The sequence below is a fragment of the Micromonospora sp. WMMD723 genome (assembly GCF_049863385.1).
Lineage (GTDB): Bacteria > Actinomycetota > Actinomycetes > Mycobacteriales > Micromonosporaceae > Micromonospora > Micromonospora wenchangensis.
Genome location: NZ_JBMKNR010000001.1, coordinates 6135537 through 6192196, shown reverse-complemented (window position 1 = coordinate 6192196; position 56660 = coordinate 6135537). Strand labels below are relative to the sequence as shown.

At 72.9% G+C, this 56660-nt stretch carries 55 protein-coding genes and 1 pseudogene (2 of these 56 cut by a window edge); 21 read left to right on the top strand and 35 right to left on the bottom strand.

From position 1 onward, the window contains the following. Both ACN261_RS26980 and ACN261_RS26975 read right to left on the bottom strand, forming a co-directional pair. A protein-coding gene (locus ACN261_RS26980) for a FecCD family ABC transporter permease (RefSeq protein ID WP_425853659.1) crosses the window boundary here: on the bottom strand, positions 1–85 show its 5' portion. The gene continues 941 nt to the left of window position 1, outside the view; only the first 85 of its 1026 coding nucleotides appear in the window; the start codon lies at positions 83–85; its stop codon lies off the left edge, out of view. A 35-nt stretch (positions 86–120) separates the two neighbouring features. After that, positions 121–1110 (bottom strand): FecCD family ABC transporter permease, encoded by a 990-nt coding sequence (locus ACN261_RS26975; protein ID WP_421482462.1) that lies wholly within the window; start codon positions 1108–1110, stop codon positions 121–123. A gap of 157 nt (positions 1111–1267) precedes the next feature. Between ACN261_RS26975 and ACN261_RS26970 the strand changes: the two genes are divergently transcribed. After that, the gene (locus tag ACN261_RS26970) at positions 1268–2302 is read left to right on the top strand and encodes an ABC transporter substrate-binding protein (RefSeq protein WP_425852805.1); all 1035 of its coding nucleotides are present in this window, start codon (positions 1268–1270) and stop codon (positions 2300–2302) included. Positions 2303–2367: 65 nt separating this feature from the next. Here ACN261_RS26970 and ACN261_RS26965 read toward each other — a convergent pair whose 3' ends face one another. The 4 genes from ACN261_RS26965 to ACN261_RS26950 form a co-directional block, all read right to left on the bottom strand. Further along, a complete protein-coding gene (locus ACN261_RS26965; RefSeq protein ID WP_425852803.1) occupies positions 2368–3630 on the bottom strand; it encodes a glycosyltransferase in 1263 nt (420 codons plus the stop codon). A gap of 6 nt (positions 3631–3636) precedes the next feature. Then, the gene (locus ACN261_RS26960) at positions 3637–4260 is read right to left on the bottom strand and encodes a tetratricopeptide repeat protein (protein ID WP_421482459.1); all 624 of its coding nucleotides are present in this window, start codon (positions 4258–4260) and stop codon (positions 3637–3639) included. Positions 4261–4303: 43 nt separating this feature from the next. Further along, the gene (locus ACN261_RS26955) at positions 4304–4591 is read right to left on the bottom strand and encodes a hypothetical protein (RefSeq protein WP_421482458.1); all 288 of its coding nucleotides are present in this window, start codon (positions 4589–4591) and stop codon (positions 4304–4306) included. Between the two features lie 3451 nt (positions 4592–8042). Further along, positions 8043–8342 carry a hypothetical protein gene (locus tag ACN261_RS26950; protein ID WP_421482456.1) on the bottom strand — a complete coding sequence of 100 codons (300 nt, stop codon included), beginning with the start codon at positions 8340–8342 and terminating at the stop codon, positions 8043–8045. A 204-nt stretch (positions 8343–8546) separates the two neighbouring features. On the opposite strand from ACN261_RS26950, the gene ACN261_RS26945 reads away from it, so the two are divergent. After that, the gene (locus tag ACN261_RS26945; protein ID WP_421482455.1) at positions 8547–9386 is read left to right on the top strand and encodes an ATP-grasp domain-containing protein; all 840 of its coding nucleotides are present in this window, start codon (positions 8547–8549) and stop codon (positions 9384–9386) included. On the opposite strand, the gene ACN261_RS26940 is transcribed toward ACN261_RS26945, so the two are convergent. The 4 genes from ACN261_RS26940 to pgi all read right to left on the bottom strand — a co-directional run bounded on the left by ACN261_RS26940 (position 9326) and on the right by pgi (position 13481). Then, positions 9326–10066 (bottom strand): lysoplasmalogenase, encoded by a 741-nt coding sequence (locus ACN261_RS26940; RefSeq protein ID WP_425852800.1) that lies wholly within the window; start codon positions 10064–10066, stop codon positions 9326–9328. The genes ACN261_RS26945 and ACN261_RS26940 overlap by 61 nt on opposite strands. Beyond that, entirely contained in the window at positions 10063–10890 is an 828-nt protein-coding gene (locus ACN261_RS26935) for a sterol desaturase family protein (RefSeq protein ID WP_204923012.1), read from the bottom strand. Before ACN261_RS26935 ends, ACN261_RS26940 begins: the two co-directional genes overlap by 4 nt. Before the next feature lie 101 nt (positions 10891–10991). After that, on the bottom strand, positions 10992–11693 hold the full coding sequence (locus tag ACN261_RS26930) for a FadR/GntR family transcriptional regulator (RefSeq protein ID WP_421482453.1): 702 nt from the start codon (positions 11691–11693) through the stop codon (positions 10992–10994). A 150-nt stretch (positions 11694–11843) separates the two neighbouring features. Continuing rightward, positions 11844–13481: a glucose-6-phosphate isomerase gene (pgi, locus tag ACN261_RS26925; protein ID WP_425852797.1), complete on the bottom strand. Its 1638-nt coding sequence runs from the start codon at positions 13479–13481 to the stop codon at positions 11844–11846. 234 nt (positions 13482–13715) lie between these two features. On the opposite strand from pgi, the gene ACN261_RS26920 reads away from it, so the two are divergent. Together ACN261_RS26920 and ACN261_RS26915 are read left to right on the top strand one after the other, a co-directional pair. Continuing rightward, positions 13716–15659 (top strand): ABC transporter ATP-binding protein, encoded by a 1944-nt coding sequence (locus ACN261_RS26920; RefSeq protein ID WP_425852795.1) that lies wholly within the window; start codon positions 13716–13718, stop codon positions 15657–15659. Between the two features lie 223 nt (positions 15660–15882). Next, a complete protein-coding gene (locus tag ACN261_RS26915; protein ID WP_425852793.1) occupies positions 15883–17313 on the top strand; it encodes an endo-1,4-beta-xylanase in 1431 nt (476 codons plus the stop codon). Positions 17314–17379: 66 nt separating this feature from the next. Here the strand turns inward: ACN261_RS26915 and ACN261_RS26910 are convergent, their stop codons facing one another. From ACN261_RS26910 to ACN261_RS26885, 6 genes are all read right to left on the bottom strand, one after another. Beyond that, entirely contained in the window at positions 17380–18657 is a 1278-nt protein-coding gene (locus tag ACN261_RS26910; RefSeq protein WP_425852791.1) for a sulfite oxidase, read from the bottom strand. Between the two features lie 96 nt (positions 18658–18753). Further along, the gene (locus ACN261_RS26905) at positions 18754–19386 is read right to left on the bottom strand and encodes a hypothetical protein (RefSeq protein ID WP_425852790.1); all 633 of its coding nucleotides are present in this window, start codon (positions 19384–19386) and stop codon (positions 18754–18756) included. Then, positions 19383–20807, bottom strand: a complete 1425-nt coding sequence (locus ACN261_RS26900) for a selenium-binding protein SBP56-related protein (protein ID WP_425852788.1) — start codon at positions 20805–20807, stop codon at positions 19383–19385. Before ACN261_RS26900 ends, ACN261_RS26905 begins: the two co-directional genes overlap by 4 nt. A gap of 8 nt (positions 20808–20815) precedes the next feature. Continuing rightward, positions 20816–21610, bottom strand: a complete 795-nt coding sequence (locus tag ACN261_RS26895) for an ABC transporter ATP-binding protein (protein WP_421482446.1) — start codon at positions 21608–21610, stop codon at positions 20816–20818. Next, complete coding sequence (locus tag ACN261_RS26890) at positions 21583–22416, bottom strand: ABC transporter permease (protein WP_421482445.1); 834 nt, start codon at positions 22414–22416, stop codon at positions 21583–21585. Before ACN261_RS26890 ends, ACN261_RS26895 begins: the two co-directional genes overlap by 28 nt. Beyond that, complete coding sequence (locus tag ACN261_RS26885; RefSeq protein ID WP_425852786.1) at positions 22413–23375, bottom strand: aliphatic sulfonate ABC transporter substrate-binding protein; 963 nt, start codon at positions 23373–23375, stop codon at positions 22413–22415. The genes ACN261_RS26890 and ACN261_RS26885 overlap by 4 nt, the downstream gene beginning before the upstream one ends. A 129-nt stretch (positions 23376–23504) precedes the next feature. On the opposite strand from ACN261_RS26885, the gene ACN261_RS26880 reads away from it, so the two are divergent. Then, the gene (locus tag ACN261_RS26880) at positions 23505–24665 is read left to right on the top strand and encodes an LLM class flavin-dependent oxidoreductase (RefSeq protein ID WP_425852784.1); all 1161 of its coding nucleotides are present in this window, start codon (positions 23505–23507) and stop codon (positions 24663–24665) included. A 62-nt stretch (positions 24666–24727) separates the two neighbouring features. On the opposite strand, the gene ACN261_RS26875 is transcribed toward ACN261_RS26880, so the two are convergent. The 9 genes and pseudogenes from ACN261_RS26875 to ACN261_RS26835 form a co-directional block, all read right to left on the bottom strand. Next, entirely contained in the window at positions 24728–25237 is a 510-nt protein-coding gene (locus ACN261_RS26875; protein ID WP_421482442.1) for an NUDIX domain-containing protein, read from the bottom strand. 34 nt (positions 25238–25271) lie between these two features. Beyond that, positions 25272–25862 carry an NADAR family protein gene (locus ACN261_RS26870; protein WP_421482440.1) on the bottom strand — a complete coding sequence of 197 codons (591 nt, stop codon included), beginning with the start codon at positions 25860–25862 and terminating at the stop codon, positions 25272–25274. Positions 25863–25941: 79 nt separating this feature from the next. Beyond that, positions 25942–26583 (bottom strand): SRPBCC family protein, encoded by a 642-nt coding sequence (locus ACN261_RS26865; protein ID WP_425852781.1) that lies wholly within the window; start codon positions 26581–26583, stop codon positions 25942–25944. Further along, a complete protein-coding gene (locus ACN261_RS26860) occupies positions 26580–26951 on the bottom strand; it encodes an ArsR/SmtB family transcription factor (RefSeq protein WP_088644107.1) in 372 nt (123 codons plus the stop codon). The genes ACN261_RS26865 and ACN261_RS26860 overlap by 4 nt, the downstream gene beginning before the upstream one ends. 36 nt (positions 26952–26987) lie before the next feature. Further along, complete coding sequence (locus ACN261_RS26855) at positions 26988–27758, bottom strand: peptidoglycan recognition protein family protein (protein WP_425852779.1); 771 nt, start codon at positions 27756–27758, stop codon at positions 26988–26990. 110 nt (positions 27759–27868) lie between these two features. Then, positions 27869–28600, bottom strand: coding sequence for a lysozyme (locus ACN261_RS26850; RefSeq protein WP_425852777.1), 732 nt, complete (start codon positions 28598–28600; stop codon positions 27869–27871). Between the two features lie 157 nt (positions 28601–28757). After that, a complete protein-coding gene (locus tag ACN261_RS26845; RefSeq protein WP_425852775.1) occupies positions 28758–29582 on the bottom strand; it encodes a flavin monoamine oxidase family protein in 825 nt (274 codons plus the stop codon). 133 nt (positions 29583–29715) lie between these two features. Continuing rightward, positions 29716–30054 (bottom strand): annotated as a pseudogene (locus ACN261_RS26840) (FAD-dependent oxidoreductase); the annotation flags it as partial. A 176-nt stretch (positions 30055–30230) separates the two neighbouring features. Continuing rightward, positions 30231–30614: a MarR family winged helix-turn-helix transcriptional regulator gene (locus tag ACN261_RS26835; protein ID WP_421486839.1), complete on the bottom strand. Its 384-nt coding sequence runs from the start codon at positions 30612–30614 to the stop codon at positions 30231–30233. 173 nt (positions 30615–30787) lie between these two features. Here ACN261_RS26835 and ACN261_RS26830 point away from each other — a divergent pair, with 173 nt between their 5' ends. The 12 genes from ACN261_RS26830 (at position 30788) to ACN261_RS26775 (ending at position 42551) form a co-directional block, all read left to right on the top strand. Beyond that, positions 30788–32590 carry an ABC transporter ATP-binding protein gene (locus tag ACN261_RS26830; RefSeq protein WP_425852773.1) on the top strand — a complete coding sequence of 601 codons (1803 nt, stop codon included), beginning with the start codon at positions 30788–30790 and terminating at the stop codon, positions 32588–32590. 78 nt (positions 32591–32668) lie between these two features. Next, positions 32669–33355, top strand: a complete 687-nt coding sequence (locus ACN261_RS26825; protein WP_425852771.1) for a VOC family protein — start codon at positions 32669–32671, stop codon at positions 33353–33355. Positions 33356–33556: 201 nt separating this feature from the next. Next, the gene (locus ACN261_RS26820; RefSeq protein ID WP_421482433.1) at positions 33557–34411 is read left to right on the top strand and encodes a hypothetical protein; all 855 of its coding nucleotides are present in this window, start codon (positions 33557–33559) and stop codon (positions 34409–34411) included. A gap of 563 nt (positions 34412–34974) precedes the next feature. Next, the gene (locus ACN261_RS26815; protein ID WP_425852768.1) at positions 34975–35598 is read left to right on the top strand and encodes a DUF6642 family protein; all 624 of its coding nucleotides are present in this window, start codon (positions 34975–34977) and stop codon (positions 35596–35598) included. A 277-nt stretch (positions 35599–35875) separates the two neighbouring features. Next, the gene (locus tag ACN261_RS26810; RefSeq protein ID WP_425852766.1) at positions 35876–38002 is read left to right on the top strand and encodes an EAL domain-containing protein; all 2127 of its coding nucleotides are present in this window, start codon (positions 35876–35878) and stop codon (positions 38000–38002) included. Beyond that, positions 37999–38322 carry a hypothetical protein gene (locus ACN261_RS26805; protein ID WP_425852765.1) on the top strand — a complete coding sequence of 108 codons (324 nt, stop codon included), beginning with the start codon at positions 37999–38001 and terminating at the stop codon, positions 38320–38322. The genes ACN261_RS26810 and ACN261_RS26805 overlap by 4 nt, the downstream gene beginning before the upstream one ends. Before the next feature lie 57 nt (positions 38323–38379). Further along, positions 38380–39357, top strand: a complete 978-nt coding sequence (locus ACN261_RS26800; RefSeq protein ID WP_425852763.1) for a hypothetical protein — start codon at positions 38380–38382, stop codon at positions 39355–39357. Between the two features lie 31 nt (positions 39358–39388). Next, on the top strand, positions 39389–39781 hold the full coding sequence (locus ACN261_RS26795; RefSeq protein ID WP_425852761.1) for a hypothetical protein: 393 nt from the start codon (positions 39389–39391) through the stop codon (positions 39779–39781). After that, positions 39778–40416: a hypothetical protein gene (locus ACN261_RS26790; protein WP_421482427.1), complete on the top strand. Its 639-nt coding sequence runs from the start codon at positions 39778–39780 to the stop codon at positions 40414–40416. The genes ACN261_RS26795 and ACN261_RS26790 overlap by 4 nt, the downstream gene beginning before the upstream one ends. Continuing rightward, the gene (locus ACN261_RS26785) at positions 40413–41000 is read left to right on the top strand and encodes a hypothetical protein (RefSeq protein WP_421482426.1); all 588 of its coding nucleotides are present in this window, start codon (positions 40413–40415) and stop codon (positions 40998–41000) included. Before ACN261_RS26790 ends, ACN261_RS26785 begins: the two co-directional genes overlap by 4 nt. Further along, positions 40990–41610: a thymidylate synthase gene (locus tag ACN261_RS26780; RefSeq protein WP_425852759.1), complete on the top strand. Its 621-nt coding sequence runs from the start codon at positions 40990–40992 to the stop codon at positions 41608–41610. The genes ACN261_RS26785 and ACN261_RS26780 overlap by 11 nt, the downstream gene beginning before the upstream one ends. Beyond that, complete coding sequence (locus tag ACN261_RS26775) at positions 41607–42551, top strand: hypothetical protein (protein ID WP_421482424.1); 945 nt, start codon at positions 41607–41609, stop codon at positions 42549–42551. Before ACN261_RS26780 ends, ACN261_RS26775 begins: the two co-directional genes overlap by 4 nt. Here ACN261_RS26775 and ACN261_RS26770 read toward each other — a convergent pair. Further along, a complete protein-coding gene (locus ACN261_RS26770) occupies positions 42548–43006 on the bottom strand; it encodes a hypothetical protein (protein ID WP_421482422.1) in 459 nt (152 codons plus the stop codon). The genes ACN261_RS26775 and ACN261_RS26770 overlap by 4 nt on opposite strands. 334 nt (positions 43007–43340) lie before the next feature. Between ACN261_RS26770 and ACN261_RS26765 the strand changes: the two genes are divergently transcribed. From ACN261_RS26765 to ACN261_RS26755, 3 genes are all read left to right on the top strand, one after another. Then, entirely contained in the window at positions 43341–44603 is a 1263-nt protein-coding gene (locus tag ACN261_RS26765; protein WP_421482421.1) for a cellulose-binding domain-containing protein, read from the top strand. Between the two features lie 218 nt (positions 44604–44821). Further along, a complete protein-coding gene (locus ACN261_RS26760) occupies positions 44822–45289 on the top strand; it encodes a ribonuclease domain-containing protein (protein ID WP_421482420.1) in 468 nt (155 codons plus the stop codon). 61 nt (positions 45290–45350) lie between these two features. Beyond that, positions 45351–45791: a barstar family protein gene (locus tag ACN261_RS26755; RefSeq protein WP_421482419.1), complete on the top strand. Its 441-nt coding sequence runs from the start codon at positions 45351–45353 to the stop codon at positions 45789–45791. A gap of 63 nt (positions 45792–45854) precedes the next feature. On the opposite strand, the gene ACN261_RS26750 is transcribed toward ACN261_RS26755, so the two are convergent. The 3 genes from ACN261_RS26750 to ACN261_RS26740 form a co-directional block, all read right to left on the bottom strand. Beyond that, a complete protein-coding gene (locus ACN261_RS26750; RefSeq protein WP_425852755.1) occupies positions 45855–46571 on the bottom strand; it encodes an HD domain-containing protein in 717 nt (238 codons plus the stop codon). A gap of 60 nt (positions 46572–46631) precedes the next feature. Further along, entirely contained in the window at positions 46632–47246 is a 615-nt protein-coding gene (locus tag ACN261_RS26745; RefSeq protein WP_425852753.1) for an ATP-binding protein, read from the bottom strand. Between the two features lie 151 nt (positions 47247–47397). Then, complete coding sequence (locus tag ACN261_RS26740; protein ID WP_421482416.1) at positions 47398–47688, bottom strand: helix-turn-helix domain-containing protein; 291 nt, start codon at positions 47686–47688, stop codon at positions 47398–47400. 66 nt (positions 47689–47754) lie between these two features. Here ACN261_RS26740 and map point away from each other — a divergent pair, with 66 nt between their 5' ends. Further along, positions 47755–48525, top strand: a complete 771-nt coding sequence (map, locus tag ACN261_RS26735; protein ID WP_204922983.1) for a type I methionyl aminopeptidase — start codon at positions 47755–47757, stop codon at positions 48523–48525. 49 nt (positions 48526–48574) lie between these two features. On the opposite strand, the gene ACN261_RS26730 is transcribed toward map, so the two are convergent. From ACN261_RS26730 to ACN261_RS26705, 6 genes are all read right to left on the bottom strand, one after another. After that, complete coding sequence (locus ACN261_RS26730) at positions 48575–49930, bottom strand: pectate lyase family protein (RefSeq protein WP_425852750.1); 1356 nt, start codon at positions 49928–49930, stop codon at positions 48575–48577. Between the two features lie 33 nt (positions 49931–49963). Next, on the bottom strand, positions 49964–51211 hold the full coding sequence (locus tag ACN261_RS26725; protein ID WP_425852748.1) for a Gfo/Idh/MocA family protein: 1248 nt from the start codon (positions 51209–51211) through the stop codon (positions 49964–49966). Beyond that, positions 51208–52698: a mannitol dehydrogenase family protein gene (locus tag ACN261_RS26720; protein WP_425852746.1), complete on the bottom strand. Its 1491-nt coding sequence runs from the start codon at positions 52696–52698 to the stop codon at positions 51208–51210. The genes ACN261_RS26725 and ACN261_RS26720 overlap by 4 nt, the downstream gene beginning before the upstream one ends. Further along, on the bottom strand, positions 52689–53993 hold the full coding sequence (locus ACN261_RS26715) for an enolase C-terminal domain-like protein (protein ID WP_425852744.1): 1305 nt from the start codon (positions 53991–53993) through the stop codon (positions 52689–52691). The genes ACN261_RS26720 and ACN261_RS26715 overlap by 10 nt, the downstream gene beginning before the upstream one ends. Then, entirely contained in the window at positions 53990–55414 is a 1425-nt protein-coding gene (gene uxaC, locus ACN261_RS26710; protein WP_425852742.1) for a glucuronate isomerase, read from the bottom strand. Before uxaC ends, ACN261_RS26715 begins: the two co-directional genes overlap by 4 nt. Positions 55415–55482: 68 nt before the next feature. Then, positions 55483–56660, bottom strand: partial view of a Gfo/Idh/MocA family protein gene (locus tag ACN261_RS26705; protein ID WP_421482410.1) — the 3' portion only. 151 nt of this gene lie beyond the right edge of the window; only the last 1178 of its 1329 coding nucleotides appear in the window; its start codon lies off the right edge, out of view — the gene reads right to left on this strand; the stop codon is at positions 55483–55485.

Genomic DNA, 56660 nt, shown 5'->3' with positions numbered 1-56660 from the left:
CCAGGGCGGCGGCGACCAGCCCGACGGTCACGCTGCGGCCGCGCCAGCGTACCGAGCGGGTGCCGATGCGGACCGCCCGTGCCAGCGGCCGGGCCGGCGGGTCGGCGGGTCGGGTGCGGTTCACCGACGGGCCACCAGACGCAGGAACAGCGGACCGCCGAGCACGGCGGTGACCAGGCCGACCTGGAGTTCCCCGGGCCGGCCGAGGACCCGGCCGAGCACGTCGGCACCGAGCAGCAGCACCGGGGCGAGCACCGCCGCGTACGGCAGCAACCAGCGCAGGTCCGGGCCGGTCAACGCGCGCACCAGGTGGGGGACGAGTAGGCCGACGAAGACGATCGGGCCGCAGGCGGCGGTGGCCGCGCCGCAGAGCAGGGTGACCGCGGTGACCGTACCGGCCCGGATCAGGGCGGGGCTGGCGCCCAGCGCGCGGGCCGCGTCGTCGCCCAGGGCCAGGGCGTTGAGCGGGCGGGCCCCGGCCAGCCCGACCAGCAAACCGGCCAGGATGAACGGGGCCACCGTGGCGACGGTGGTGAAGTCGGCGGTGGCCAGCGAACCGACCGTCCAGAACCGCAGCCGGTCCAGCGAGGCGGCGTCGAGCAGCATCACCGCGCTGACGAACGAGTAGAGCACCGCGTTGAGGGCGGCCCCGGCCAACGCGAGCCGTTCCGGGGTGGCCTGTCGGCCGCCGCCGACGGCGTGCACCGCCACCGTGACGACCACTGCTCCGAGCAGGGCGAACCAGATCCAGCCCCGGACCGTGGCGACGCCGAGCAGGGCGGTGGCGGTGGCCACGGCGGCGGACGCGCCGGCGTTGATGCCGAGCAGGCCCGGATCGGCGAGCGGGTTGCGGGTGAGCGCCTGCATGAGTGCGCCGGCCACGCCGAGGGCCGCGCCGGCGAGCAGCCCGAGCAGGGTCCGGGGCAGCCGCATCTGCTGCACCACCGCGTGTTCGGGGGAGCCGGGGGAGACCAGGCCGTGCCACACCTCGACGAGGGTGAGTTGCTTCGCGCCGACGGCGATGCTGAGCACCGTCACGGCGACGAGCAGCAACAGGCCCGCGCCGAGCCCGGCGGCCCGGACGCCGACGCGCCGACGGGTCGACGCCACGCCCGGTGCAGCGGTGGGTGAGGATAGGGTGGCGGACAGTGTCGGCTCCAGGGGGGCGAAAGAGCGGCGCACGCCGGTTTGACAGTGACTTAGGTTAGGTTAGCCTAACCCTGCTGTCGCGGATCGTCACGGTCCGGGCCTGACCGAAAGACGTCGTATGTTGCCTTCCTCGTCCTCCCCCCGCCTCTCCCGCCGGGGACTGCTCGCCGCCGGTGGCGGCGCCGCCCTGACCGCGCTCCTCGCCGCCTGCGGCGGAGGCGACGACCCGGCCGAGCCCGCCGGGAACGACCCGGCCGGTCCGTGGAGTTTCACCGACGACCGCCAGCGCAAGGTCGAGGCGGCCAGCGCGCCGACCCGGGTGGTCGCCTTCACCGGGGTGGCCGCCGCGCTCGTCGACTTCGGACTCGACTCCGCGCTCGTCGGGGTGTTCGGCGAGACCACCCGCACCGACGGGTCCCGCGAGCCGCAGGCCGGCGACCTCGACGTCGACAAGGTCACCGTGCTGGGCAACGTCTGGGGCGAGTTCAACGTGGAGAAGTACGCCGCGCTGCGCCCCGAACTGCTGGTCACCCACATGTACGACCCGGACGCCCTCTGGTACGTCCCGGACGAGAGCCGCGACAAGATCCTCAAGCTCGCGCCGAGCGTGGCGATCACCACCGCGCGGACCCCGATGACCCGCCCGATCGAACGCTACGCCGAACTGGCCCGCTCGCTCGGCGCGGACCTGTCCGCCGCGAAGGTCACCGACGCCAAGACCCGCTTCGAGGCCGCCGCCGAGCAGGTGCGGGCGGCGGTCAAGGCCAACCCGGGCATCCGGGTGATGGCCTCCTCGGGCAGCCCCGACCTGTTCTACGTCTCCAACCCGAAGGTCAGCACCGACCTGATGTACTTCGCCGAGCTGGGCGTGGACATCGTGGTGCCGACCAAGCTGGAGGCGGGTGACTACTTCGAGGCGCTGAGCTGGGAGAACGCCAACAAGTTCCCGGCCGACCTGATCCTGCTCGACAACCGCTCCACCGCGTTGCAGCCCAAGGACCTCGCGGCCAAGCCCACCTGGGCGCAGCTCCCGGCCGTCAAGGCCAACCAGGTCACCCCGTGGGACGCGGTGCCCCGCTTCTCGTACGCGGGCGCGGCCCCGCTGCTGGAGAACCTGGCCACCGCGATCCGCTCCGCCAAGCGCCTCGGCTGACCGCCCGGCGACGGACGGTGGTGTCCCGGTGCCGGACACCACCGTCCGCCGGACCGGCGGTCGGGTCACATCTTCAGCAGCCCGCCGTTGCGGGTCCCGTCCTTCACCGCGATCAGGTTGGCCACCACGTACGGGATGTGGTGCGTCCGGTGGAACTCGCTGGGGAAGTACGTGGCCAGCCGGGACACCTGGAACCGGCACCGGATCTCCGGTACGAAGCGCGCGTACTGCCTGTCGGTGAAGTACCAGAACGAGTTCTCGTTGTAGAACGCGACGTGCGTCGGGTCCTGGTAGGCACCCCGACCGTCGGTGCTGGGCGTCAGCGAGAGCAGCATCCCGTTCGGGGCGAGCACCCGGTACAGCTCGTTGAATATCCCGATCTTGTCCGGTACGTGCTCCAGGAAGTCGACGGCCCGGATCACGCCGACGCTGTCGTCCGGCAGGTCGATCCCCTTCGTCACGTCACAGACCAGGTCCACACCGCTGGCCTCGCGGCGGTCCAGCCCGAGGAAACCCTCCGGCTTGTGGTGGGCCGCGCCCAGGTCCACCGCCAGCAACTCCTGCCGCTTGGCCCAGGCCAACGCGTTGAGCTGGACGTTGCGATCGTAGATCTCGATCGACCGCTGCTGGATGCGGGCGTTCAGCTCGGGATCCCGCTGGGTGTTGCGCGGGTGCATCCGTTGCAGGTAAAGGCACTTCGGAATGTGATGGAACCCGGCCGCCTGGTACAGCCGGCACATCAGGTCGAGGTCGTCGGCCACGTCGAGCGAACCGTCGTACCCGCCGACCTTCTCGTACACGTCCCGACGGAACGCCCGGACGTGGTTCGGCGCGTACCAGATGTAGCTGACGTTGTGCGGAGTCGGCGCCAGCGCGTGGGACGCCAACACGTCGCGCCCGTCGACCTGCTCGTCCCGGTAGCGCCAGCCGTGGGCGGCCGCGAACCGGGACTCGTCCCGGCCGCTGTCCTCACCGATCTGTGCGGTGTCACTGTAGACGAAACCCACTCCCGGGTACGCCTCGAAGGCCGCCACGACCTCCGCCAGGCAGTCGCTGGCCAGCAGGTCGTCGTGGTCGAACTCGACGAGGATCTCGCCGTACGCCTCGGCGCAGGCCTGCCGCTTCACCGCACCGACACCGACCAGGCTGTCGCGTACCAGGACGCGGACCCGCGGATCGCTCACCTCGGGACGCCAGCGGGCGCCCTGGTTGAGCACGACCACCCACTCCCAGTCCGGGTACGTCTGCGCCAGCAGGGACTGTAGGCACTCGTCCAGGAAACGGTTGTGGTTGCTGCCGGTGAAGACCGTGACGTGCGGTGCGCTCACCGACGATCACCTCGCCGGCTTCGACGGTTTCGCAGGCTTTGCCGGCTTCGGCGACCGGTACTGCACGGGCACCGCCGGGGCGAGCTTCGCATCGGCCCTGACCGCGGACGCGAACGCCACCCCGGCCCCCGCCGGATCGTTACGCCGGTCGAGCACCAGCCCGAGCCGCAGGTACGCCGTGGAGGCGCTCCGGTCGGCCTCGACGATCTTGCGGTACAGCAGGATCGCCTCGTCCGGATTCTGCTCCTCCAGCAGGATGGCCTTGTTGTACATGGCCGGCCGGTAGCTACCGTCGATCTCCAGGACCCTGTCGTAGGCGGTGACCGCCTCGGCCGTCGCACCCTGGGACTGGGCGAGGTAGCCGAGGTTGAACCAGGCGAACTTGTTGTCGGCCTGGATCGACAGCACCTTCTGGAACGTCTCCTTCGCCCTGTCGGTCTGCCCGGCCTGGCCCTGCTGGATACCCTGCTGCAGCAGGTCCGCCGGCTTCGGCGATGCGGGCGTCTGCGCGCCGTCACCGGACCCCTTGGACGCCGCCGGTGGCTCCTTGCCGTCGTCGCTGCACGCGGTCACGCCGGCCAGCAGCACCGCGCCGCAGGCGAGCGAGCCGAACACCTGTCGAATCTTCACTGTCTCTTCCTCTTCCTGCCGGTCGTCGTCATCGGTCTGGGCCTCAGGGCGTGACATCCGCGCAGACCACGTAGATCTCGCTGCCGGGCTCCGGCAGGAGCCACTGCCAACCCGTCGGTGTGGAACCGTCGGTCCCGGGGATCGGACGGCTCCCGGTGGGTGCCCCGTTGGCGTTGTAGAAACCACCGCTCAACGCGATGTCGCCCGGGTCGCAGCTGAGGTTCTGGGTACCGCCGAGCGCCGTACTCGCCTGGGTGTACACGTTGGAGAAGCCGGCACCGGCGACACCCTGCGGGCCCTGCGCCCCGGTGTCGCCCTGCGCGCCGGGCACCCCCTGGAACCCCTGTGCGCCCTGCGAGCCGGTGGTTCCCTGTGGCCCGGCGTCGCCCTGTGCACCGGTGACCCCTTGAAAACCCTGCGGGCCCTGCGCCCCGGTGTTGCCTTGGGGTCCAGCGTCACCCTGAGCGCCGGTGGTGCCTTGGAATCCCTGCGGGCCCTGTGCTCCGACATCACCCTGTGGCCCGGTGGCTCCCTGTGCGCCGGTGTCACCTTGGGTACCTTGGGCTCCGGTCACGCCTTGGAAGCCCTGTGCGCCGGTGTCGCCCTGTGCTCCGGTAGCGCCTTGGGGGCCGGGCTCGCCCTGGGTTCCCTGTGCCCCGGTCGTTCCTTGGAAGCCCTGTGGTCCTTGCGTGCCGGTGCCGCCTTGCGGGCCGGTGGCCCCCTGTGCTCCGGTGTCGCCTTGCGGGCCCTGTGCCCCGGTCGTTCCTTGGAAGCCTTGTGGTCCTTGTGCTCCGGTGTCGCCTTGCGGGCCGGTGGCCCCCTGTGCTCCGGTGTCGCCTTGCGGGCCCTGTGCCCCGGTCGTTCCTTGGAAGCCTTGTGGTCCTTGTGCTCCGGTGTCGCCTTGCGGGCCGGTGGCCCCCTGTGCTCCGGTGTCGCCTTGCGGGCCTTGTGCTCCGGTGACGCCTTGGAACCCTTGTGGTCCTTGTGCTCCGGTGTCTCCTTGTGGTCCGGCGTCGCCCTGTGGGCCCTGTGCTCCGGTGTCTCCTTGTGGTCCGGCGTCGCCCTGTGTTCCCTGTGTTCCCTGTGGGCCCTGGGCTCCGGTGTCACCTTGGGCACCTTGGGCGCCGGTCACGCCTTGGAAGCCCTGTGGTCCTTGTGCGCCGGTGTCTCCTTGTGGTCCGGTAGCGCCTTGGGGGCCGGGCTCGCCCTGGGTTCCCTGTGCCCCGGTCGTTCCTTGGAAGCCTTGTGGGCCTTGCGTGCCGGTGTCGCCTTGCGGGCCTTGTGCGCCGGTCAGCCCTTGGAAGCCCTGTGGGCCTTGTGCTCCGGTGGCACCCTGTGCGCCGGTGTCACCTTGGGCACCTTGGGCTCCGGTCACGCCTTGGGAGCCCTGCGTTCCCTGTGCGCCGGTGTCGCCCTGTGGTCCTTGGGCTCCGGCGTCGCCCTGCGCGCCGGTCGCACCCTGGAACCCCTGTGCGCCCTGGGCCCCGGCGTCGCCTTGCGCTCCAGTGGCTCCCTGAGGTCCGATGTCGCCTTGGGATCCCTGCGGGCCTTGCGCTCCGGTTTCACCCTGCGAGCCGGTGGTTCCCTGTGGCCCGGCGTCGCCCTGTGCACCGGTGACCCCTTGAAAGCCCTGCGGGCCCTGCGCCCCGGTGTCGCCTTGGGGTCCAGCGTCACCCTGAGCGCCGGTGGTGCCTTGGAATCCCTGCGGGCCCTGTGCTCCGACATCACCCTGTGGCCCGGTGGCTCCCCTGTGGCCCGGTCGCGCCCTGTGCTCCGGTGTCTCCTTGTGGTCCGGTGTTGCCCTGTGTTCCCTGTGGGCCCTGGGCTCCGGTGGCACCCTGTGCTCCGGTAGCGCCTTGGGGGCCGGGCTCGCCCTGGGTTCCCTGTGCCCCGGTCGTTCCTTGGAAGCCTTGTGGGCCTTGCGTGCCGGTGTCGCCCTGCGGGCCGGCGTCGCCCTGTGCGCCGGCGATGCCTTGGAATCCCTGCGGGCCCTGCGATCCGGGTTCGCCCTGTGTGCCGGCTGCGCCCTGGGCTCCGGTGTCTCCCTGCGGGCCTTGTGCGCCGGTGGTCCCCTGGAGACCTTGCGGCCCTTGTGGTCCGGTGTCGCCTGGTGTCCCCTGTGCCCCGGTAGCGCCCTGAGGACCCGGTTCGCCCTGGGCTCCCTGCACCCCGGCCACCCCTTGGAATCCCTGCGGGCCCTGCGCGCCGGCATCACCCTGTGGCCCGGCGTCGCCTTGTGCGCCGGTTGCCCCCTGGGACCCCTGGGCCCCCTGCGGCCCTGCTTCGCCCGGCACACCCTGTGCACCGGTTGCGCCTTGTGGGCCGGCGTCGCCCTGCGCACCCTGTAGGCCGGTGTCACCTTGGGCGCCTTGAGGACCGGTCGCTCCCTGGAAACCCTGCGGGCCCTGTGCTCCCGTGACGCCCTGCGGGCCCTGTGCGCCGGCATCTCCTTGTGCGCCGGTTGCGCCCTGCGGTCCTGTCGCACCCGGTGCACCCTGAGCGCCAGTTGCCCCCTGGAACCCCTGTGCGCCGGTGTCGCCCTGCGTACCCTGTGGGCCTTGTGTCCCGGGGTCGCCCTGCTCCCCGCTGGCACCCTGCGGGCCTTGTGCGCCGGTGTCGCCAGGTGTTCCCTGTGCGCCGCTCGTACCCTGGAACCCCTGCGCGCCCTGTGGGCCGGCGTCGCCCTGTGGGCCGGTCGCCCCCTGCGGTCCGGCGTCGCCCTGCGTACCGCTGGCACCCTGCGGTCCGGGGTCGCCCTGTGCGCCGGCACTGCCCTGGAAGCCCTGGGGGCCCTGTGCTCCGGTGGCGCCCTCCGCGCCGGTCGCACCCTGCGCGCCGGTCGCACCCTGCGCGCCGGTCGCACCCTGCGCGCCGGTGGCGCCCTGGGGCCCGGCAGCTCCCTGGGCGCCCTGGATTCCTTGACTGCCGGTCGCGCCCTGGAATCCCTGTGGGCCGATACGGCCTGGTGCACCCTGAGAGCCGGTATCCCCCTGTGGGCCGGGTCGACCGGGCCGGCCGCGTCGACCGTGTTCACCCTGTGGTCCCTGGGCACCCTGCGGGCCCTGGCTGCCCTCCTGGTCGTGGCCGTGCCAGCCCGGCGGCTGCTCCTGGCACTGCCAGCCCTGCGGTCCGTACGGGGGAGCGTCGGAGCCGTCGGTCGAGCCTTCGTCCCTGGCGAGAGCGACGGCGTCCGGCCACGGGCGGGTGTTTCCGAGCGGCCCGGGGGTCCCGGCGCGGGTGGACGCGGTGTACGTGGTGTGGACGGTCTCGGCCGCCGATGCGGGACCGGCGCCGGTCGTCATGCCGGCCATCAACAGCACGGAACTCAGGCTGGAGGCTGCCCTGACGTGCTTGAGGCTGCTGAGTGCCTTCCCCTGTTTCTCCCCCACAGCCCCTCCACCAAGGATGACCGGCGCGACGCGCGCGCTGTCCTGCTGGTCACGTGATCCTCAGTGTAAAGCTATAAAGCGGACACAACAGACAATCAACTATAAATCAGCAATAGGGCATGAAAAACCTTCGATGCCGTATGGTGTCGGGTCCGAACGGGTTGCCGGCGACCGGCGGCTCGCGGCCATCGTGCCGGCGGCACGGGAACGGGCGTCCGACGTCCACCCGAACGGGTCGTCGCGCCCGGGGCCGGCTGATCGACGGCGGTCGTCCACATCGGCCAGGAGCACGACGGGAAAGGCCGGGCCCTGCGCAGGGAGAAGACAGGCCGCGTCCCCCTCACCGGCCCGGTGCGCCAGCCGCCGGGAGCGAGGGGGACGGCGATCGACGGGTCAGGCCGCCTCGACGGTACGCGTGCGCCGTGCGGGCCGGCCGGGCTGCTCCCGTACGGTGCGTCGGTCGTCGACGACGCCCGTCGTCACGTCGCCGGCCATGGTCAGCGCCCGGTGGGCGTTGCGCGCGGCGTCGCAGGGCCACTCCTGGTGTTCGCAGAGCAGGTTGTCGCAACGCCCGGCCTGGTCGGGATGGTGCGCGTCGATCACGTCGAGGGCCATCCGCCACAGGAGCGGATCGGTGACCCCGGCGGGAACGGCGGCTCGGGTATGTCGCTGCGGGCGGTCGGTGTCGGACACGGTCTCCCCCTTTGTCGGTACCGAAGAAGAGTCTCCACCCCGCGCGCAAGCGAAACCAACCGCCCCGGGTGGGGATGACCACCGCCACGCTGCGGAACTGTCCGACAGCGTGACCGTTCGTGCCCCCATTCCGGGTAAATCCGTGCCCCGGGTTCCGGGAAAAAGACGGTGGTTGCGGGCCGGCCGACCGGGGAGGATGCGGACATGCTGTTGATCGTCCCCGCCGACCCGCTGCGTCCCCGCCGACCGGACCCGCACTTCGCGCCGGAGGCACAGGCCGCCCGGGAGGCCGGGTACCAGGTCGCCGTCGTCGACCACGACGCCCTCGCGGCGGGGCGGGACGTCACCCGGGCGGTCGCCGGGGTGCCCGCCGCCGACGACGCGGTCTACCGGGGCTGGATGCTCTCCGCCGCCCGGTACGCCGGCTTCGCCGAGGCGCTGCGCGCCCGGCAGGTCACCCTGCGCACCGATCCCGACCGGTACCGCCGCGCCCACGAACTGCCCGGGTGGTACGCCGCGGCGGCGGCGCTCACCCCGCAGTCCCGCTGGACCGTCGGCGTCGACCGGACCGACTTCGACCGCATCCGTACCGCGCTGGGCAGCGGTCCGGCGGTGCTGCGGGACTGGACCAAATCCGCCAAGCACCACTGGCACGAGGCGTGTTTCGTGCCGGAGCTGGCCGACGGCGACGCCGCCTGGCGGGTCGCGACCCGGCTGCGCGAACTGCGTGACGACGACTTCGCCCGTGGTTTCGTGCTGCGTCGCTTCGAGCCCCTGGCCGGCGTCGAGATCCGCACCTGGTGGGTGGACGGCCGCTGCGTGCTCACCGGCCCGCACCCGGACACCCCGACGGAACTGCCCGACGTGCCGCTGGACCTCGGGCCGCTGGCCGCCGTGGTGACAGCGCTCGACCTGCCCTTCGTCACCGCCGACCTGGCGTGGCGCACCGACGGCCGGTGGCGGCTGGTGGAGATCGGCGACGGTCAGGTCAGCGACCGCCCGTCCACGATGGCCCCGCAGGCCCTGGTCGCCGCCCTCGGCTGAGCCGGGTCGGCGCGGGGCGGCCCGACCCCGCGGCCCGCCCAGCCGGTGGTGATCAACAGCAGGGCGACGAGGTAGGTGGTCATCACCCACAGCCCGTGGCCGGGCAGCCGGACGCCCGTCGCCTCGACCCCGATGAGCAGGTCGGACAGGAGGAACAGCGCGCCCCCGGTGGCCACCCGCCGGGACACCCCCCAGCCGGCGGCGGCCATCAGGGCCAACGCCAGGCTGTAGCCGAGCACCGGCAGCCGCAGATCACCCAACCGGCCCCAGAGCAGCGCGTTGCCCGCCGCCCACAGCGCCAGGTAGCCGGCCACGGCCGGCGCGGGTGGCCGCCGGTGCCGCAGGAACGCGGTCAGGAACGCCAGCTGGGTGCCGAGGAAGCACCCCATCCCGAGCAGGAACGCGGTGCTGCCGGGCACCAGCAGCGCCACGTCACCGGCGGCCGCGCAGACCAGCCCGGTCGCCACCGGGTCCCACCGCCGGCGTACGGCGAGCAGCCAGCCGAGCAGCAGCGGGGCGAGCAGCGGCTTGGCCGCCCACTGCACGGCCGGCGCGTCGAGGGCGACCCCGGTCAGCTCGACGGCGGCGGCCAGCCCGAACAACCCGAGCCACCACCGGCCGGCCACACCGGACGCCGGCCGGCCCCGGTCGGGTCGCCGGGCGGCACGGGTGCCGCTCATCGGGCGGGCTGCCAGCCGGGACGGCCGAGGACGTGCCCGAGCCGGTGCCGCCACGAACCGGCCCGCCGGACGTCGGCCCAGATCGCGGCGTACTCGTGGGTGGCCACCCGTAGCGGGTTGTAGGTGCCGATGTTCGTCGTCAGCCCGTACCGGACGGCGGTGTCCTCGGGGGCGAAGCTGCCGAAGAGCCGGTCCCAGACGATCAGGATGCCGCCGTAGTTGCGGTCCAGGTACTCACGGTTCGCGCCATGGTGCACCCGGTGGTGCGACGGGGTGTTGAAGACCCACTCGACCGGTCGGGGCAGCCTGTCGATCCGCTCGGTGTGCAGGAAGAACTGGTACAGCAGGCTGACCGACTGCTGGAGGAAGATCATCCACGGTGGGATGCCGAGCAGCGCCAGCGGCAGCCAGAACGGCAGCGAGGTCATCGGCGTCCAGCTCTGCCGCAGCGCGGTGGACAGGTTGAAGTGCGTGCTGGAGTGGTGCACCACGTGGCTGGCCCAGAACAGGCGTACCTCGTGGTGGGTGCGGTGGAACCAGTAGTAGGCCAGGTCGTCGGCGACGAACAGCAGCACCCAGGTCCCGACGCTGGTGGGGGAGAGCTGCACCGGGGCGACCGTCCACAGCGCGACGTAGAGGCCGACGGTGAGCAGTTTCCACGGGAAGCCGATCAGTTGGCTGCCGGCGCCCATGGTGAGGCTGGTGGTGGTGTCCCGCAGCTCGTAGCCGCGTTCGTCGTCGTCCGGCGCGAACCGGTACGACCACGCCTCGACGGCGATGAGCAGCAGGAACGCCGGTACGGCGTAGAGCACGGCGGGGATCATGCGCGACGTTCCCTTCCGGGGGACGGGCGACGGGGGTGGACGCCCGGGACGGGTCGGCGGGTGGGGTGGTGCGGGTCGACCGGAGGGGGACGACGGGCCGGTCAGCCCGTCGGACTGGTGAGGGACGCGGTGAGCAGGGTGTGTGCCTCGGTGGCGGCGTCGTCGCCCCGGCCGTCGGCGATCGCGGCGGCCAGCCGGCGGTGCCCGGCGACGTCCAGCAGTTCGGCCGCGCGTCGGGCCGGCGGCACCTCGCCGACGGCCAGCGCCCCGGCCACCAGGCTGTTGAAGGAGAGCAGGTAGGCGGTGTTGCCGCTGCCGGTGACGATGTGCCGCCACAGCGCGATGTTCGCCTCGGCCATCGCGGACAGGTCGGGGGCGAGCGCGGCGAACCCCTCCACGGTGTCGACCACGACCCGGCGTACCGCCCCGGTGGCCCGCCCGGCGCAGCGCCGGGCCGCGTCGACCCCGACGCAGGCGCGCATCTCCAGCATGTCCCGGACCAGGTTCTCCACCGGCAGCACGTCACCGGACTGGGCGAGGGACAGGGCCAGGTCGAGGCCGGCGTGCACCCGCCAGTCCAGCACCCGGGTGACGCCGCCCTGGCTGATCCGCAGCAGCCCGAGCTGCTGCAGCCGGCGCAACGCCTCCCGTACGGCGTGCCGGTTGACGGCGAACGCGGCGGCGAGTTCGCGTTCCCCGGGCAGCGGGTCACCCGGGGCATGTCGTCCGCTGACGATGGCGTCGCGGAGTTGGCCGAAGACGTGGTCGGAGACGGAGCTGCGGGGCACCGGGACGAAGGTCACGGCAGCAGTCTGGCGGCGTACCAGTCAATTCGTCAACTGGTTGGACCAGTTGGTCGAAAGAAACGGCGGCCGGGTCGGGTGACCCGGCCGCCGTCCCGACGGGCCTCACCGGTGGCCGCTGCCGGATGCCCGGCAGCGGCCGTCCGGACCTCAGGCCCGGCCGCGCTCCCGGCGGTAGCGGCGGATCAGCGCCGCCGTGGAGGAGTCCACGTCGGCCAGGTCCGGCGCGTCCCCGGTCAGCTTCGGGGCGAGCTGGTTGGCCATCACCTTGCCCAGCTCCACCCCCCACTGGTCGAACGGGTTGATGTCCCAGACCGCGCCGCAGGTGAACACGATGTGCTCATAGAGCGCGATGAGCTGGCCCAGCGTCGACGGGGTGAGCTTCGGCGCGATGATCGAGGTGGTCGGGTGGTTGCCGGGCATCACCCGGTGCGGCACCACCTCGGCGGGCGTGCCCTCCGCCTCGACCTGCTCCTTCGTCCGGCCGAAGGCCAGCGCGGCGGTCTGCGCGAAGAAGTTCGACATGAACAGGTCGTGCATCTCGCCCAGGTCGTGGTTGGGCTGGCTGAACGCGATGAAGTCCGCCGGGATCAGCACGGTGCCCTGGTGGATGAGCTGGTAGAAGGCGTGCTGACCGTTGGTGCCCGGCTCGCCCCAGAAGATCTCCCCGGTCGGGTGGTCCACGGGCGTGCCGTCGAGGGTCACCGACTTGCCGTTGCTCTCCATGGTGAGCTGCTGCAGGTACGCCGGGAACCGGTGCAGGTACTGCGAGTACGGCAGCACCGCGTGGGTCTGCGCGCCGAGGAAGTCGACGTACCACACGTTGATCAGCCCGAGCAGCGCCGGCAGGTTCCGCTCCACCGGCGCGGTGCGGAAGTGCTCGTCGACGGCGTGGTAGCCGGCCAGCAGCTCGCGGAACCGGTCCGGCCCGACCGACAGCATCACCGACAGCCCGACCGCCGACGGCAACGAGTACCGGCCACCCACCCAGTCCCAGAAGCCGAACATGTTCTCCGGGTCGATGCCGAAGTCGGCCACCCGGCCCGCGTTGGTGCTCACCGCCACGAAGTGCTTCGCGATCGCCGCGTCGTCGGCGGCGTCCAGCCCCGACAGCAGCCACGTCTTGGCCTGCTCGGCGTTGGCCAGCGTCTCCTGCGTGGAGAAGGTCTTCGACACCACCACGAACAGGGTGGTCGCCGGGTCGAGGTCGTGGGTCTTGTCGTGGATGTCGGTCGGGTCGATGTTGGAGACGAACCGGCAGGCGATCCCGCCGTCCCGGTACGCCTTGAGCGCCTCGTACGCCATCACCGGCCCGAGGTCGGAACCGCCGATGCCGATGTTGACCACCGTGCTGATCCGCTCACCGGTGTGCCCGCGCCACTGCCCGGAGCGGACCCGCTCGCTGAACGCGGCCATCCGGTCCAGCACCCGGTGCACGTCGGCGACCACGTCCTGACCGTCCACGGTCAGCGCGGCGTCGCGCGGCAGCCGCAGCGCGGTGTGCAGCACGGCGCGGTCCTCGGTCGAGTTGATGTGCTCCCCGGCGAACATGGCGGCGATCCGGTCGGTCAGCCCGACCCGCCCGGCCAGCGCGGTGAGCAGCCCGACCGTCTCGTCGGTGACGAGGTTCTTGCTGTAGTCGACGTGCAGGTCGGCGACCTCGCCGGTGAGCCGCTCACCCCGTTGCCGGTCGGCCGCGAACAGCTCCCGCAGGTGGGCGCCGCGCATCGTCTCGGCGTGCTTGCGCAGCGCCTGCCATTCGTCGGTGGTGGTCACACTCGCAGCCATCGGGTCGATCTTCTCCTTCACGACGGTCGTCGGCGCGTGGTGCCGCCGACGGTTCGCGTCCCAGCCTGCCACCCGGGGCGCGGCCACGCGACGCGACCCGGCGCGGCGGGCGGCGCGGCGCGCTCCGCGACACGCCAATGCGACAGGTGTACGACACGCCGCCACGGCGAGACAGTCCGTCGTCGCTGACAGTAGGCTCGCCCGTGCCCCGCCCCCTTCGGCCCGGGAGGAACCATGGCGACGGTGACCGGTCCCCGCCGTGCGGCCGGCGCGGACGAGCCCGCCGAGCGCGCCGCCGACGACGCCGGGCTCGATCTGCCGGAGCTGGCCGACGGCGCCTGGATGCACCACGCCACCACGTTCGCGCACACCAGCTTCCGCGCGGTGGCCCGCCGGTTGCCCCGGCTGGTGCGCGAGGCCGTCGCGTTGGCCTGGGCCACCAGCCGGCGCGACACCCTCGCCGCGATCGGGCTGAACCTGGCCGCCGGGGTGATGACCACCCTCGGCCTGCTCGCCACCACCGGCGTCCTGCGGGAGTTGTTCGCCGCCGGCCCGACGCCGGACCGGGTCCGGGCCGCGCTGCCCGCGCTGGTGCTGGCCGCGGCGGCGGTGGCCGCCAAGGGCACCCTGACCGTCACCGCCGGCTGGGCGCAGGCCCGGCTGATCCCGCAGATCACCTACGCGGTGGAGCTGCGGCTGTTCGAGACCACCACGGCGGTCGAGCTGGCCGCCTTCGACGACGCCGGCTTCGCCGAGGAGATGGACCGGGTCCGCGACCGGGGCACGGCCGAGGCGGCGTCCATCGTCGACCACACGGTCAACCTGATCACCGGGGTGGTGGGCGTGCTGGCCACCGCTGCCGCGGTGACCGTGATCCAGCCGTTGCTGCTGCCGTGCCTGCTGCTCGCCGCGGTACCCGAGGCGGTCACCGCGGTCAGGATGGCCCGCCGGCAGTACCTGGACATGCTGGCCCGGATCAACAGGCGTCGCCGGATGTGGATGCTGGCCAACCTGATGGCCAACCGGCACACCGCCGCCGAGGTGCGGGCCTACCAGATGCGCGACTTCCTGCTCACCGAGTTCCGCCGGATGATGAGCGCCGAGACGGCCGCGCTGCTGCGGTTGGCCCGCGCACAGAGCCGGACCCGGGCCGTCGGGATGTCCATCGGCGGGGTCGCCGCCTTCGCGGTCTACGCCGTGCTCGGTGGGCTGCTGCTCGCCGGCCTGGTCGCGCTGGCCGCGGCGGCGACCGCCCTGCTCGCCCTCCAGTCGGCCCGCAGCAGCCTCGCCCTCGCCGTCTTCGCCACCAACAACCTCTACGAGGACGCCCTCTACTACCAGGACTACCGGGACTTCCTCGACCGGGCCGAGGGGCGCAGCGGCACCGCCCCGGGACGGCCCGCCACCGGGTTCGACACCATCGAGCTGGACCGGGTGAGCCTGCGCTACCCGGACACCGACGCCCCGGCCGTCGACGAGGTCAGCCTCACCGTCCGGCGGGGCGAAGTGGTCGCGCTGGTCGGGGAGAACGGCTCCGGCAAGACCACCCTGGCCAAGCTGATCGCCGGTCTCTACCGACCCACCGGCGGGGCGATCCGGTGGGACGGCGTCGACGTCGCCGAGCTGGACCCGGCGTCGACCGCCGCCCAGGTGGCGGTGATGACCCAGGAGTGGTGGAAGTTCCCGTTCACCGCCGCGCAGAACATCCGTATCGGCCGGTACGACCGGGCTCCGGACATGGCCGGGCCCACCGTCGAGGACGCCGCCCGGTCGGCCGCCGCGCACGACATGATCGCCGGGTTGCCGTTCGGCTACGACACCCTGCTGGCGCGGGAGTTCAAGAACGGCCACGACCTCTCCGGCGGGCAGTGGCAGCGGCTGGTGGCCGCCCGGGGCCTCTACCGCGACGCCCGGCTGCTGATCTGCGACGAGCCGTCGGCCGCCCTCGACGCCCGCGCCGAACACGCGCTCTTCGAGCAGTTGCGGCGGCGGCCCGACCGGACGGTCGTGCTGATCACCCACCGGCTGGCCAACGTCCGGCACGCCGACCAGATCTTCGTGATGGACCGTGGTCGACTGGTGCAGCAGGGCGACCACGACACGTTGATGGCCGCCGACGGGCCCTACCGGGAGCTGTTCGAGTTGCAGGCGAGCGGCTACCTCGCCGCCACCGAGTAGCGGCGACGCCGGCGACGACACGGCCAAGGCATCGACGTTCATTGAACTCTTGGAGATGGTTCGATAGCGTCACCCTGGCAACCCCTCGACCTCGGCGGTGGCGGCTGAGCGACGACGCGGGCGGGTGTGGCCTCCGGGCGGACCACACCGCCTCCCCGGCCGGCCACCGCACCCGGGCGAAAGGTCGGGACGGTGCACCCCACCGTCGTGAAAGGCATCCGCCATGAACCACGTGTCCACCCGCGGCAGCGGGCGTCGGACCACACCACCGCGGCTGCGTGCCGCCCTGGTCTCGATCGCCACCGGCCTGGTCGCCGTCGGTACCACCGTCGCCCTCGCCTCCAGCGCCAGCGCCGGCACCACCCTCGGTGCCGCCGCCGCCGAGACGGGCCGCTACTTCGGCACCGCGGTGGCGGTGAACAGGCTCTCCGACTCCGGCTACGCCGGCATCCTGAACCGTGAGTTCACCTCGGTCACCGCCGAGAACGAGATGAAGTGGGACGCCACCGAGCCCAGCCCGAACCAGTTCAGCTACGCCGGCGGCGACAAGCTGGTCAGCCACGCCGAGGCCAACGGGATGCGGGTCCGCGGTCACGCGCTGGCCTGGCACCAGCAGCAACCGCGCTGGACGGCCGTCCTGTCCGGCGTGGCCCTGCGCAACGCCATGCTCAACCACGTCACCCAGGTCGCCACCCACTACCGGGGCAGGATCGACGCGTGGAACGTGGTGAACGAGGCGTTCGCCGACGGGGGCAGCGGTGGGCGTCGTGACTCCAACCTGCAGCGCACCGGTGACGACTGGATCGAGGCGGCGTTCCGGGCCGCCCGGGCCGCCGACCCGGGCGCGACGCTCTGCTACAACGACTACTACATCGACGGGCAGAACCCGAAGAGCAACGGCGTGTACGCCATGGTCCGGGACTTCAGGGCCCGGGGTGTGCCGATCGACTGTGTCGGCTTCCAGTCCCACTTCACCGCCCAGTCGCCGGTGCCGTCGGACTACCAGGCCAACCTCCAGCGTTTCGTCGACCTCGGCGTCGAGGTGCAGATCACCGAGCTGGACATCGAGGGCTCCGGCAGCCCCCAGGCCGACAGCTACTCCCGCGTGGTCCGCGCCTGCCTGGCGATCTCCCGCTGCACCGGCATCACCGTCTCCGGCATCCGGGACACCGACTCGTGGCGGTCCAGCGCCACGCCGCTGCTCTTCGACGGCAACGGCACAAAGAAGGCCGCGTACACCTCCACGCTGGACGCGCTCAACGCGGGCGGCACCACCGTCCCGCCGACCACGCCGCCGCCGACCACCACCCCACCGCCCACGACCACCCCGCCGCCTCCTACCACGAGCCCGCCGCCCGGTGACGGTGACTGCACCGCGTCGGTGTCGGTGAACTCCTGGTCCGGCGGCTTCGTGGCCACCGTCAAGGTCACCGCCGGCCCGGCCGGGCTCGACGGGTGGGTGGTCGACCTGATCCTGCCGTCGGGTGCCACCGTCACCACCGTGTGGAGCGCGCAGAACACCGGCACCTCCGGTGACGTCAGCTTCCGCAACCTCGGCTACAACAGCGCCGTCGGGGCGGGAACCGGCACCGAATTCGGCTTCCAGGGTACCGGCAACGGTCCCACCGGCGCGGCGACCTGCGCCCGCCCCTGACCGGCCACCCGGCCGGCGGGTGCCGGGCAGTCCTGCGGTCGGCGGGCCGGACGGGTGGCGGGCGGGTCAGACCGCCGTCACCGGATGCCGGACCACCCCGTCGAAGAGGTACCCGAGGTCGTTGACCCCGGCCCGGTCGGCCTGACCACGGCCCGTCACGTCCACCGCGCGGGCCCGCAGCGTCCACCGGCCGGCGGTCGGCGGACACCACCGCGTCGACCACCGCTGCCAGGGCCCACCCCGGTCCACCCCGACCAGGGTGGCCGGTCGCCACCCGTCGCCCGTGTCGACCTCGACCCGGTCGATCGGGCCGGCCCCGGACCAGGACCGGCCGGTCAGCGTGGTCTCGACGCCGGCCGGCAGCCGGGCGTCCCAGGGCAGCTCGAACGCGCTCTTGACCGACTGGGTGTCGGCCGGCCCGCCGTCGGCCGGCTGACCGGGACCGAACATCCGGTAGAGGCTGGTGTTCCACGGGGACAACAGCGGGGTGGTGGAGACCTCGATCGCGCCGACCCACTTGATCGAGGAGATGCCGATCCAGCCGGGCACCACCACCCGGACCGGGAAGCCGTGGTCCGCCGGCAGCGGCGCGCCGTTCATCTCGTACGCGAGCAGCACGTCGTCGAGGGCCTTGCCGATCGGCAGCGGACGGCGTACCCGGCCGAGATCGACGCCCCCGGTGACGTACGGCGGGTCGAGGCCCTCCGGCATCACGTCCACCGCGTCGGCGGTCAACCCGGCGTGCCGCAGCACGGTGGACAGCGGCACCCCGCGCCAGCGGGCCACCCCGACGCCCCCGAGCCGCCACTGCACCCCGGAGGCCGGGGTGTCCTGCTGGCTGGCGAAGAAGTGCCGCCCGTTGCCGGCGCACTCCACCAGGGCGGGCAGCTCGACGGCGGGCAGTGCGCGCAGGTCGGCGTAGCCGAACTCGACCGGGGCGTCCCGGGTCGGAGCGTCACGCAGGCCGTCGCCGTACAGCCGCAGCCGCCAGGTGTCGGCGTCGATGTGGGGGGTGTGGGTGTGGTTGCGCACGAAGAACCTGTCGTTCGGCACCACGTAGCCCTGGCCGGCCATCGCCTCCCAGCGCATCTCGGCGTTGCCGTCGCGGGGCGTGAGCAGCGCGGGGTCGAGCGGCTTGACGATGCCCGGGGCCACCCCGACCGGCCCGGCGGCGGGCGCGACGGGCTCCCGTGCGTCGTCGGCGGCGGCGAGGGCGCTCATCGCCGTGCCCAGCGTGACCAGGTCGGCGCGGGACACCCCGTCGGCGCGGGCCTGGCCGGCCAGCCACTGCCGGGCCCGGCGGGCGTCGTGGTCGGCCTCGTCGTACGACAGAACGGTGGACACCGGGGCTCCCTCGGCTCGGCGGCTGCAACTCCTATTGAATCAGTAGGAGTTGCGGCCGGGGAGAGCCACTGGCCGACCCGGGCCGGGGCCATTCGGTCAGATGGCGGCGGCCAGCGTCACCACCCCCGCCGCGACCAGCACCCCGGCCCAGAGCCGGTCCACGTTGAACCAGGCCCGGCGCAGCACCCCGACCCCCAGCACCTCGAACACCAGCAGCGCGACGGTCGACGCGACGGCAAGCATCGCCACGGTGTGCGCCCCGGCGGCGGCCAGCCCGGTCAGCGCGCCGGCCGGTGCCGCCGCCAGGTGCCCGGCGTGCCCGCCGGCCGGCGGGTCGGCCAGCAGCACCGGCAGCAGCATCAACCCAGCACCGTGCGCCGACGACATCAGGAACGACCAGCCGGCCACCTGCGCCGCCGACAGCCGCATCCCGGCCCAGCGGAAGTGCCGCCGGGACAACAGTCGCCACAGCCCGAACCCGACCAGCACCGTCCCGCCGGCCACCGTCAACGCGGTGCTGGCGGTGACCGAGCGGGTGGCGGAGACCAGCGCGGCGACCACCGCCACCGAGGCCAGGTGGCCTGCCGCGACCGGGGGCAGCGCGGCCAGCAGCGCCACCCGGCGACGCTCCTGCAACCCCCGGGCGACCGCGAGGAGCCACCCCATCGCCGGGTTCAACCCGTGGAACGCGCCGAGCGCCGCCACCGCCAGCAGGGTCCGCCCGGTCACGGGAAGCAGTACGAGTCGGAGCTGGCGTCGCCGCCCTGCAACCGGGTCTGGTGCACCCGCAGCCCCCGGAACTGCTCGCCGTGCGGGAAGAACCGCACGTCCGGGGTGAGCCCGCCGTGTTCCGGGTCGACGTCCAGCTTGGCGAGCCACGCGCCCACCCCGTCGGGATAGAACTGGTCGTCCCAGGAGCCGTAGAGCGAGTTGCTGACGTAGACCCGGCGGCCGTCCCGGCTGACCTCCACCATCTGCGGACCACCGGCCAAGGGCTCGTCCGGAGCGGCCGGGTGGGCCGTGCGGGCCACGATGCCGCCGAGGCGCACCGAGCCGACCAGCACCGGGTGGAACGGGTCGGTCACGTCGTATTGGCGCAGCTCCCCGGTGCCCCAACAGGAGACGTAGAGCAACCGGTCGTCCACCGACAGGTCGATGTCGGTGACCAGCGGGGGGACCGCGCCGAACGGCTTGAGCAGGTCCGGCAGACCGGCCGGGTCGGCGGGCTCGGCGGGGATGTCGATCACCCGGGTCACCGCCCACGGCGCGTCCGCGCCGTCGCCGTCGCGGTGCCACAACCAGACCGACGCCGACAGGTCCTCGACGCTGATCACCACCCCGACGAAGCCGTACGACCGGGTCGGGTCGTGCGCGGGGCGCAGTTCGAGCGCCATCTGGTACTGGTCGCCGAGGTCGACCCGCTGCACGTGCCGGCGCTTGGCGAGGTCCCAGAAGTGGATCGCGTGCCCGTATTTCCGTCCCAGCAGCAGCTCGCCGACGATGCCGTCCTCGATCATCGACGGGGTGCCCCACTCGCTGGTGACCAGCACGTCCTGGGTGAGGTGCCACCACACGTCGTACGCCAGGAACTGCGGGCCCCGGTCGGCCTCCCACGCCCCACGGACGGCGAAGGTGGTGTGGTCGAGCACGGCGATGCCGCCCGGACCCTCGGCACCGTCGACGCCGCCGAGCGCCGACAGGTAGATGCCGTCCGGGCCACAGTGCACGGTGTGCGGGCGGGAGTAGCCGGACCTCTCGGCCAGCTCCTGCGCGCCGATCACCTTCACCAGCTGCGGTGAGCGCGGGTCCGGTCGGGTGTCGAACACGTGGATGCGCGACGACCGCAGCCCCGGCACGATCAGGTAACGCCGCTCGACGTGCGGGTGCGGTGCGGTCGGGCAGAGCGCGCTGCTGCACGCGTTCCAGCCGAAGTGGTGCAGCTCGTCGCCGGTGTACGGCAGATCCGTCCAGCCGACCACCCGGCCGTAGTCGGCGGACTCCGGATCGGTGTCGAGCACGACGATCGCGTCCGGCCGCTGCGCCGTACGGTCGAACGCCGCGACGTAGGCCAGCTTCTCGACGGGCGCGGTGGCCGCCTCGCGGGGGGAGGGGTAGAAACTCGGGTCGGGTGTCCAGCGGGTCATCGTCATCTCCGGGATCAGACGGCGGGTACGCCGAGGCGGTCGAGCAGCCGGCGACGCAACGCGCCGAAGGCGGGCTGTTCGGGGGAGCGGGCGGGGCGGTCGGCGGCGTGCCCGGCGGGGCCGAGGTCGACGGTGACCTCCTCGGCGACGACGCCCCCGTCGAGCAGCAGGATGCGGTCGGCGAGCAGCAGCGCCTCCTCGACGTCGTGGGTGACCAGCAGGGCGGCGAAGCCGTGCTCGGCGCGCAGCCGCCGCAGCAGGGACTGCATCCGCAGCCGGGTCAGCGCGTCGAGCGCCCCGAACGGCTCGTCGAGCAGCAGCAGGTCCGGCTCGCGGACGAGCGCGCGGGCCACCGCGACCCGCTGCGCCTGACCGCCGGAGAGTTCCGCCGGCCAGGCCCGGCGGCGGTCGGCCAGCCCCACCTCGGTCAGCGCCCGGTCCACCCGGGCCCGCACGTCGGGGCCGGTCAGCCCCAGCGCGACGTTGTCGCCGACCCGCTTCCAGGGCAGCAGCCGGTGTTCCTGGAAGACCACGGCGGCGGTGCCCCGCACCCGGGTCTCGCCGGTGGCGTCGGCGTCCAGGCCGGCGAGGATCCGCAGCAGGGTGCTCTTGCCGGAGCCGCTGCCGCCGAGCAGCGCCACCACCTCCCCGGCGGCGATGGCCAGGTCGACCCCGGCGAGCACCGACCGGCCGTCGAAGGCCCGCCGTACCCCGTGGGCGGTGAGCACCGCCGCGTCGCCCGCCCGGTCCGCCGCGTCGCCGGTCCCGTGCGTCGGGCCGGTCAGGTCGCCCGCAGGCCGCGTCGCCATGTCAGGGTCCTCCTCTCCAGGATCCGCAGGGCGAGGTCGGACAGCAGCCCGAGCAGCGCGTAGATGACCAGACCGAGCACCACCACGTCGGTCTGGCTGAACTCCCGGGCCTCCATCATCAGGAAACCGACGCCGGTCTGGGCGTTGACCTGCTCGCCGACGACGAGGCTGAGCCAGGCCGCCCCGATCGCCAGCCGCAGCCCGAGGAACAGCGACGGCAACGCCCCGGGCAGCACCACGTGCCGCAGCCGCGCGGCCGGTCCCAGGCCGCAGGTGCGGGCCGCCTCGACGAGCCGCTCGTCGATGTCCCGGATGCCGGCGTAGGTGTTGAAGTAGATCGGGAAGAACACCCCGAGCGCGACCAGGGTGATCTTCAACGACTCGCCGATCCCCACCCAGATGATCAGCAGTGGGACGAGCCCCAGGTGGGGCAGCATCCGGGCCATCTGCACCGGCGGGTCGACCAGGTCGTCACCGAGCCGGAGCAGGCCGGCGGCGGCACCGAGCACCAGCGCCAGCACCCCGCCGAGCAGCAGCCCGATGCCGGCCCGGGTGAGCGAGTCGAGCAGGTGGACGCCGAGGGTCCCGTCGCCGGCCAGCCGTACCCCGGTGGTGAGCACCCGGCTCGGTGCGGGCAGCTTGTCCGGGGCGAGCAGGCCGGCGCGGGCGGCGGCCTCCCATCCGGCGACGAGCAGGACCGGACTCACCAGTCGCCACCAGCGCCGCCCGGCCCGACGTCGCGGGCCCGCGTCGGGTGGGGCCGGGACGGCGGCCGGCGGCGCGGGGAGCACCACGGTGGTGCTCACTGGAACACCGCGCTGAACCGGTCGTCCACCCGACCGGCGATGTCGACCGGGCCGGGGACGAGGTCGAGGGTGGTGAAGCCGTCCGCGATGGCCTGGAGTTCGACGCCGACGGCGGGGGTGACCGGGGCCAACGGGCGGGCGCTGCGGGCCAGCGCCCGGGTGGTGACGTCCAACGGGATCTTCAGTTCGGGGGCGAGCACCGTGGCGCGTTCGGCCGGGTTGGCGATGCCCCAGTCGGTGACCTTCCGGTACGTGGTGAGGAAGGCGCGGACGTCGTCGGTGCGGTCCCGGACCACCTCGGGGGAGGCCAGCACGTACTCCCGGTTGCTGGCCAGGCCGGTGGCGTCGGCGAGCACCGTCACCCCGGGCTGCTCGGCGAGGGCGAAGTACGGGTCCCAGATGATCCAGGCGTCGACCTGGCCGTTGTCGAAAGCGGGCCGTCCCTCGGCCGGCTTGAGGTACTTGACGTTGATGTCCTTCAGCGTCATGTTGTTCGCCGCCAGCAGCCGGACCAGCAGCCAGTGCACGTTGCTGCCCTTGTTCAGCGCCACGGTCCGGCCGCGCAGGTCGGCGAAGGTCTTCAGGCCGCTGTTCTGCTTGACCAGCACCGCCTCGCCCTGCGGGATCGGGGCCGAGGTGCCGATCACCGAGAAGGGGATCTTCGCGGCGGCGGCGAAGATCGGAGGCGCCTCACCGACCTGTCCGATGTCGATCGCGCCGGCCTTGAGTGCCTCGGTCAGGGCCGGGCCGCTCTCGAACAGCGACCACTGCGCGTCGGGTGCGGCGTTGCGGGCCTTGACCAGGCTCAGCCCGCCGAAGCGTTGGTAGCCGATGCGCAGCGGGCCCTTGCCGGCCTGCGCGTCGTCGGCGCAGCCGGTGACCCCGCCGACGGCGACCAGGGACAGGGCGGTGAACAGAGCGGTGGCCAGCCGGCGCAGGCTCCTCGGCGGGGTGGGCATGTCGGCTCCTCGGGAGTGGACGGTGTGCTCGCGACGCCGCAGGTCGGCGGCGCGCAGTAACCTACCAAGCCGATAGGTTTTATGGGTAGCCTGTCGTGGTCGTCGTCCCATCCCTCAGGAGGACCCCCGATGTCGCTGACCTTCCACTGGTTCCTGCCCACCTACGGCGACAGCCGCGACATCGTCGGCGGCGGCCACGGCGTCGCGGTCGGCACCGCCGGTGGGGCCCGCCCCGCCACCGTCGCCTACCTCGGGCAGATCGCCCGCAGCGCCGAGCAGCTCGGCTTCGTCGGCGCGCTCACCCCGACCGGGGCGTGGTGCGAGGACGCCTGGCTGGCCACCGCCATGCTGGCCGAGGTCACCGAACGGCTGAAGTTCCTGGTCGCGTTCCGCCCCGGGCTGCTCTCACCCACCCTCGCCGCCCAGATGGCCGCCACCTTCCAGCGCCTGTCCGGCGGCCGGCTGCTGCTCAACGTGGTCACCGGTGGGGAATCCACCGAGCAGCGCGCCTACGGCGACTTCCTCGACAAGGACGCCCGGTACGCCCGCACCGACGAGTTCCTGTACGTCGTGCGGTCACTGTGGCGGGGCGAAACCGTCGACCACGCCGGGGAACACCTGCGGGTCGAGGGCGCCCGGCTGGCCCGGCTGCCCGACCCGGTGCCCCCGGTCTACTTCGGTGGCTCGTCCACCGCCGCCGGCCCGGTGGCCGCCCGGCACAGCGACGTCTACCTGACCTGGGGCGAGCCGCCCGCCCAGGTGGCCGGCAAACTCGACCGGATCCGCGCCCTCGCCGCCGACGCCGGCCGGTCGCCGCGCTTCGGTATCCGGCTGCACGTCATCGCGAGGGACACCGCCGAGGCGGCGTGGGCGCAGGCCGGGCGGCTGCTCGACGGTATCGACGAGGCTGACATCCGGGCCGCCCAGGAGGGGCTGCGGCGCAGCGAGTCCGAGGGGCAGCGCCGGATGCTCGCCCTGCACGGCGGCAGCCGCGACGGGCTGGAGGTCGCCCCGAACCTCTGGGCCGGGGTGGGGCTGGTCCGGGGCGGGGCCGGCACCGCCCTGGTGGGCAGCCACACCGAGGTCGCCGACCGGATCACCGAGTACCACGCGCTCGGCATCGACGAGTTCATCCTCTCCGGCCACCCGCACCTGGAGGAGGCGTACTGGTTCGGCGAGGGGGTGCTGCCGATCCTGCGGGCCCGGGGCCTGTGGCGGCACCCGGCCGGTGAGCCGGCCCCCGACCCGACGCCGAGCGTCCCGTTCGCCCCGCAGCCCGCCCGGGTCTGACCACGGCGCGTCCGGCGGGCCCGGCACCTGCGGCGGGTCCGCCCCGGCCGGGCGCGGTGGGGTCAGTGCCGGCCGGCGAGGAAGTCGGCCAGCACCCGGGTGTGGGTCGAGAAGGCCAACTCGACCGGCTCGGTGAGGACCAGCCACTCGGTGGCCTCCTCGGTCGGCGTCGACGGGGGCAGCTGCGCGGCCGGCCGCTCCGGCAGCGCCCCGAAGATCATCATGGTGCCGCCGTGCGGGGCGCCGTGCACCGCGAACAGCCGGGCCCGCTGCGCCTCGTCGACCAGCCCGGTCTCCTCGCGCAGTTCCCGCACCAGTGCCTCGGCCCACTCCTCGCCGTACTCGACGAAGCCGCCGGGCAGGGCGAGCTGGCCCCGGGCCGGCTCGATGTCCCGGCGTACCACCACCAGGCCGAGCCCGGCGTCGGTCCGCACCGGCAGCAGCGCCACCGCGACCGGGGTCGGGTTGCGCCACACCGTCTGCCCGCAGGCCGCGCAGAACCGGGGCCAGCCGGCGTCCGGCGGATAGGCCGCCCCGCAGTAGTGACAGTGCGCGTACGGCAGGACGGTCATGCCGCCGCACGCTACCGCGCCCGGGCCACCCGGCTCAGGGCAGGTCCGCCGTCGGCCCGGGGTCGGTCGGCCGGTCGTCGCGCAGGATCTCCCGGGCTTCCATCAGGGCGAAGCCGAGCAGGTTGAGCCCACGCCAGCGGGCCGGGTCCTCGGCGCGCGGGTCGTCGGGGGCCAGCCCGACCCCCCACACCCGGTCGACCGGGCTCGCCTCCACCAGCACCCGGTCCCCGGTGCCCAGCAGGTACGCCCGCAGGTCGGCGTGCTGGCCGAACTTGGCCAGGCTGCCGGCCAGCACGACGGCGTACCGCTCGGCCTCCCACACCGCCTGGTCGAACCCGCGGACCTGGCGGCCGACCGCCTTGGCCTGCTGCGGGTGGCCGGCGGCGAGCACCCGCTCCCCGGCCTCGGCGTCGTCGAACAGCAGCGCCTTGCGCCACATCATCCAGTGCTCGGCGGTGGGGAAACGCCGCCCGTCGACGGTGAACGACGCCGGCCACCACTGGCTCAGGCAGCTGCGCCCGACGGTGCCGTCCCGCTGTGGCCGGTGCCCCCAGAAGCACAGGTACCTCACCCGCCGCCCGGCGCGGTGCAGGGCCAGGACGTCGTGGGCGCGGCGCATCGACATGCCGTCCAGTCTGACCGTCGGCACCGACAACACGCACCCGGGTTTGCGCCGGGCCGGCGACCCGGCGCGACCCGTACCGTCAGGCCGGCGACGCGCCGGTGTACGCGGCGATGGTGCGGGCGGCGGCGGCCCGTGCGGCCTGCGGTTCGGTGCCGCCGGCGATGTCGGCCTCGGCCCACGCCTCGCCGCTGAGCGTCATGAACCGTCGCCCGTCCGCCGAGCCGATCCACGTGGCGGCCTGGTCGGGGGTGACGCCACCACCGTCGGCGTCGAGGTGGCTGGCCAGGCCGAGCAGGCCGGAGTCCCAGCCGACGCCGACCGCGCCGGGGCCGTACTCGGTCCACCGGACGTCGTCGACGTGGGCGACGTGCTCCAGGGTGAACCGGGTCCGCTCGTCGTCCTCCGGGGTGAGGCGGACCTCGATCCAGCTGATCTCGTCGCCCATCTCCCAGGTGGCGGCGAAGCTCTTCGGCGGGTCGCAGCGCTGCACCACGCCCCCGGCGTTGCCCTCGAACTGGTAGCGGCCGTGCAGTTGCAGGTCGCCTGCGACCGGCAGGAACCAGCGCGGGATGCGCTCGGCGTTGGTGCAGGCGTCCCAGAGGTCGTCAAGCGTCGTCGGGTACGTCTGGCTGATGGTCAGCACGCGCGCCTCACCCGCTTCGAGAGTGCGGCTGCCCACGGTGCGTCGTACGGCGCTGATCTGCTGGCTGGTCTCGATCATGAGGTGCTCCGGTGCTCGGTCGGGTCGTCCGTCGTGGTGTGCGTCCGCCGTTCGCGCCGACCCCGGGCGATCTCGGTGGCCAGGGCGTCCAGGGCCGGCGTCCAGAACCGGCGGAACCCCTCCAACCACCTGTCGACCTCCCGCAGCGGGGCGGGATCGACCGCGTAGAGCCGACGGGCGCCCTGCGGGCGGACCGTGGCGAACCCGTTGTCCCGCAGCACCTTGAGGTGCTGCGAGACGGCGGGCTGGGTGATCCCGAACTCCTCCTGGATCACCGCGCAGACCCCGCCGGCGCTCCGCTCGCCCTGCGCGAGCAGTTCGAGGATGCGCCGGCGCACCGGGTCGCCGAGGACGTCGAAGGCGTGCACGGTCCCCTTTGTATCAGGCATCGCTTATATAAGCAATCAACCCAGTCGAGCGGCGACGGCCGACCGCAGCTCGGGCAGCCGGTCGTGCAGCAGCCCCGGGCACTGGGTGCTGGCGAAGTCCTTGTGACCGTAGATCTGGCTGGCCGGGATGGCGTACTGCTGGCAGGTGAACGCGCAGAACACCACCAGGCTGTCCCAGAGCGCCTGCGGCGGCTGCACGTCGACGTAGATCCCGTCGTTCTCGATGCCGATGGCCTGGCTGTTCTGCCCCACGCAGTGCGCGCCCTGCACCATCGTCTGGCCGTGCAGCAACGCGTACAGGCTGCCGTGCCGCCCCTCGGTGAGCTGGCCGCCCCGGCTGTTGGTGAAGTGCTGCCCGGAGTCCAGCCAGCCGTTGCCGTCCATGTGCAGGTCCTGGATCTCCCGCGAGTTGGCGTACGCGTGGGCCAGGCTGTAGTCGGTCGAGTTCGGGAACGCCGTGTGGTGCACGATGATCTTGTTGGGTCGGCTCGCGACCACGCTCACCGGCGACGACGGCGGCCGGGCCCCCCAGGTGGCGCAGTTGGCGATCACCGGTTGGTCGACGCGGCCGAGGGCCACCCGGCCGCCGGCCGGCGTGCCGCCGGTGGTCAGGGCGCTGCCGTCGGTCGGCGTGCCGCCGGCGGTCAGGGTCGGGTCGACGGTGGAGTGGCCCGTCGCGGCGGCGCCTGCGGCGGATCCGCCGAACGGGGTCGGCGCGAGCGCCCCGGCGGTGCCGAGCAGGACCGCGCCGCGCAGCACGCTGCGCCGGGACACGGGTACGTTCATGGCGGGCTCCTCAGGGGTGGGGGAGGTGCCGACGGTCGACCGGCGTGACGACTCCGGGGTGGCCGGGATCGATACCGGGCCGACCGGCGGCTGCGGTGCTCCGGTCGGGCTCAGCAGGGGCCGTTGCAGGCCAGCACCCGGAGCCGGTCGAGGGTGCCGTTCCACACGTTCTGGTCGCCCGGGAAGGTGCCCGACGACGCCCACTGCCAGAAGGAGTACGTGGCCCAGCCGGCCGGCAGCGTGCCCACCGTGCCGGCGTACCGGGCGAGCCAGAGCGGGTTGGTGGCGGCGAAGCCGCTGTAGTTGCCGGTGCAGGTGGTCCACCAGTCGGTGGTGGTGTAGATCGTCGCCCAGCGCCCGGTGCGGGCGTAGTACTGGTTGACGAAGGAGGCGATCCAGCTGCGCATCGCGCTCTGGCTCAGCCCGTAGCAGGTCGCGCCGTACGGGTTGTACTCGATGTCGAGCGCGCCGGGCAGCGTCCGGCCGTCCTTCGACCAGCCGCCGCCGTGGTCCACGAAGTAGTTGGCCTGGGTCGCGCCGGTCGTGGTGTCCGGCCGGGCGAAGTGGTACGAACCCCGGATCATCCCGACGTTGTACGACCCGTTGTACTGCTGGGCGAAGTACGGGTTGGTGTAGTACGTGCCCTCGGTGGCCTTCACGTAGGCGAACCGGGCGCCGTTGGTCCAGGCGGTGGACCAGTTGACGTTGCCCTGGTAGCTGGAGACGTCCATGCCGGGCAGGCCGGCCGGGGCGGCGGTGGCCGGGGTGACGACGCCGAGGGTGGCGGCGACCATGGTGGCGGTCGCCAGCAGCGTGCCCGTGAGTGCACGGAGACGGTTCATCTTTCCTCCCTGGGGGATGCCGCGTGGTTACGGCGGGAGCGACGAAAGGAACTGTCAGGTATTAGGTCATGGTCGGAGATAGTTTTCAATAGATAGAATCAAGATTGTCGATTTATGTAGTGCTCGTGCCTCCGCCGGTCGGGAGGTGGGGGGTGCGTCAGGTGCCGGGACCGGCGAGCACCTCGGCCGCCGCCCGCTCGCCGGCCAGCACCGCGCCCTCCAGGTAACCGGCCCACCGGGTCGCCGTCTCGGTGCCCGCCCAGTGCACCCGCCCCACCGGCCGATGCAGCTCGGGACCGTGATCCCGCCACGAGCCGGGGGTCAGCGCCCCGCAGAAGCAGCCCCGGGTCCACTCGTCGGCCGACCAGTCGTACTCGACGAGGTCGTCAGGCTCCGCGGCGGCCGGGCCGACCAGCTCCACCAGCGCGGCCAGCACCGCCGCCCGTCGCCGCCCCGGCGACAGCCGGCGCAGCTCCCGGGCCTGCCGGCCGTAGCTGAACCCGGTCAGCACCCCACGCGTCGAGCCCGGCGTCGAGTTGTCCACCGTCTCGGTCAGTGGCCCGTCGGTCGACGTGGTCACCCCGGAACACCCGTCGGCCCGCCAGAACGGCGTCGGGTAGACCGCGTGCAGCTTCAACGCCGACCCCATCGGCATCCGCTGCGTCAACGCGTCGCGCAGGGCCGGCAGCGCCGGTGAGTACGCGATCCGGCCCGCCAGCGCCGGGGCCACCGCCACCACCGCGGCCTCCGCCCGGTACGCCCCCTCGTCGGTGTACGCCACCACCCCGTGACCGTCCTGGTGGATCGCCCGCACCGGCGCTGCGGACCGTACCGTCCCCGGTGGCAGCGCCGCCGCCATCCGCTCCGCCAGCAGGGCCGGCCCACCCACCAGTCGATCCTGCTGGGCACCCCCGGCCATCCCCAGCAGCAGCCCGCTCCCGCCGCCGCTGCGCAGATAGAACAGCACCTGCAACAGCGACACCTCGTCCGGGTCCGCCGCCAGCAATCCGCCGGCCCACGTACCGGGCGGTCACCGGATCGGGCGCGGCGCTGGTCAACCAGCCGCCGAGGGTGAGCCGGTCCCACTCGTCCGCCCGCGCCGCCCGCCACGGGGTCGCCGGGTCCACCTCGGCGGAAAGGTCGTCGAGCAGGTTGACCGTCTGCCGGACCGACTCCGGCGGCAGTTCCCGCAGCCGCCCGTCCCAGCGCACCACCGACCGGCCCTGCGCGGCCGACGGGAACGTGGTCAGCCCGTGCTCGGCCACCAGGGCGGCCATCCGGTCCTGGGTCGGGCCGATCCACTGCGTGCCCAGGTCCAGCGCCGTGCCGTCGTCCAGCCGCCGGGTCGCCACCCGCCCTCCGACCCGTTCCCGGGCCTCCAGCACCACCACCCGCGCCCCACCCCGGCACAACGCCGCCGCCGCGGCGAGCCCCGAGAACCCCGCACCGACCACCACCACCCGCACCGACCGCGCATACCCCGCCCCTCGGGCTGGGCTGGGTCGGCCGCTACTCGGGCAGGCAGGGGCGGCAGGGCCGGGCCGGGTGGGGCCGGGCCGGGCCGGGTCGGTCGGGCTGAGCTGGGCAGGGCTGAGTCGGGGTCGGGCGGAGCGGGTGACGCGGGGCGCAGTCAGTCGCGCAGGGTGCGCAGGATGCGGGTGAGGTCGGCGTGGTCGGTGGGGGAGAGGTGGCCGAAGAAGCGTTCCGCCTCGGCGCTGCGGGCCGTCCGGATGGCCGCGCCGACCCGCGTACCCTCGTCGGTCGGCGCGACCAGGGTCGCCCGCCGGTCGGCCGGGTCGGGACGGCGCGCGACGAGCCCGCGTTCCTCCAGGCCGTCGACGACCTCGGTGGTGGAGCGGGGCGCGATGCGCAGGTGGTCGGCGAGGGCGCTGAGCCGCATCGCGCCGTGCCGGGTGAGCACCGCGAGGGCGCGGGCGTGGCCGGGGTTGACGTCCCAGGGTTCGAGGGTACGTCGGGACTGGTGGCGCAGCCGTCGGGCCACCGCCCAGAACAGCTCGGCGAGGCTCTCCTCGGCCGGGTCGGTGGGTGGCCCGGCGCAGGGTGCGGCCGGATCGGTTGGCGGTTCGGGTGTCGCGCCGGTCACCGGAATATGGTAGCAGGAGTCGCTGTTGTTCCCTCATGATGAGGTAACCTCAGCAAACGTCCCCCGAACGGAAGAAGGACCCCTTGGACACCACGCATCCCCACCGGGAGGGCCGCGGCGGCGCCCCCCGGACCGTCAGCGCCGCCGAGAAGACCCAGGCCCGCGCCGTCTCGCTGCGCCGCATCGGCCGGCTGTTCACCGCGTACCGCGGGCAGTTGGCCGTGGTCACCGCGATCATCGTGGTGTCGTCGATCGTCGCGATGGCCTCGCCGTTCCTGCTGCGGGCGGTGATCGACCGCGCGCTGCCGGAACGCGACCTGACCCTGCTGGTCTGGCTGGTCGCCGGCATGATCGCCGTCGCGGCCGTGACCGCGGTGCTGGGCGTCGCGCAGACCTGGATCTCCACCCGGGTCGGGCAGTTGGTGATGCACCGGCTGCGCACCGACGTCTTCGCCCACCTGCACCGCCAGTCGATCGCGTTCTTCACCCGCACCCGCACCGGCGAGGTGCAGTCGCGGATCACCAACGACATCGGCGGCATGCAGACGGTGGTCACCTCCACCGCCACCTCGATCGCGTCCAACCTGACCACCGTGGTGGCCACGCTGGTCGCCATGGTGGCGCTGTCCTGGCGGCTCACCCTGGTCTCGCTGGTGGTGCTGCCGCCGGCCATCTGGCTGACCCGCCGGGTCGCCGCGATGCGCCGCGAGATCACCGCCCAGCGCCAGCGGGAGCTGGCCGACCTCAACGTCACCATCGAGGAGGGGCTGTCGATCAGCGGCGTACAGCTCAGCAAGACCCTCGGCGCGGGCGGCGCGCTGATCGACCGGTTCACCGCCAGCTCGGCCCGGCTGGTCGACCTGGAGCTGCGCTCGGAGCTGGCCGGCCGCTGGCGGATGGCCACCATGACGATCATCTTCGCCGCCATCCCGGCGGTGATCTACCTCGGCGCGGGGCTGCCCGGCACCGCCGGCACCCTCAGCATCGGCACCCTGGTCGCCTTCACCGCCCTCCAGGGTGGGCTGTTCCGGCCGCTGATGGGGCTGCTCAACGTGGGCGTCACACTGACCGCATCGCTGGCGCTGTTCGCCCGGATCTTCGAATACCTCGACCTGCCGGTGGAGGTGGACGACCCGGCCCGGCCGGTCACCATCGACCCGGCCCGGGTGCGCGGGCACCTGCGCGTCGACGACGTCACCTTCAGTTACCCGGGCAGCGACACCGCCGCCGTCGCCGGCATCAACCTCGACGTCCCGGCCGGCAGCAGCCTCGCCCTGGTCGGCGAGACCGGCTCCGGCAAGAGCACCCTCGCCGCCCTGGTCAGCCGGCTGCACGACCCGGACGCCGGCCGGATCACCATCGACGGTGTCGACCTGCGCGACCTGCGGCTGACCGACCTGGCCGCCGTCGTGGGCGTGGTCAGCCAGGAGACCTACCTGCTGCACACCACCATCCGGGAGAACCTGCGGTACGCGCGCCCCGACGCCACCGACGCCCAGTTGGAGGCCGCCGCCCGCGCCGCGCAGATCCACGACCTGATCGCCGCCCTGCCCGACGGGTACGACACGGTCGTCGGCTCCCGGGGCCACCGCTTCTCCGGCGGCGAGAAGCAACGCCTGGCGATCGCCCGTACGCTGCTGCGTGACCCCAGGGTGCTGGTGCTCGACGAGGCGACCAGCGCGCTGGACACCGAGACCGAACGCGCCGTGCAACGGGCCTTCGACACCCTCGCCGAGGGTCGTACGGTGATCACCATCGCGCACCGGCTCTCCACGGTGCGCCACGCCGACCAGATCGCGGTGCTCGACCACGGCCGGATCGTCGAGTCCGGCACCCACGAGGCGCTGCTGGCCCGCGCCGGCCGGTACGCCACCCTGGCCGGCTGACCAGGGGCGACCCCGGCGGGTGGAAAAACCCGATCTGCAAGACGTGAGTCGTCGATCGTCGGTGACTAGAGTGACGCCGTGCAAAGTGGTGTGCGGGCCCAGGTGCCGGTGCTGTACGTGGCGGACGCCGACGCGGCCCGACGGTTCTACGAGAACTTCGGCTACACCGAGATCCGGGCCGGCGGCGACGGTGGCTCACACTGGTCGTACCTGCGGTGCGGGGAGTTGACGCTGCTGCTGGCGGCGGTCACCCCGCGCCTGGTCACCGTCGAGTTGCCCCTGCTCGTCTACCTCTACGTCGACGACCTGACGGCCACCGCCGAACGGCTCACCGCCGCCGGGCACCCCGTGCGGAAGGCCGGCTACCCGGAACACGCGCCGGGCGGCGAGTGCCGGGTCACCGACCCCGACGGCAACGTGGTCGCCTTCGGGCAGCGGCAGGCCGTACCGCAGCAGGAGCGTGACCCGCAGGCGGGCGGTGAGGCGCGGTTCTCGCTGATCCGGGAGGCCGCCGAGGCGGCCGGCCGGCGCGGCGGCGCACCCGCCCGCTGCCAGATCGGCGGCCGGCGCGGCGAGCCCTGCCCCGAACCGGCCGAGGTCAAGCTCGCCGACTCGTGGGGCGACACGGCATGGGGCTGCATGGCGCACGCCGACGAGACGCTGCTGACCGCGCGCGGCGCTTTTCTTGCCACCGAGGACGGGTCGGGCCTCGGCCCGTTCCTGCGCGCCCGCCAGGCCCAGCCTCAGGAAACCTCCACCCCCTGACCCCACCCCGCATCGGCCTGCCGCCCCAACGTCGGCCCACCCTTGTTGATCAAGAGGTTTGCGTCAACTTTGATCTCCCCGTTGACGCGAACCTCTTGATCACCGGAGTGGGGATGACGCGAAACTCTTGATTACCCTTTCGTGGCGGTTTTGGGGGTGGGGACAGGGAGCCGTGGGGGGACCGGGTGCGTCGAAGGGGGTATGACGAGTTTTCGAGGTGTGTGGGCGGCGGTCGTGCCGGTGCTTCTGCTCACTGCTGCCTGTGCGGGGCAGGACGGGGCGGGCGTCGCGCCCGATGCGGCCCCGACTTCTCTTCCCGCCAACGTGCCGGTGCTGCGGATCGACCACACGGGCGGCTTCGTGCGGCCCGAAACGAACGTGACCCGGTTGCCGTCCGTGAGCGTCTATGCCGACGGCCGGGTGATCACGCAGGGGCCGACCGTCCTCAGTTATCCGGGGCCGGCGCTGCCCAACCTCCAGGTCCGCACGATCAGCACGGCCGAGGTGGCGAAGCTGGTCGAACAGGCCCGCGCCGCCGGGGTGGGCAGCGCGGTCGACGTGGGCACCCCGTCGATCACCGACGTGACCACCACCCGGTTCACCATCCGGGGGACGGTCGGCAGCGAGCAGTTGGAGGTCTACGCCCTGGGCGAGGCGACCGGTCCCGAGGCCGGCCTGACCCCCGCCCAGCAGGCCGCCCGGGAGAAACTGCGGACCTTCGCCGACAAGCTGACCGACCCGGGGAACGCGGCGACGCAGCCGTACCAGCCGACCGCCATCGCGGCGGTGGCCGGGCCGTGGGTCGCCACCCCCGAGACGGCGAAGCAGCCCAGGATGGAGTGGCCCGGCCCGGTGCTTCCCGGGGCCAGCCTCGGTGAGGGCCTCGACCTGGGGTGCGTGACCGTCACCGGTGCTGCCGTGCAGCAGGTGATCGCCACCGCCGGCAAGGCCAATGCGGCGACCCCGTGGACCTCCGGTGGGAAGCGCTGGGCCGTCACCTTCCGCCCGCTACTGCCCGACGAGACCGACTGCGCCAGCCTCTCCGCTGGCCGTTGAGACACCGGGCGGTCGGCCCGTTCGCGGGCCGACCGCCCGGAGGGGCCACTCCCTGCGCCGGTACGGGTCACAGCTGTAGGGCTGGTTTCCCAGCTGTAGGGCGGGTTCCCACCCTCACCTGGTAGCTGCCAAGGCTGAGGCGGCACCCGCGGCGTTGCAACGCCTTCGGTTGGTGATCAACCACCCCGCTCGGCGATCTGCGAGCACCACCACGGCACCGCTACGACATCGCAGCGGTCACCCGCGACGGCGCTCCCGGCGTGAGGCACGGCGGTGAAGGGTCTGACCTGTCGGACCCCGCCGGCCAGACCTGGCACCTGTCCTGCCCGGAAGACAGCGGACCCCCGGTGCTCGGGCCGGCCGTCGGCGTGCTGGGGATCCCCGGGCCCTACCAGACGGGCGGGGTGGCCCGGGACGACAAGCGTCTGACTGCGTCTGTCAGCCCGTGGTGCTCCGTCCGGGAGTCCATCGCACCGAACTCCACAATGGACCAATCGGCCGATCCACGGACCTGGGCCGGACGGCTAGCGTCGGCTGTTCCCGGTGCCGGAGGAGACCTCGACGTGGCCAAACCCAACGGTGTTTTCTGCGTGGAGGGTGAATGGCACGCCGACCTCGCTGAACGCGGCTCGGTGCTACCCACGCTGGAACTCCTCGAACGGCTCGGGAGGCTCCGCTTCATCCACCGGGACACGGCCACGGCCGATGAACTGCGGTACTTCCTCGACAGTTGGCTGTCGTCGCGACGCTACGCAGCCTACGAAGTCGGCTTCTTCGCATCCCCCGGCACGCCGACCAGCCTGCAGCTTTCCGGCAAGCACACGGTCGACCTGACCGACATCGCCGGTTGGATGTCCGGCCGGTGTGGGGGGAAGCGCCTCTACTTCGGAAGCCGCTCGATCCTGCGTGCGTCCGAGGCGTCCCTGAGGGCCTTCCTGACGGAGACCGGAGCCACGATGGTCTGCGGCTTCACGAAGCATCTCGACTGGGTCGAGTCGGCGGCGTTCGAGACGACGCTTCTGGAACGACTCGTCAACGGTCGTCGCGTGGACAGTGCCGAGACCCTGTTCAGATCCGCACGATGGGCGCCGATGGCCCGGCACCTCGGGTTCCGGGTGGTCTACCGACACGATGCCGACCGCAAGCCGTCCGTCTCGTCGGCCGGCTTCTCGGAAACTCCGGAATGAGTATCCATACCGGTACCACCTACGGGCGGTGGTGGGGCATCATCGATGTCCGAAGTCGACAGGAAAGACTCGACCACGTGCCGATCCACAGTGAATGACGGATATCTGACTGTCTGCTCGGACAAGGAGGTCAACGCCAGCCGATAAGGTCGCCTTCTGTGTCGACACGGTTTCACGCCGTGACCGCACGACGGGTCAGTTCCGGGGGTGTGCCATGGCGCCGAGCAAACGACAGGCTGTCCTGATCGGAGTCAACCACTGCGGAAACAACGTGCAGATGCCGGCGCTCAAATTCGCCGAGAGTGATGTGCAGGCACTCCGTCGTGTGCTCCTCGACGAGGACAACGGCACCTTTCAGGACGGTGACGTTGCACTGTTCACCGGAGTGAAGGCCACCTCGAAGAGCATCAAGGCGCACCTGCGCGACATCGCTGTCGAGTCCGAGCCATCGGATGTCCTACTGGTCTACTTCGCCGGGCACGCGTTGGTGCCGGACTGGAGCGACCAGCTCGACGCGTACCTGGTCACCGCCGATCTCGACCCGGAGTCCCTGCGTCGGGAACCGGAGAGCGGGCTGCGGATGTCGTTTCTCAAGCGGGACGTCTTCGAGGCGTTCGCGGGCACCTCGTTCCTCGTGCTCGACTGCTGCCAGGCGGGGATCTACGCCGATGCCGACCGGCGGCACGCTGCCGCGATGCAGACCTACCGCACCCACGTCGACCGGCACAGCGCACTGCTCGCCTGCCCCCGGGGGGCGGTCGCCCGGGAGAGCGAGGAGTACGGGCACGGTGTGCTGACCCACCACGTGCTGCGGGCGCTGCGGGGTGCGGCGGCGGACGAGTTGAAGCGGGTGTCGTTCGCGGACATGGCGGCGTTCGTGGCCGCACAGGGGATGGAACCGCCGCCGTCGCAGTGGGTGACGACGTGGGGACCGACCACCGTGCTGACCCAGCCACCGGTGTCCCGGCACGAGCGGCTGGCGTTGAACGCTCCGGCCAAACCGGGCACGACCCGCCCTTGCAAGAATCCCCTGGACGACCAGAGCAACTCGATCATGCAGTTGCTGGGCCGGATGTTCCGGGCCGAGAACCGGCCGTCACACCACAGCCAGCAGGGCGACCAGACCGAACGGGTGGAACTCCTGCGGTACGCCCTGGACGCCGAGTCGGTGGCGGTGGCGGAGTTCGTCGGCACCGACTGCAAGACGGTGAGCGCGACTCCCCGCTTCGACCGCGAACTGCTCCAGCCGATGCTGGATCTCGCCGCCGTCGAGGCCGGCCGGTACCGGACCACCATGCCGGGCCACATCATCTCGCACGGGCCACGGCGACGGATGCTCTGTGTCCCCGTGTCCCACTCCGACGAGCGGGTCGTCGCTCTCGTCGTGGTCGATCCCGCCCTGGCGCAGTTGGACATGGGGGAACCCCTGGCGGTGATGCTGCGCGCGGTCTGGGAATCCGACCTCTTCGGTGACCCGGTAGAGGCGGAGATGATCGTCCTGACGGCGCTGCGAACGGCGTACGGACGCCTGCCCGCCATGCTGTACGACTACGCGTTCAGCCTCTACCGGCAGCTGGTCTCGTCGATGACCATGGTGTTCCAGCCGGTGGTCGAGTTGGGTCTGCGTGCCGCCGGGGTGAGCATCCACAGTTTCGAGGCCCTGGCCCGCCGTAACGAACGGGAGAGCCGCGCGCCACTGCCGGCCCTGCGCATGGCGTATGACTGGGGTGACCGTTTCATCGTCGAACGCGACGCCCTGCTGGCCGCCAGGGCGATCCACTCGTATGCCGAGGCCGATGGCGTCGCGCAGTGGCAGGGGACCAAACCCCTGTCGGTCAACGTGGCGGTGCGTTCGTTGCTCAGCGACGCCTATCTGCACCAGGTGACCAAGGCACTGGCCGAGGCGAGGCTGTCGCCGCGCACGCTGACCCTGGAGATATCCGAGCAGGACGAGATCATTCCGGGTCCCGGCGAACTCTGGTCCCAGAAGCCGCTCGTGTACTTCCACCACCGGCTCACCGCGCTCACCCGTGACCTGCACATCAACTTCGCGGTCGATGACTTCGGGGTGGGTCACGCCTCGCTGGCCCGGATGGCGGAGCTGCGGCTCACCCAGATCAAGGTGGATCGGGAGATCCTGCACCATCCCCTGGCGGTGGACGAACTGGCGCTGGTGGCACGGGTGGCCCGGTACGCCAGCGACCAGGGGCACGCGCCCTCTCCGAGGACCGTCATCGTCGAGGGCTACGACGAGGAGGCGCCGGTGAGTCTCCAGCAGATCTACGACCTCGGCATCCACCACGTGCAGGGCTATTTCTCCGGCGCGCCGGCCTCGGGAAGCCTGCACCCACTCGACGCGGCCGTCCAGGAACGGATCGCGGCGCTTGCGAGGGGTGAGCAATGACCAGTGTGAAACTTCTGCTGCCGGCGGACGTGTTCGACGAGATCGACCTGCCCTACGAGGGAGTGCGTGATCTTTCCGCTCTCACCCTCGCGATCGAGGGGACCGCCGTGCTGGCTAATCTGGCCACCCTCGCCGGACTCCAGCCCCAGTTGGGTGCGCTGGTGGGTGCGATCCGCAACTGGCGACTGCGCGACGAACGGGCGACGGTGGTGCTGACCGTCGAGGGCCCCGGTGTCGATCTGCGGCTGGACCTGCCGCGCAACGTCAGTACCGCGGTGCTGCTGAAGCACCTGGAGCCGCTGTTCGAAGACGAGCGGTGAGATGACCGTCCACAGCGGATCAGTGAGATGAACGGCCCTTCGTCGGATGACCGGCCGATGCTCGTGCGATCCCATCGGATCGTCAACGTCGGGGGTGGGGACTTCGCCTTCACCGACCTCACCCGTACGGCGCTGGGTGGGGTGCAGAACCGGCAGTTCCGACTGTTCACCCCGGTCAAACGGGACAGGATGCGGCTGCCCACGTCGTTGCCCGAGTTCGCCGCGTTGCGGCACGTGGCCAACCTGTCGGACAGCCCGGTCACCGTCGCCGCCGAGTTGGGCGGCCACTGGAGCGAGCACAACCTGGCGGCCATCACCCACGTCGCCGCCTGCAACTTCCGCTGCGCGTACTGCTACGTCGACTTTCCCCACCTCGCCGGCCGGGACAGTTTCGTCACCACCGCCGAGCGGGTCGTCGAGGAGTTCGTCGAACTGCGGCACGCCGCGACTGACGCCGGGCGTCGACTGAGCCTACTGCGGCTCAGCGGGGGCGAGCCGTTGCTGGCACCCGGTCTCGTTCTCGGTGTCCACCGGGAGATGCGACGGCGGGGCCTGCTCGACGTCGCGGTGCTCAAGGTCGAGTCCAACCTCTCCGCCCTGCCGTACGCCTGGCAGGAGGGCAGGCTGTCGCTCGACGCGGACGAGCGGGCCGCCCTGCGCCGGATCAAGGTGCACGGCACCCTGCACTCCCCGCCGGGCGACGCCGCCTGGCCGATGATCCGGCGTGGTCTCGAGGTCGCCATCGAGTTGGGCTTCGACGTCTTCCCGGCGGTGGGTGCCAACGACTGGACGGTGGCACATCTGGAGTCCCTCTTCGAGGAACTGGCCGCGATCGACCCCGCATTGCCGAGACGGTTGGCGGTGCGTCCCTTCCATCTCGACTACCCGGTCCTCGCCGACCGACGGGGTCTTCCCGACCCGGGAGGTGAGTCGCCTTCGCTGATGTGGGAGCAGATTCTGCTCCGCGAACTCGGCGCGCGCTATCTGGATGTACCCAGACATTTGGTACATATTTCTAGCCCAAAACTCCCATAAAGGACAAATGGAGAATCTCATGATCAGTTAGGTGACGGTGTGCAGCAGCTCCAAGTTCTACGATCTGGCGCAGCGTGCCGCCGACACCCTGCGGGCGCGGGGGCTCACCGTCTACACCCCTCGATTCGACTACAACGAGGAACATGTCGTGGTCGGGGAGTCGGACAAGGCCCGGTTGACCCACGAGTTCCTCGCCAAGGTCGCCAGGTCCGACGCCGTCTATGTGATCACCAGCGGTGGCTACGCAGGGGTCAGTGTCTGCCTTGAGGTGGGCTACGCGCGCGCCCTCGACAAGGTGGTGCTCTGTTCGGAGGAGCCGACCGAGTTCGCCGTACGGGCCCTGGTCGACGCCGTCGTGCCGGTCACCGAGATCGGTGAGAAGGTGCAGCAGATCGACCGGGCGCCACGGGACGGCGTTTCATGATCATCGCCGCCCCGGCCCCGTCGAGCCGACTGCACGCACCGGTCGCGGCCCTCGTCGAGGAGCTGTTCCCCGCCCTGGCCCAGGAACATCCCCGTAAGCTGTGGCACCGGTCCGCCGACCACGCGATCATCCGCTGCCGTGGCTTCGACGTGCCGCAACTGGTCGCCTCCGGCGCAGCTGACCTCGGCATCGGCGGCTATGACGCCTGTGTCGAATGGTCGTTGACACACGCGCGGCCGCTGTTCATGTGGGCGCTACCGCCGATCCGCACCTCCTTCGTCACCTTCTGCACGGTGGCAGGACGCGCGGTGCACACCCTCTGGACCGAGTACCCCGCGATCACCCGGGCATGGGCGGTGACCAGTCCCGCCCTGCGCGCCGCGCGGGTGGTGCCGTTGCACGGCTCGACGGAAGGGGTGATCAGGGCCGATCCCGGCGGGGGCGGGGTGCTCCTGGTCACCTCCGGCGAGACCCTGACGGCGAACGGGCTCGACCACGACGTACCCCTGCTGGCGACCGACGTGTGTCTCGTCGCTCGTACTCCACCCCTCACCGCGCCCGGCCCTCTCGACGTGTCGTCGCTACCGGCGCTGGACATGCCGAGCTTCTGCGCCGCCCCGGCGGGCGCGCCGTGACCGTGCCGTGCGTCGATGACGACGGCTGGGTGGACGTGGACCGTCCGGGTCACCTGGGAGCCCGGCGGCGCGACCGGATGGCGGCGTGGGAGACGGAGTTCGGCTCGGGACGATGGCGACTCGTCTGGCGCGTCGGCACGCTCGTCCACCCCTGGGAGGCCGCACTCTGCCTCTACGAGGACGCCTACCACCGGCGGCTCGACGACGATCCCGACCTGCGGCACCGGTTGGTCCGGACCGCCCGCGACGTTTACGACCGGGACCCGTCCGACGTGCTGTCGGGACTCGACTACGCCAGCCAGCGGGGTGCCGGCCACCATCTCCAGGACGTGGCCGTGCGTCGGGTCCTGGTCCGGCTCGGCACCTGGTTCGCCGGTGACCGGCTGGTGCGCCTGCGGCGTGGCGGCGGCGGCACGGCCGACGAGCCGGGCGGGAAGCTCGATTCGTCCGTGGTGCCGTTCCACCGGCCCGAGCTGATCGTCCGGCCGGAGCTGGACGGTTGGTGGGAGCGGGGCAGCGTGGAGTCGTTCTACCAGTCCAATCGAATACTCCAACGGCGGGGAACGGTGGCGGATGGAGATTGAGGCCCCGACCGTCGCCGCCGCCTGGCAGCAGGTCGTCGCGCTGTTCGCGCGCCAGCAGCCCACCAGGATCGCCACCCGGCACGGCGTGTCCTTCGACATCCCGGGCCTGACCGTCTGGCTGCGCAATCCGGCGGACCTCACCCCGCCACCGGGTTACCTGTATCCCGAGCTGATCAAGGACTACCGGGACCGGATCTTCGGTGACCAACGGCAGACATCGCTGCTGTACCAGCGGCTGCGGCGCTGGGCCGACGGTGACGGCCCGCCGATCGACCAGTTCGCGCAGGCGGTGGAGCTGCTGCGCCGCGACGAACACAGCCGGTCGGCGGTGTTCTCCCTCTGGCGTCCGGACGAGGATCTCGGTGGTCGGTTCCCGGTGTCGCCGGTCGGCGGCGCGATGCGCATCGTCGGCGACGACCTCGTGCTCTTCCTGACCGCACGCAGCGTCGACGTGTGGGTCGGCCTGGTACCGGAGCTGCTCACCTTCGCCCAGCTCGCCGCCGACGCCGCCCTGGAACTGGGCCTTACCGGCAGTCGTCTGTGCCACCACTCGTGGAGCGCCCACCTGTACGAGGTCGACTACCTCACGTACCTGGCGGGGTCGGCGTGAACCGGTCCCTCACGCTGCTGGACAGTGGAGTGATCGATGCCCGGACGATCGACAAGGTCCTCCAGTCGGTGCTCTTCTTCTCCGACCAGGTCGTGCTGCGGGCCTCCTTCGAGATCGCCGCGAGCCACCGGCAGCGGGCTGCCGAGATCAACCGTCGCGTCGACGAACTGCACGAGGCGGGCCTGCTGCGGCTCTGGGGGCACGAGTACGAGGTCGACGACGCCGGCCGGGTGCGGGTGGGACGTGGTGTACCGACCGGCAGACGGGCGGACCTGGTTCTCGCGCAGGGACGACTCCGCGAGAACCTGATCCGGATGGACGAGGTGATGCGGGGCATCCGCGAGGAGGCGTACCGTAGCGTGGCCGCCGGCCGCCCGGTCCTCAGACAGGGCGCGGCCGAGATCGTCAGCCTGCGCAACCACATGGCCTCATTGGTGATCTCGTCCGAACTCGAGCAGGACGGGCTGCTCGCCAACCCCGCCGTCGGCGCACAACTCGCCACCAGCGTGGCGCGGCCACCGGCGGAACGCTTCGACGCCGCCGTCGTGCGCAACGTCCTCGGGCAGCTTCAGCTCGGTTCGTTGGACCAGTTGACCGTCCCGCAGATCGTCGAGTCCCGCCGGTACCACGCCGACTTCCGTCGCCTGTTGGACGAGTCCCTGCTCGCGGTGTCCCAGGGCTACGACCCGGTGCTGACCCCGGAGGCGACGGCGCGGGAGATCGCCCGCCGGTACCGGGAGACGGTGGCCGAGTTCGCCCGCCCCCGGGTGGCGCACCAGGCCGTCGAGGAGGTCGTCTGGGACGTGCTCGGTGCGAGTGTGCCGGCCACCGTCGTCCTCAAATACGGACTCCGCGCCCTCACCTGGCGGCGGGCCGCCCAGCGGGCCCGTCCGTTCCTGCTGCTGATGCACCTGGAGCGGGCGTTGGGCGTACGGCGTTAACGCCGCACCACCTCGTCATCCACCTGGGCCGTCGCCCGCAGCGACGCCCGGTGCGCGGCACAGGCAGCGGCGATGGCCGGTAGGGCACCGTGGAGATCCGACGGCAGCAGCATCCGTAAGTGCCACAGGGCGACATCCACGTGATCGGGTCCGGCCCGGTCACTGTGGGACCGGGTTCCGTACGCCCACAACAGCACGAGCGCCAGCGCGAAGGCGGCGTCCGGATCGGCGTACCGCAGCGGCAACCAGGAGCGCACGGCCCCCGGGAGGACGAAGGTGCGCCCGGCGCGGCGGTCCTCCAGAAGCCGCTTCGACAGCACCGCGAACCCCGGGTCGACGGCGTCAGGGTCCAGCCGCCAGGCAAGGTGCGCCGTGCCGCCGAGCGTGGTCGCCGCGGCGATGAGCGCGGCACACTCCTGCCGGTCGAGTCGGCTGCAGCGCTGTCCGAACCTCATCGCCGGCCGACACCGGCGCCGGCCACCCCGTGCGGTCGCGGGCACCACGGATTCACCGAGGGTGACATGGGCGGAGCCTGTCACGCCGGCAGCGGTGAATCAACCGTGACACTTCCACCGTCCGGTGCCGCGTGTGGAACCGACTCCGCTGCGGGTGGACTTGTTTCCATAGGCAACCATCACTACATTGGGTCCGGGTGCCGCCGAGTTGCCGGGCGGCTGTTGGGCCTGAGCCGGGCTGTTGTCCACGTGCCGACACGGCGCGTCGACGCGCGAGCGACGTCACTGCTCCCGCGCCGTCGGTCCACACCGACGGCCAGCCGGAAGGACCCCTGTGAGGATCTCCCGTACCCGTATCACCGCCGTCGTGGCCGCCACCGCCACGGTGGCCGCGGCCGTCACCACCGTGCTCGCCGGCACCGCCTCGGCGGCCCAGGGCTGCCGGATCGACTACCAGCCCAACGAGTGGAGCGGCGGCTTCACCGCCAACGTCCGGGTCTCCCCGGGCGACACCGCCCTGAACGGTTGGACCGTCACCTGGTCCTACCCGGGCGGCCAGCGGATCACCGGCGGCTGGAACGCCACGGTCAGCCAGTCCGGTACGACGGTCACCGCCCGCAACGCCGCCTGGAACGGCAGCGTCCCGGCCGGCGGCTCCACCGAGTTCGGCGTCCAGGGCACCAGCACCTCGGGTTCCGCCGCGCCGACCGGGTTCACGCTCAACGGCGTACCGTGCAACGGCGCTCCGCCGCCGACCACCACCCCGCCGCCCACGACCCCGCCCCCCACGACGCCTCCGCCGACGACCCCGCCCCCGACCACGCCTCCGCCGACCACGCCACCCCCGACGACTCCGCCGCCCACCACCCCGCCTCCCACGACGCCGCCACCCACCACGCCGCCGCCGGCCGGGTGTGCCGGTGCGGTGCTCTGTGACGGCTTCGAGAACCAGACCGGCACGACGCCGTCCGGCGACTGGAGCGTGGTCAACCCGGACTGCTCCGGAACGGGCCGGGCCTCGGTGGACACGGCGACCACCCACAGCGGCGGCCGGTCGCTGCGCATCGACGGCGCGCAGGGCTACTGCAACCACGTCTTCGTGCGCTCCACCAGGGATCTCAGCGCGGTGGGCACCCTCCGGTACGGCCGGATCTGGCTGCGCCACACCACGGCACTGCCCACCCAGCACGTCACCATGATGGCCATGACCGACGCCGCCGACGGCAACAAGGACCTGCGGATGGGCGGCCAGAACGGCGCGTTGCAGTGGAACCGGGCCTCCGACGACGCGACCCTGCCCGAGCAGAGCCCGTCCGGGGTGGCGTTGAGCGTGCCGCTGCCCACCGGGCGCTGGACGTGCCTGGAGTTCATGGTCGACGGCAACCAGGGGCAGTTGCGCACCTGGCTCGACGGCACCGCCGTCACCGGGCTGACCGCCGACGGGGTGCCCACCCACGACATCGACAGCCAGTGGCTCAACCGCACCTGGCGTCCCCGGCTGACCGACCTGAAGCTGGGTTGGGAGAGCTACGGCGAGGGCGCGGACACCCTCTGGTACGACGACGTCGCCCTGGGCACCAGCCGGATCGGCTGCTGACCCCGACCGGGACCGGGCGGCCGACGGAGCCGCCCGGTCCCGGTCCGGCGCCCACCGGGCATTTCAACAGTCGGTGGCGTGCCGATCATGGTGCGTTCATCCACGGTTGCGAGGCTGGCCTCTGGCCGGCGGGGTTCGCCTCCCGCCAGAATGTGGCTGATCGGGATAACCATCCCGATCGATGCATTCCTGTCGGCCCCCGCGATCCGGAGGACCCGTTGAGCACTCCCGCGAACCCCGTCACCCCCGCCACCGCCCCGACCCCGGGCACCCGGGCCCGCCGCCTGCCGGGCCTCCTCGCGCTGCTGACCGCCCTGGTCGCCGCGCTGCTCGTCGGGCCGTCCGTGGTGGCCCCGAGGCTGACCGACCCCGCGTCGGCGGCGGTCTACGGCTCCTGCACGATGTCCCGCTGCGCGGACGCCCGCACCGCCCGCTCCGGCTGGTCGGGCAAGGGTTTCCCGACCAGCCGGGGCTGGTACTCCTGGAGCGGTGGCCTGTCGAACTTCGCCGGCGGCCAGTTCCACAACTACGAGGGGCAGCTCCCCGCCGGCGCCACCTACTACGAGTACGACGTCTACCCGCGGGTCTCCGGCGCGGCGCGCGACGCGTACCGCATCGTGGTGAACAGGAGCAGCGGGGCGACCTGGTTCTCCCCCGACCACTACGCGAACTTCTACCGGATCTGACCGAGGACCACCCGGGGCGGGCCGGTCCGCCGGCCCGCCCCGTCGAGCAGGAGGATGCACCATGACCGGACAGCGCCAGCCGGGCTGGCTACGGGTGACCGACGAGGCCCGGCCGGCGGGGCACCCGACGCCGTCGGTCACCGTGGCCGGGGCGGCGGCCCGCACCCGCCCCGCGCTGTTCCACGCCCTCACCGACGCCCTCGGCCTGCCCGGCCACTTCGGCCGCAACTGGGACGCGCTCGCCGACGTGCTGGCCGACCGGCTCGACGCCGGCCCGCTCACCCTCGAGGTGACCGACGCCGGCCTGCTGCTGGCCGACGAGCCACCCGGTCAGCTCGGCACGCTGCTCGACGTGGTGGGCGGGGTGGCGGCCGGCGCCCGGGAGCCGGTCTGCCTGCTGCTGCGCGACACCCCGCAGCGGCTGCCCGACCTGCGGCACCGGCTGCACGCCGTCCTCGGTGGCGGCGGGGTGGCCGTCCCGCCCGGCGGCGCGCTGCGCTGAGCGTCCGCGTCGCGCCGCCGGCCCGCGCACCCCGCCGGCCTACCGTCGCGGCAGGGGGCGGGGTCAGTTGGGGTGGTCGAGGATCGCGCTGAACCGTTCCTCGGCCAGGTCGAGCTGGGCGAAGATGTGCCGCTTCACCGGTGCCGACAGCGGGGTGTCCGGCCGGGCGATCAGCTCCCGGTAGACCGGCACCAGCGGCCGGTACTTCGCCGCCGAGCGGGCCACCTTCGGCCCGACGGCGTAGACCACGCCCACCCCGTTGTCGGTGAAGTCGGAGACCTTGATGACCCGGGCCCAGGGTTCCCGGTCCAGGCTGGCCGCGACGTGCTCACGGTACTGCACGTGCGGGTCGCGCTCCGGGTCGTACACCGGGTTGGTGACCGCGGCGACCAGCCGGGCCACCCGGTCGCCGAACCGGTCGGCCAGCGCGGCCAGTGCCGCCGCCGTCGGGTCGGCCGCCCCCGCGCCGGCCAGCTCGCCCGGGTGGTCCTCCACCGCGTCGTGCAGCAGCCCGGCGACGATCACGTCGGGGTCGCGCACCTGGTAGTGGTGCATCATCCGGATCGCCACCCGCAGCAGGTGATTGAGGTACGGCTCGCGGGAGCGCCGGTCGTCGCGGTGCAGCTCGGCGGCCAGGTCGAGAGCCTCGGTCAGCCGCTCCCGGTCGGCCGCGGCGAAGGCCGGCAACTCCAGCCGGAACCGGGCGAGCAGGCCCGGTTCGCCGTGCAGCTCGGTGATCGCGTGCATCGGCATGGTGGCGAGGTACGGCGGGAACTCCATCGCCTACTTATAGCCGATCTTCACTGTCGGTCCGACCCCGTCGTCGGGCATGTGACCACGTCATTTCCGGCCGGAAAGGTGCTTGACCAGGCGAACCGTCGTCCCGTCGGGGGTGCCGTCGAGCTGGGCCTCGTCCATCAGTCGGGCCATGATCAGTCGGCCCCGGCCCCGGTCGCCGCCCTGCGACGGGCCCGGTCGCCAGCCGCCGGTGTCGCGGATCTCGACCTCCAGCCGCCCGGCGCGCAGCCGGGCCGACACCGTGACGCTCGCCCCGGGCGCGAACCGGTAGCCGTGCTCGATGGCGTTGGCGCACGCCTCCCCGACGGCGATCAGCACCACCTCCACGTCCGCCTCGTCGACGCCCGCCCCGGTGAGCCACGCCCGCAGCGCCTCCCGGGCGGGGGAGAGCTGGGCCGGATCGGCGGCCAGCGCCGTCCGGAACGCCGACGGCGCACCGCCTTCACCGCTCGTGCCGGCCTGCGCTACCGGGTCTGCCAATGGCGCGGTGCCGGCCTTCTCGACCGGGCCGACCTGCGGTGTGCCGGCGCGGGTTGCCGGGTCGGCGGGTGGCTCCGGGGTGCCGGCCCGCAGCGCCGTGCCGGTCGGGTCGTCCGCCGGACGGGGGCCGGCCGCCGGCTCGGGCCGGTCCGCGCCGACGTCGCGTCCACCGGCCACCCGGGTCCACCTCCCGCTGATCGTCGTCGTCCGGGGTCGGCAGCCCGACCGTACCCGGCCATTCTCCCTGTCCCGGCCCGCCGCCGGGCACCACCCCTGGGCAGGGGGCTCCCGGTCGGCCCGGGGTGCACCCCCGGCAGGCGTCGGGGGGCTACGAGGCCAGCCGCTCGCCGGGGTCGGGCACGGTGATCCCGCCGTCGGACTGGTTGATCTCCGACCAGACCGCGTCGAGGGAGAGGCCGAGGACATCGGCGAGCACCGCGATGGTCGGGAACGCCGGGGTGGCCACCCGACCGGACTCGATCTTCCGCAGGGTCTCCGGGGACAGCCCGGCGGCCAGCGCGGTGCCGAGCATCGACCGTTGGCCCCGGGCGCGGCGCAGCAGGGCGCCGAGGCGTCGTCCGCGGGCGACCTCGGCGGGGGTGAGCGGCAACCTGACCATGGCTGCGATTCTAGTACCGGGATAACATGGCCGGGATACTTATTGGTGGTCCACGGAAGGCACCGCATGATCGAGATCCTGAACCCCACCGACGTGCGGCGCGCGCGGGACACCGGCGCGCTGGTCGCCGAGATCCTCCAGACGCTGAAGGGCCGCGTCGTGGTCGGCACCAACCTGCTGGAGATCGACGCGTGGGCGCAGCAGATGATCGTCGACGCCGGGGCGACGTCCTGCTACGTCGACTACGCGCCGTCCTTCGGCCGGGGCCCGTTCGGCCACTACATCTGCACCTCGGTCAACGACGCGGTGCTGCACGGACTGCCGTACGACCACCACCTCGCCGACGGCGACCTGCTCTCCCTCGACCTCGCCGTCTCCCTCGGCGGCGTGGTCGCCGACTCGGCGATCAGCTTCCTGGTGGGCGACACCCGCCCCCCGGAGAGCGTCGCGCTGATCGACGCCACCGAGCGGGCGCTGCGCGCCGGGATCGCCGCCGCCGGACCGGGCGCACGCGTCGGTGACCTCTCGCACGCCATCGGCACGGTCCTGCACGCGGCGGGATACCCGGTCAACACCGAGTTCGGCGGGCACGGCGTCGGGTCCACCATGCACCAGGACCCGCACGTGTCCAACACCGGCCGGCCCGGTCGCGGGTACCGGCTACGTCCCGGCCTGCTGCTGGCCCTGGAACCCTGGGTCATGGCCGACACCGCCACCCTCGTCACCGACGCCGACGGCTGGACGCTGCGCAGCGCCACCGGCTGCCGCACGGCACACAGCGAACACACGATCGCCATCACGCCCGAGGGCGCGGAGGTGCTCACCCTGCCGAGGTGACCCCGCGGTCGGGCCGCGCCGACGGACGGCACGGCCCGACGCAGGCGGCTCACAGCGGCAGTCGACCGGCCCCGGCGAACGGCCCCACCACCAGCGGCACCAGCGGCGCGGGCACCGCCTGCGGCGCGCGCAGGGCCGGCGTCCACCCGGCGTCGCCGCCCAGGTCCGGGTCGTGGGCCGCGTTGTAGGCGGCCACCAGGTCGACCGGGCGGGGCAGCGCGCCGGGCGCGTCCACCCAGTTGCCCCGGGTGGTGACGGCGGTGCCACCCCAGTCGTACAGCAGGTCGCCGGCGGCGATGCCGGCACCGAGGGTGAAGAAGTTGTTCTCCACGTACGCGGCGGACTGCACGCCCACCCCGATCGCGTACGCGAAGTCGTCGCCGGCCAGCCGGTACCAGTTGTTGTAGACGTCGACCTGGCCGAACCGGACCCGGGGCAGCCGCTGGAGCACCCGGTCGAACAGGTTGTGGTGCAGCGTCACCTTCAACCGGCCGACGTCCGGCCCGACGGTGTTGGACGAGCCGATCAGCATCAGCTTGTCCCGCCCGGTGAACCGGTTGTACGAGGCGGTCACCAGGCTGGCCGTGTGGGTGACGTCGAGCGACCCGTCGTGCACCTGGTAGGGCCGGCCGAAGTACACCGGCTGCCCGCTGTCCGGGTTGTCGCCGTCGGTGAAGGTGTTGTGGTCGACCCAGACGTGCTCGCTGCGGCGCACCGAGACCTGGTCGTACTGGGAGTTCCAGTTGCCTGTCGCGCCGTCGGTGGGGGACCAGGCCGGGAAGCAGTCCCGGGCGTCGTCGAAGGTCAGGTTGCGGACGATGACGTTGCTGGCCCCGTCGATCATCAGGGTCAGCCCGGTGAGGACCGCCCCGCCCCGGCCGACGATGGTGGTGTTGGGCCCGACGTTGATCTGCGTCTGCCGGGTCTGGTTGGCCACCGACCGCACCCGGGCGGCCTCCAGCGCCCCGGTCGGCGGCACCATGCCCCACACCGCCGGGTCGTACGCGGCCAGGTAGGCCGCCAGGCTGTACTCCGGGTCGGCCAGGTCGGCGCAGCCGAGCAGGTGGCCGTCGTCGGCGGTGAACCCGTCGACGGTGCCGTCCACGACGATCACCTTCGGGGTGGCGTTGCTCTTGTTGGTGGCGTTGTCGCCGCCCAGCGCCCGGACCAGGTCGGCCCGGCTGCGGACGAGGTGGACCTGGTCCGGCGTTGCCGCCGCGCCGCCGGTGGTGCCGGGGCCCTCGGACGCCCAGCCGTCGCCGGCCGGCAGGGTCTGCCGGGCCACTCGCTCGACCGCCCGGGGTACCCCGTCGGCGGTCCGGCCGGGTGCGGCGTGTGCCGCCGTGCCCGAGGTCAGCAGGAGGGACAGGGCGACCAGGGCCGCCCCGGTGGTTCGTGGACGCATGGGAATCTCCGCAGGGTGGTGGTGGATGGTGCGTCAGTCGTCCAGCGCCGCCAGGGGGATCCGCACCGGCGGCACCGCCCACGGCACCGCCAGTTCCGACAGCAGCGCCCCCTGCCCGGCGGCCCGGCGCAGCGCCGCGTTGATCCCGGGCACCGTCACGACCCGTTGCGGCCCGCTGCCGGTGACCGTGACCAGGTCGCCGCCGAGCAGGGTCGGTTCGGGGGCCTGCCGCACCTGTTCCAGCACTGCGGTGAACGGCGCGGTGCGGGCCAGCGGGGCGATCAGCGGGGTGCCGGCCGGGTCGGCGCGGTGGGCGAGCAGGTTCTCCAGCAGCCCCCGCCGCCCCGGCACCTCCCGGGGGTGCGGGTCGCCGGGCAGCAGCAACCGGTCGGTCGGGTACTCCAGCACCGCCCGCCCGGCGGTGCCGGTGACGATCACCTCCCCGGCGACGAAGTCCTCCCCGGCCAGCGTCACCGCCGCCACGATCGGCGGCCCACCCGGGGTGACGATCCGCAGCGTGGCGGTGTCGTCGACCTCGATCGGGCGGACCCGGTAGCGCTCCAGCTCGATGCGGGCCGGCCGTACCGGCACGCCGGTCACCGTCCGGGCGACCGCCAGGCACTGCATCACCGCGTGCGCCAGCGGGTTGGCCAACGCGCCGTCGAGCACCGGCCGGCCGTGCAGGCTGCGGCGGCCGGCCCACGGGGACCGCGCGTAGTAGCCGTCGGGGCGTTGCCAGCAGGCGACCGTGCCGATGCCGGTGACGGTGCCCAGCCGGCCCTGTTCGAGGGCGGCCGACAGTTGCGCCAGCGCCATCGAGCCGAGCGCCTGGAAACCGACCTGGCAGGCCCGGCCGGTCGCGGCCAGCGCCCCGGCCAGCGTCCGGTGCTCGGCGGTGGACAGCACCGGCGGCTTCTCCAGCAGCAGGTCGGCACCGGCGGCGAGGACGTCCAGGGCGATCGGCAGGTGGGTGTGCGGCGGGGTGCAGACGATCACCACGTCCGGGCGGGCGGCGGTGAGCATCTCCCGGTGGTCGGTGTGCACGGTGGTCCCGGGCGGGACCGGTGCGGCCGGCTCGTCCTCGATCGGCCGCACGTCGACCAGCGCCACCAACCGCAGCCGTCCCGCCGCGTGCAGCCCGGCGACGCTGCGCCGGTGCCAGCGGCCGTGCCCGTTCGCGCCGACGATCGCCACCCGGGGCGCGGCCGTCGCGCCGGGCCCGGCCGGAGCGTCCCGGGCGGCGGGCCCAGCGGCGGCGGCCGGCGGCACCGGGGCGGTCACGCCGCCCCCGACAGGACCGTCGCCACGCCGTGGGTACGCAGCGCGCCGAGCCATCTGGCCACGTCGGCGCGGAACCCGTCGTCGGAGGCGAGCGCGGCCGGGACGACCTCGGACAGGGCGAACACCGCCCCGACCGTGCCGGCTGCGGTGCCGTCGGCGGCGGCGAGCGCGGTGGTGATCCGGTCGGCCAGCGGGTCGTCGAGCGGCAGCACCGTGCCGTCGTCGGCCCGCCCGTCGAGGAACCGCAGCCAGGCCGCCACGACCAGCGCCGACCAGTACGCCGGACGGCCCTGGGCGCGCAGGTCGGCGGCGGTGTGCAGGACCCGCTGCGGCAGCTTCTGCGAACCGTCCATCGCCACCTGGAGGGTGCGGTGCCGGATCGCCGGGTTGGCGAACCGGGCCAGCACCTCGTCGCCGTACCCGACGACGGTCGTCCCCTCGGGCGGGGTGAAGCTCGCGGCCACGTCGTCGGCGACGAACCGGCGTAGCACGTCGGTCAGGCCGGGCAGCGTCAGCGCGTCCGCGATCGTCTCGCAGCCGGCCACCGCCCCCAGGTAGGCCACCGCCGAGTGGACGCCGTTGAGGCCGCGCAGCTTCAACCGCTCCCACGGGCCGGCGTCGGTGGTGAGCACCGCGCCGGCCCGCTCCCACCGGGGCCGTCCACCGGGGAAGTCGTCCTCGACGACCCACTGGAGGTACGGCTCGGCGGCCACCGCCGCCAGATCGGTGACCCCCAGCGCGGCGCGGGCGTCCGCCAGCGTCGCGGCGGTGCTGGCCGGGACGATCCGGTCCACCATCGTGCCGGGGAAGCTCACCTGCCCGGCGAGGGCGTCCTGGACGGCGTCCGGCACCCCGGCCAGCGCCAGCGACTGCTGTACCAGGCCGCGCAGCCGACGCCCGTTGGACGGCAGGTTGTCGCAGCTGACCAGCGCGATCGGCCCCGCCTGGGCGGCGGCGCGGGCGAGCAGCCCGCGCACCAGCAGGCCGGGGACGGTGACCGGGGGCCGGTCGGTGGTCAGGTCGAGGGTCAGCGCGTCGTCGGCCCGCAACGCCCCGGAGACCGGGTCGAGCCGGTACGCCTTCTCGGTCACCGTCAACGTCACCACCCGGATCGCCGGGTCGGCCAGCAGCGCGACCACCGCCGCCGGGTCGCTGGCCGCGTGCCGTACCCCGGCCAGCGCGCCGACCACCCGGGTCGCGGACCGGTCGGCGGCCAGCGTGGTGACGCTGAACAGGGCGTCCTGGGCGGCGAGCGCCTCGACCAGGTCGGTGCTGCGCGGGGCGACGCCGACGATGCCCCAGTCGCCGCCGGCCGCGTCGACCGCCGCCTCGGTGCAGACCGCCTGGTGGGCCCGGTGGAACGCGCCGAGTCCGAGGTGGACGATGCCGGCCGGCACGGTGCCCGGCCGGATCAGCGGTCGGCTCTGCTCGGGCAGCCGGCTCAGGGTGGCCAGGCCCAGCCGGTCGGTGCCCCCGTTCACCGCCACACCGGGCCGTCCGGGAACCGGAACCGCGCGATCGACTCGGGGCGCATGGTGGCGCTGTAGCCGGGGGCGGTGGGCAGCAGGTACCGGCCGCCCCGGGTGCGGACCGGGTCGACGAAGTGCTCGTGCAGGTGGTCGACGTACTCGACCATCCGCCCGTCCAGGCTGGTGCCGACCCGCAGGTAGTCGAAGATCGCCAGGTGCTGCACGTACTCGCAGAGGCCGACGCCACCGGCGTGCGGGCAGACCGGCACCCCGAACTTCGCGGCCAGCAGCAGTTCGGCCAGCACCTCGTTGACCCCGGCGACCCGGCAGGCGTCGATCTGCATCACCCCGATCGCCTCGGCCTGGAGCAGCTGCTTGAAGATCACCCGGTTGGCGGCGACCTCGCCGGTGGCGACCCGGCACCGGCCGTCGGTCGACGCGGTCACCGCGCGGGCGATCCGGGCGTGACCGAGGATGTCGTCGGCGTGCGTCGGCTCCTCGATCCAGTACGGGTCGACCTCGGCCAGCGCGGTCATGTTGGTGATCGCCTCGTCGACGTCCCACACCTGGTTGGCGTCCATCATCAGCAGCGCGTCCGGGCCGATCTCGGCCCGGATGATCCGGGCTCGGCGCAGGTCGTCGGCGGGCGGGCCGCCGACCTTCATCTTCATCGCCCGCCACCCCTGGGCGTACGCCTCGCGGGTCAGCGCCCGCACCTTGTCGTCCGGATACCCCAGCCACCCCACCGAGGTGGTGTACGACGGGAACCCGTCCTGCTCCAGCACGGCGAGCCGCTCCGCCGCCCCCACCAGTCCCTTGTCGAGCAGGGTGGCCGCCTCGTCGGGGGTGAGCGCGTCGGTGATGTGGTGGAAGTCGATGTTGGCGACCAGCTCGTCGGTGGACAGCTCGGCGAGGTAGCGCCACATCGGCTTGCCGGCCAGCTTGGCCCGCAGGTCCCAGACCGCGTTGACCAGCGCCCCGGCGGCCATGTGGATGACCCCCTTCTCCGGCCCCAGCCAGCGCAGCTGCACGTCGGCGGTCAGCGAGCGCCAGAACGCCACCGGTTCGGCCGCGATCTCGGCGACGGTGCGCCCCCGGACGTGGTGGGCGAGGGCCTCGATCGCCGCGCAGGTGATCTCGTTGCCCCGGCCGTTGGTGAAGGTGAACCCGGCGCCCGTTGGGCCGTCGTCGGTGCGCAGCTCGACGTAGCTGGCCGAGTAGTCACCCCGGTTGATCGCGTCGGAGCCGTCGCCGGCCGCCGCCGTCGGGAACCGGACGTCGTGCACGTCGACGGCGGTGATCGTGGTGCTCATGCGGACCCCTCGAACTTGAAGACCTTCTTGGGCAACCGGTACGCCAGGTCGACGACCGTCTCGGCGGCCTCGTCCTCGCTCAGCCGGTGCTCGGCGACGAGACGGGCCAGGAATCCGGCGTCGATCCGGCGGGCCACGTCGTGGCGGACCGGGATGGAGCAGAACGCGCGGGTGTCGTCGACGAACCCGGCGGTGTTGTAGAACCCGGCGGACTCGGTGACCGCCTCCCGGAACCGGCGCAGCACCTCCGGGGAGTCCAGGAACCACCAGGGCGCGCCGAGGTAGAGCGCGGCGTAGCCGCCGGCCAGCGGGGCCAGCTCCCGGGTGAACGTGTACTCGTCGAGGGTGTAGAGCACCACCCGCAGGCGCGGGTCGTTGCCGTACGCGTCGAGCAGCGGGGCCAGCGCGTGCACGTACTCGGTGGCGTGCGGGACGTCCCCACCGACGTCGCGGCCGTGGGTGGCGTACAGCTGGCGGTTGTGGTTGCGCACGGCGCCGGGGTGCAGTTGCAGCACCAGACCGTCGTCGAGCGACATCCGGGCGAACTCCACCAGCATGTGCGCCCGGAACGCCTCGGCGTCAGCGGCGTCGGCCAGCCCCCGCCGGCCCCGGTCGTAGAGCCGCGCCGCCTCGTCGGGGTCGAGCACCAGCGTCCGGGCGGTGGGGTGGCCGTGGTCGGAGGAGGTCGCGCCGGCCGCGACGAACGCCGCCCGGCGGGCCCGTAGCGCGTCCAGGTAGCCGGCGTAGGTGCCGGTGTCGACGCCGGCCACCTCGCCGAGCCGGGCCACGTTGTCGGCCCAGCCGTCGAACTCCATGTCGACGACGTTGTCGGGGCGGAAGGTGGTGACCACCCGGCCGCCCGGCCCGCCCCAGCCGTCGGCGGCGAGCTTGGCGTGCGCGGCGAGGTCGTCCAGCGGGGACTCGGTGGTGGCGAGCACCTCGATGCGGAACCTGGTGAACAGCGCCCGGGGCCGGAACTCCGGCTCGGCGAGCCGGGCGGCCAGCGCGTCGTAGACGGCGTCGGCGGTGGCCGGGGTGAGCGCGGTGTCCACCCCGAACACCTCGCTGAAGGTGCGTTCCAGCCACAGCCGCGACGGGGTGCCCCGGAACAGGTGCCAGTGCGCGGCGAAGCGCCGCCAGATGGTCCGGCCGTCGGTCTCCACCGGGCTGCCGTCGACGCTGGGCACGCCCAGTTCGGCCGGCGGCACCCCCTGGCTGAGCAGCATCCGGGTGAGGTAGTGGTCGGGCACGATCAGGAGCCGGGCCGGGTCCGGGAAGGGCCGGTCCTCGGCCAGCAGCGCCGGGTCGACGTGCCCGTGCGGCGAGATGATCGGCTGCGGGCCGGCGAGGGCGTACAGCTCGCGGGCGATGGCCCGGACGCCCGGGTCGGTCGGCAGGAGCAGGTCGGGAGAGGTCGGCACGTCGGAGGACTCCTCGGGTACGGGCGGAGGGTCGGCGGTTCGGGACGGGGTCGGCGGGGCCGACCCGGTCAGGGCAGGGTGAGCAGGTCGGCGACGCGGACCGGCGCGCCGGTGTCGAAGGAGCGGTTGGCGGCCAGCCCGGTGAGCAGGGCCAGCGCCCCGTCGCGGGCGGTGGCGGCCCGGCCCAGCGGGTCCGGCTCGCCGCCGAAGATCACCCGGGTCATCCGGACGTCCGCGCCGCCGTGGCCCTGCCGGGTGTAGCCCTCGACCGGGATCCGGGTGGGCGGGGCCCAGAACGGGCGCAGGGTGAGGGTGGCCTCGCCGTGTTCGGCGGCGGCCTCGTCGCCGTGCAGGGCGGCCCCCTTGAGCGCACCGGCGGCGGCCGGGCTGACGAAGTCGCTCTCGGTGACCTCCAGTTCCAGCCGGCCCCGGCTGCCGTTGACCATCACCCGGTAGCCCTCCCAGGGGGCGTAGGCGGTGAGGTGGTAGGTCATCGTCGCGCCGGTGGAGTAGCGGGCCAGCACCGCCATGTCGTCCTCGATGGTGACCCCGGGGGCGAAGACGTTGCGGTCGCGCTGGTAGCCGTCCTCGGCCTCGGCGTCGAGGTACAGCTCGCGCAACCGGGGGTGGTCGGCCAGCCGCAGGGCGAACGGGTCGTCGGCGGCGGCGGGGGAGTCGTGCGCCCGGTCGTAGTCGCGGGCGTAGCCGTGCCGGCGGCCCTCGTCGCCGTAGAAGAACAGCCGGCCGGCGGCGTACACCTCGACCGGGGTGGCGTCGAGCCACCAGTTGACCAGGTCGAAGTGGTGGCTGGCCTTGTGCACCATCAGCCCGCCGGAGCTGGCCTTGTCCCGGTGCCAGCGGCGGAAGTAGTCCGCGCCGTGCCGCACGTCGAGCAGCCACTCGAAGTGCACCGAGCCGATCTCGCCGACCGCGCCGTCGGCGAGCAGCCTTCTGACCTGCTCGTGCAACGGGTTGTACCGGTAGTTGAAGGCGACGGTGACCTGCCGGCCGGTCTCGGCGACCGCGTCGAGGATGCGCCGGCAGCGCTCCGCGTCCACGGTCATCGGTTTCTCGGTGACCACGTCGCAGCCGGCCCGCAGGGCCGCCACGATGTACTCGTCGTGGGTGACGTCGACGCTGGTCACCAGCACCACGTCGACCCGTTCCTCGGCGAGCATGGTGGCGAAGTCGGCGGCCGGGTACGTCGGCACGGCCGGCTGGCCCAGCTCGGTCAGCCACCGGTTGT

Excerpts from the sequence above, each read along its gene's own strand:
- ACN261_RS26940 (WP_425852800.1), bottom strand. The coding sequence starts at position 10,066 with ATGAGCGGCACCCGTGCCGCCCGGCGACCCGACCGGGGCCGGCCGGCG.
- ACN261_RS26820 (WP_421482433.1), top strand. The coding sequence starts at position 33,557 with ATGACGAGTTTTCGAGGTGTGTGGGCGGCGGTCGTGCCGGTGCTTCTG.
- ACN261_RS26715 (WP_425852744.1), bottom strand. The coding sequence starts at position 53,993 with ATGAGCACCACGATCACCGCCGTCGACGTGCACGACGTCCGGTTCCCG.
- ACN261_RS26935 (WP_204923012.1), bottom strand. The coding sequence starts at position 10,890 with ATGATCCCCGCCGTGCTCTACGCCGTACCGGCGTTCCTGCTGCTCATC.
- ACN261_RS26850 (WP_425852777.1), bottom strand. The coding sequence starts at position 28,600 with ATGAACCGTCTCCGTGCACTCACGGGCACGCTGCTGGCGACCGCCACC.
- ACN261_RS26865 (WP_425852781.1), bottom strand. The coding sequence starts at position 26,583 with ATGATCGAGACCAGCCAGCAGATCAGCGCCGTACGACGCACCGTGGGC.
- ACN261_RS26900 (WP_425852788.1), bottom strand. The coding sequence starts at position 20,807 with ATGACGATGACCCGCTGGACACCCGACCCGAGTTTCTACCCCTCCCCC.
- ACN261_RS26945 (WP_421482455.1), top strand. The coding sequence starts at position 8,547 with ATGCTGTTGATCGTCCCCGCCGACCCGCTGCGTCCCCGCCGACCGGAC.
- ACN261_RS26875 (WP_421482442.1), bottom strand. The coding sequence starts at position 25,237 with ATGACCGTCCTGCCGTACGCGCACTGTCACTACTGCGGGGCGGCCTAT.
- ACN261_RS26885 (WP_425852786.1), bottom strand. The coding sequence starts at position 23,375 with ATGCCCACCCCGCCGAGGAGCCTGCGCCGGCTGGCCACCGCTCTGTTC.
- ACN261_RS26800 (WP_425852763.1), top strand. The coding sequence starts at position 38,380 with ATGCTCGTGCGATCCCATCGGATCGTCAACGTCGGGGGTGGGGACTTC.
- ACN261_RS26915 (WP_425852793.1), top strand. The coding sequence starts at position 15,883 with ATGAACCACGTGTCCACCCGCGGCAGCGGGCGTCGGACCACACCACCG.
- ACN261_RS26855 (WP_425852779.1), bottom strand. The coding sequence starts at position 27,758 with ATGAACGTACCCGTGTCCCGGCGCAGCGTGCTGCGCGGCGCGGTCCTG.
- ACN261_RS26780 (WP_425852759.1), top strand. The coding sequence starts at position 40,990 with ATGGAGATTGAGGCCCCGACCGTCGCCGCCGCCTGGCAGCAGGTCGTC.
- ACN261_RS26970 (WP_425852805.1), top strand. The coding sequence starts at position 1,268 with ATGTTGCCTTCCTCGTCCTCCCCCCGCCTCTCCCGCCGGGGACTGCTC.
- ACN261_RS26870 (WP_421482440.1), bottom strand. The coding sequence starts at position 25,862 with ATGTCGATGCGCCGCGCCCACGACGTCCTGGCCCTGCACCGCGCCGGG.
- pgi (WP_425852797.1), bottom strand. The coding sequence starts at position 13,481 with ATGGCTGCGAGTGTGACCACCACCGACGAATGGCAGGCGCTGCGCAAG.
- ACN261_RS26740 (WP_421482416.1), bottom strand. The coding sequence starts at position 47,688 with ATGGTCAGGTTGCCGCTCACCCCCGCCGAGGTCGCCCGCGGACGACGC.
- ACN261_RS26750 (WP_425852755.1), bottom strand. The coding sequence starts at position 46,571 with ATGGAGTTCCCGCCGTACCTCGCCACCATGCCGATGCACGCGATCACC.
- ACN261_RS26730 (WP_425852750.1), bottom strand. The coding sequence starts at position 49,930 with ATGCGTCCACGAACCACCGGGGCGGCCCTGGTCGCCCTGTCCCTCCTG.
- ACN261_RS26920 (WP_425852795.1), top strand. The coding sequence starts at position 13,716 with ATGGCGACGGTGACCGGTCCCCGCCGTGCGGCCGGCGCGGACGAGCCC.
- ACN261_RS26895 (WP_421482446.1), bottom strand. The coding sequence starts at position 21,610 with ATGGCGACGCGGCCTGCGGGCGACCTGACCGGCCCGACGCACGGGACC.
- ACN261_RS26805 (WP_425852765.1), top strand. The coding sequence starts at position 37,999 with ATGACCAGTGTGAAACTTCTGCTGCCGGCGGACGTGTTCGACGAGATC.
- ACN261_RS26755 (WP_421482419.1), top strand. The coding sequence starts at position 45,351 with ATGACCGGACAGCGCCAGCCGGGCTGGCTACGGGTGACCGACGAGGCC.
- ACN261_RS26810 (WP_425852766.1), top strand. The coding sequence starts at position 35,876 with ATGCCGGCGCTCAAATTCGCCGAGAGTGATGTGCAGGCACTCCGTCGT.
- ACN261_RS26790 (WP_421482427.1), top strand. The coding sequence starts at position 39,778 with ATGATCATCGCCGCCCCGGCCCCGTCGAGCCGACTGCACGCACCGGTC.
- ACN261_RS26770 (WP_421482422.1), bottom strand. The coding sequence starts at position 43,006 with ATGAGGTTCGGACAGCGCTGCAGCCGACTCGACCGGCAGGAGTGTGCC.
- map (WP_204922983.1), top strand. The coding sequence starts at position 47,755 with ATGATCGAGATCCTGAACCCCACCGACGTGCGGCGCGCGCGGGACACC.
- ACN261_RS26880 (WP_425852784.1), top strand. The coding sequence starts at position 23,505 with ATGTCGCTGACCTTCCACTGGTTCCTGCCCACCTACGGCGACAGCCGC.